Source organism: Inquilinus sp. YAF38 (genome assembly GCF_052113205.1).
Lineage (GTDB): Bacteria > Pseudomonadota > Alphaproteobacteria > DSM-16000 > Inquilinaceae > Inquilinus.
In genome coordinates this window covers 1-57,084 of sequence record NZ_JBFRCU010000019.1, presented here as the reverse complement: position 1 = coordinate 57,084, position 57,084 = coordinate 1, and the positions used below count along the sequence as shown (strand labels likewise).

The window sequence follows — 57,084 nt, the reverse complement described above, 5'->3', positions numbered from 1 at the left end:
CATCCCGATCTCGCGCTGCAGCGCCCGCACGAGGTCCAGGATCTGGGCCTGGATGGTGACGTCCAGGGCCGTGGTCGGCTCGTCCAGGATCATCAGCGACGGGCGGCAGCACAGCGCCATGGCGATCATCACCCGCTGGCGCATGCCGCCGGACAGGTGGTGCGGATACTGGTCCAGCCGCTTCTCCGCCTCCGGCACCCGCACCAGCTTCAGCGCGTTCAGCGCGATCGCACGGGCCTCCGCCGCGCTCTTGCCCTGATGCCGCATGATCGCCTCGCCGATCTGGAAACCGATGCTGAACACCGGGTTCAGGCTGGCCATCGGGTCCTGGAACACCATCGAGATGTCGGATCCCCGCACATTCTGCATCCGCTTCTGCGGCAGCCGGGCCAGGTCGACCACCTCTCCCCCCGCCAGGCGCATGCGGACCGACCCGCCGACCAGCCTGGCGCCGTCATATTCGGCCAGCCGCATGATGGTCATCGCGGTGACCGACTTGCCGCTGCCCGATTCCCCGACGAGTGCCAGCGTCTCGCCCCGCTTGATGTGGAACGAGATGCCCTTGACGGCGTGCAGGGTCTCGCCCCGGCCGAGGGAGAACGACACCTGGAGATTCTCGACCTCAAGCACGCGATCGTCATTCACGGGCGGGCTCCGATACTGGGCAAGAACAAAATTTCCTATCCGCTAAAAAGTACCGTATGCAACAATCGGCTTAGATCGCAAGCCCCAATGAACAAGCCGGGAGGAAGCAATGCGTCTCTACATCTCCGCCGACATCGAAGGCATCGTCGGCGTCGTCACCCGCGACCATACGAGCCCCGAAGGCTTCGAATACGACCGGGCGCGCGACTGGATGACCGACACCGTGGTCGCCGCCTGCGAGGCCGCGCAGGAGGCCGGGGTGACCGGGATCGTGATCAGCGATTCCCACGGCAACGGCGAGAGCCTGAAGATCGACAAGCTGCCGGAGAATGTGCAGCTGGTGCGCAGCTGGCCACGGCCCCTGACCATGATGCAGGGGATTGAGGTCGGAGAGTTCGCCGGCGCCCTGCTGATCGGCTACCACGCCGGCGGCAGCAACCCCTCCGGCGTGCTGGCGCACACGCTGAGCGGCGGCTCCTTCCAGGAGGTGCGGGTCAACGGCCAGGTGCTGAACGAGGCCGGGCTGAACGCCGCCATCGCCGGCCATTACGGCGTGCCGGTGATCTATGCCTCGGGCGACGACGTGGCGACGGCGGAAATCCGCGACATCCTCGGCGACATCGAGACGACGACGGTGAAATGGGCATATGGCACGCGCTCCGCCCGCACCTTGATGCCCGCGGCGGCCCATGCGGCGGTCCGGGCCGGGGTGAAGCGGTCGATCGCCCGAATCGGCGAGGCCAAACCGTTTCGGCTGAAGGGCCCCCTCGCACTCGAGGTCCGCTTCCGCGACCGCCTGAAGGTGGAGCACCTGGCCTATCTGCGCTTCATCACCCAGATCGACACCTACACCATCCGCTACGAGGCGGAGGATGCCATCGACATGTCGAAATTCCTGATGTTCCTGCTCGGCTGAAGCTCCACGGCAACGATGCAGCCCAGCGTGCCCGGCCTCGTGGCCGGGCACGGGTCAGATCGTGAACAGCGAGCGCAGCGTTCCTTCCAGGTCGGGATCGGGGCTGGAGCAGACGGCCAGCACCGTGGCGTCGCCCTCGCCCACCGAGATGTAGGCATGGCCCATGGTGCTGTCGATGTAGATGCTGCCGCCCTTCTCCAGCCGCACCGGAGAATAGTGGTCGGTATGCACCTCGATCGCCCCTTCCAGGACGTAGATGAACTCCTCCCCCGAATGGCGGATCAGTGGGCCGAACTCGGCGATGTCGCGGGTCTTCACCCGGCCGATCTCCGGCACCATTCGCTTCCGCTGCAGCTCGGTGCAGAGATACAGGTAGTCGTAGTTCTGGGTGATCTGCAGCAGCCCCTCGCCCGGCTGGCTGATCGACCGCCGGGCCAGGGCCGCCCCCGATCCCGCCGGCGGCGCCAGCAGCTCGGCCAGGTTGATGCCCAGCCCCTCGCTGATCTGCAGCAGCTTGTCGTAGGTCAGCGACATCTGGTCGTTCTCGACCTTCGACAGGGTCGATACCGCGACCCCGGTCCGCCGGTTGACGTCCTGCAGCGTCCAGCCGTGCCGGCGCCGCAGCGCCTTCAGGCATTCCCCGAGCTTGGGCTGATTGGACGACATGCGCGGACCCGGCCGATGGTTGGTCGATCACCCTATGTCGAGTGAGGCCTTATCGCAACAACCACGAATTTTCCGATACGATAAACTATTTGACATAAACACTATCGCCTCACAATCTTTGGCCAAATAGGGAGCTGCCGGATGGATGTCGTCGACATCGCCGTGATCGGGGGAGGCATCGCCGGCGCGTCGCTGGCCCAGGCCGTCGCGGACGGCTGCCGGGTGCTGCTGCTCGAGCGCGAGAGCCAGGCCGGCTATCACTCCAGCGGCCGCTCCGCCGCCCTGTTCTCCGAGACCTATGGCAATGCCGTGGTGCGCGCCCTGTCGACCGGCAGCCGCGATTTCCTGCAGGCTCCGCCGGAGGATTTCGACGGCTTTGTCCTGACCCGCCCACGCGGCGCCATGCATGTCGGCCGGCTGGGCCAGGAGGCGGCGATCCGCGGCCGGGCAGAGGCGCTGGCGGCCCTGGTTCCGAGCGTGCGCGAGCTCGGCGCCGCCGATACCGTGTCCCGGTTTCCGGTGCTGCACCGGGTCGGCGGCGCGGTGTTCGAGCCGGAAGCGCTGGATCTCGACACCAACGGAATGCTGCAGGGGTCGCTGCGCGGCCTGCGCCGGCGCGGCGGCGAGGTCCGCACCGGGGCCGAGGTCACGGCGCTGGCGCCGCTGCCCGGCGGCGGCTGGAGGATCGAGACCACGGCTGGCGCGGTCGAGGCCGGCGTCGTGGTCAATGCCGCCGGGTCCTGGGCCGATACGATCGCGGCGCTGGCCGGGGTCGCCCCGGTCGGGCTGGTGCCGAAGCGGCGCACCGCCTTCCTGTTCGACGCGCCGGGCCATGCGGTCGACGGCTGGCCGATGGTGGTCGACCTGGACGAGACCTTCTACATCAAGCCGGACGCCGGCAAGCTGCTGGGCTCCCCCGCCGACGAGACGCCGAGCCCACCCTGCGACGCGCAGCCGGAGGAGATCGACGTCGCCGTCGCGGTCGACCGGATCGAGGCCGCGACCACGCTGCAGATCCGGCGCCTGACCCATCGCTGGGCCGGGCTGCGCAGCTTCGTCGCCGACAAGACGCCGGTGCTGGGCTTCGACCCCGACGCGCCAGGCTTCTTCTGGTGCGCCGGCCAGGGCGGCTACGGCTTCCAGACCGCGCCGGCCATGGCCCGGCTGGGGGCGGCGCTGCTGCGCGGCGACCCGGTGCCCGAGGACCTCGCCCGGCTGGGCGTCACCACCGCTGTCCTCGCCCCCGGCCGGTTCCGCGCCGGCCTCGAACCGACGGAGCCGCATCCGTGAAGATCTTCATCGCCGCCCTGGTCACCGAGACCAACACCTACTCGCCGCTGCCGACCGGCGCCGCCAGCTTCTATGCGCCGGAGACCTATCGGCGGCGCGACGCCAGCCTGGACGACACCATGGCCGAGACGATCTGCCAGAAGACCTGGCGCCGGCTGGCCGATCGCGACGGGCATGAGGTGGTCGAGAGCGTCACCGCCATCGCCCAGCCGGCCGGTCGCACCATCCGGTCGCTGTACGAGAGCCTGCGCGACGACATCCTCGAGGATCTGCGGCAGGCTGGTCCGGTGGACGTCGTGCTGCTGCTGATGCACGGCGCGATGGTGGCGGACGGCTATGACGATTGCGAGGGCGACGCGGCCGAGCGGGTGCGCGCCATCGTCGGCCCGGATGTGCCGGTCGGCATGGAGCTGGACCTGCATTGCCACCTGACCGACCGGATGGTGGAGGCCTGTACCGCGATCATCGGCTTCAAGGAATACCCGCACACCGACATGGAGCCGCGGGCGGTCGAGCTGTACCAGCTGTGCCTGCGCGCCCAGCGCGGCGAGATCCGGCCGGTGATGGCGCTGCACGATTGCCGCATGATCGGCATGTGGCGCACCCCGGTCGAGCCGATGCGCGGCTTCGTCGACCGGATGCAGGCGCTGGAGGGGCGCGACAGCATCCTGTCGGTCACCTTCGGCCACGGCTTCCCTTGGGGCGATGTCGAGGATGTCGGCGCCCGGATGCTGGTGGTGGCCGACGGCGACCGCGACCGCGCCCGCCGGGTGGCCGAGGATCTGAGTCGGGAGATCTGGGACCTGCGCCACGCCACGGCGACGCCGCACGACACGGTGGACGAGGCGCTGGACCATGCGCTGGCGGCGCCGCGCGGCCCGGTGGTGCTGGCCGATGTCGCCGACAATGCCGGCGGCGGCGCGCCCGGCGACAGCACCTTCATCCTGCGCCGGATCGTCGACCGCGGCATCGGCGACGTGGTCAGCGGCTGCTACTGGGACCCGCAGGCGGTGGCGCTGTGCGAGGAGGCCGGCGAGGGTGCCGTCTTCGACCTGCGCATCGGCGGCAAATGCGGCCCGGCCTCGGGCGACCCGGTCGACCTGCGGGTCACGGTCAAGCGCGTGCTGCCAGAGCTGCGCCAGACCGGGCTGAGCGAGGACTGGTCGCCGCTGGGCCGCGGCGTCTGGGTGAAGGCGGCCAATGAGGTCGACCTGGTGCTGGTGACCCTGCGCAGCCAGACCTTCGCGCCCGACGCCTTCAGCGCCTTCGGTATCGACCCGGCCCGCAAGGCGATCGTGGTGGTGAAGTCGACCCAGCATTTCCACGCCGGCTTTGCCCCGATCGCCGCCGAGATCCGCTACGTCACCACGCCGGGGGCGATCCCGCCCAGCTTCGGTGATATCCCCTATACCAAGCGCCGGCTGCCGTTCTGGCCGCGCGTGGAAAATCCCTTCGCCTGATATCCGGGAGGACGCCATGAGCCAAGACAGCCCCCTGCCCCCGGACCTCGGCGCCCGGATCGACGCGCTGTTCGCGCGCTGGGCAGGGCCGGAATCGCCCGGCGCCGCGGTCTGCGTCACCCTGCACGGGCGCGAGATCCATCGCGGCTGCTACGGCATGGCCGACATTGCCCATGGCGTGCCGATCGACGAGCGCACCGTCATCCGCATCGGGTCGCAGACCAAGCAGTTCACCGTGCTGCTGGCGCTGATGCTGGAGGCCGAGGGCAGGTTGTCGATGGAGGACGACGTCCGCCGCCACCTGCCCTGGCTGCCGGAATATCCGGAGACGGTGACGCTGCGCCACCTGGCCGCGAATGTCGGAGGCTTGCGGGATTTCCTGGAGATCATGATCCTGGGCGGGCTGCCGATCTCGGCGCCCTCCACCCGCGCCTGGGCGCGCCGGATCATCGGCGGGCACCGCGGCGTGAACTTCCGGCCCGGCACCGACCTGATCTACTGCAACACCGGCTTCTTCCTGCTGTCGGAGATCATCGAGCAGGTCTCGGGCAAGACCTTCAACCAGCTGCTGGAGGAGCGCATCACTGGGCCGCTGGGCATGCGCGACACCCGGCTGATGCCCCGGGATTCGCAGATCCTGCCGCGGCTGGCGGACCATCATACCCGCGGGTCGGACGGCGGCTGGCACAAGGCGCAATGGGGCACGGTGCTGGGCGGCGAAGGCGGCATGGTCTCGACCCTCGAGGACATGAAGGTCTGGCTGGCCAATCTCGACGCGCCGAAGGTCGGCACGCCGGAGATGATCGCCCGGATGTCGGCGCCCGGCGCGGTGATCGACGGCCTCCCCTCGCCCTACGGCCTCGGCCTCGTCACCTGCCGCTACCGTGGCCTGGCCAGCATCGGCCATGGTGGCGGCGTCGCCGGCGGCCGCTCGGAATCGGTGCGCTTCCCGGAGGCCGGGATCGGCATCGTCATCCTCGGCAACACCGACGACATGGGCCCGTTCTCCCTGGCCCGCCGGATCCTGGACGTGGTGCAGGGTGAGGAGGTGGGGCCGCAGCGGACGCAAGCGGCGACCGAGCGGCTGAAGCGGGCGGTCGGCCTGTACCGGGCCGAGGGCGGCGATGACGTGTTCGGCTTGGCCATGAAGGACGGGCAGCCGGTCTTCATCAGCAACGGCAACGGCGGCATACCGATCGAGCAGGTCGGCGACGGCACCTTCGTGCCGGAGCGAGGCATCGTGCCGCTGGAGTTCACGCCGCGCGACGACGGCGACATGGACACAAGCTGGTTCGGCCGCCCGCGGCGCTTCCGCCGCCTGTCCGACACCGCCCTGCCGGCCCGGCCCGGCCTGGCCGGCCGCTACGCCGACGCCGCCACCGGCTTCGTGGCCGAGATCGGCGAGGAGGAGGGCGAGACGGTGTTGCGCCTGCGCACCCCGCACGGCGTATGGGAATCGGCGCTGGAGGCCCGCGCCCCGGACCTGCATCTGGCACTGTCGCGCAGGGTTCTCGCCGATACCCCGCCCGCGGCGATCGAGGCGGGCGGCTGGGAGTTCACGGTCCGCCTCGTGGCCGGCGGCATCGTGCTGAACGACGACCGCACCAAGCATCTGCTGCTGGCCCGCGCGCCCTGAGGACTGGGAGCTCCTCTACCAATTCGTCACCGACCCGTCGTTGCGCTTCAGATGCGGCGCTTCCCAGAACTTGAAGCTCTGCTGCTTGACCAGCTCCTCATTCACCTCGACGCCGAGGCCGGGCGCGTCCGTGACCGGATAATGCGCGTTCTCGATCCGCGGCTGCACCGGGAAGAGATCGGCATTGTCGAAGCCGAGTTGCTCGGCCGCCGAGGTCCGGGTCTCGAGCCAGGAGAAGTTCGGCACCGCCGCGGCGAAATGCACCGTCGCCGCGGTGCAGATCGGCCCGAGCGGGTTGTGCGGCATCATGTCGACGTAATGCGCCTCGCTCCACCCGGCGACCTTCATCGCCTCGGTCAGCCCGCCGACATTGCAGACGTCGACCCGGTTGAACTGGTGGATGTTGCGCTCGATGTACGGCAAGAACTGCCATTTGGAGGCGAATTCCTCGCCGATCGCGAAGGGTATGTCGACCATCCGCCGCAGCGCCTCATAGGCCTCCGGCGTCTCGTCGCGGATCGGCTCCTCCAGGAAATCGAGCGTGCCGGAGGGCATCTTCTGGCAGAAGCTCGCCGCCTCCGCCACCGACAGCCGGTGATGCAGGTCGATGCCGAGCACGACATCGTCGCCCAGCGCCTCGCGGGCCCTGACGCACCATTTCGCCGTCGTGGCGATGTGCTCGCGCGGCTCGTAGACCGTGCTACCGCCGTGGCCGGAGGGCGACAGGCGCATCGCGGTCCAGCCGGCCGCGATCAGCGCCCTCGCCTGCTCGATCATCGCCTCGCCCGGCGGGGCCGAGGTGGTGGCGAAGGTCGGGATCCTGTCGCGCTGCTTGCCACCCAGCAGCTGGTAGACCGGCACGCCGAGCGCCTTGCCGAGGATGTCGTAGAGCGCGATGTCGATCGCCGAGATCGCCGCCTGCAGCACGCGGCCACCCTCGAAATACTGGCTGCGATACATCTCCTGCCACAGCGCGCCGATCCGGAACGGATCTCGGCCGATCAGGAACTCGCGGTAGTGGTCGATGGCGCCGACCACCGCCTTCTCGCGGCCGGAGAGGCCGCTTTCGCCCCATCCGGACAGGCCTTCATCGGTCTCGATCTTGACGATCAACTGGTTGCGCGTTCCGACCCAGACCGGGTAGGCGCGAATGGCGGAGATCTTCATGTCGGTCACCAGTGCCAGAGCGTGCCGTCCTCCAGCCGGTTCACCGGCAGGTAGGAGCGCTGATAGGGGTGTTTCGCCGCGAGCGCCTCGTCGATGTCGACGCCATGGCCCGGCGCCTCGCCGGGATGGAGATAACCGCCCTCCTGCTGCCAGGAATGCGGGAAGACCTCATGCATCAGCGGGGTGTAGCCGGAGAATTCCTGGATGCCGAAATTCGGCACCCAGAGGTCGATATGCACGTTGGCGCCCATCGCCACCGGCGAGACATCCATCGGCCCGTGGCACGCGGTGCGGATATGGTAGACCGAGGCGAAATCGAAGATCCGCCGCAGCCCGGTCACGCCGCCGGCATGGACCGAGGTGACGCGGATATAGTCGATCAGCTGTTCCTCCATCAGCAGCCGCGCATCCCAGATCGTATTGAAGACCTCGCCCAGCGCGATCGGCGTCGTGGTGTGCTGGCGGATCAGGCGATAGCCCTCCTGCAGCTCGGCAGGCACCGGGTCCTCCAGCCAGAACAGCCGGAACGGCTCCAGGTCCTTGCCCAGCCGCGCCGCCTCGATCGGCGTCAGGCGGTGATGCGTGTCGTGCAGCAGGTGCAGATCGTCGCCATAGACGTCCCGCAGCCGTGCGAACAGCTTCGGGATGTGGCCCATGTATTTCGCGGTCGACCACACCTCCTCATGCGGCAGCGCCTCGGCCAGGCCGGTGCCCTGCTTCGATCCCATGCCGGTGCCGTAGATCGCGGGCAGGCCTGGGATGCCGACCTGGGCACGGATCGCGACATGGCCTTCGTCGCGCTTCTTGCCGACGGCGTCGACGGTCTCCTCGATGCTCATGCCCTGGGCATGCGAATAGATCATCACCTTCTGCCGCGAAGCGCCGCCGAGCAGCTGGTACAGCGGCATGTTGGCCGCCTTGGCCTTGATGTCCCACAACGCCATGTCGACGGCCGAGATCGCCGCCATGGTGATCGGCCCGCGCCGCCAATAGGCGCCGCGGTAGAGATACTGCCAGATGTCCTCGATCTGCGCCGGGTCGCGCCCGATCAGCAGCGGCGCGACATGGTCCTGCAGATAGCTGACCACCGCGAGCTCGCGCCCGTTCACCGTGCCGTCGCCAATGCCGTACAGGCCTTCGTCGGTGACGATCTTGAGGGTGACGAAGTTCCGCCCCGGCGAGCAGACGATGACCTTGACGTCCTTGATCTTCATGGAAGCCCCTCAGTCGGGATCGTGGCGCCAGCCGAGCAGCCGCTCGGCCTTGGCCGTCGAGAAGAAGCTGCGGTTGCCGCCGAGGTCGCCGCGGATCGGCACGTCCGGGAAGAAGCGGGCGGCCAGCTCCAGGCTCGGCACATCCATCACCGTGTCCGGCGCGGTGATGTAGAACACCTCATGGCCCGTGAACGGCGCGTCGAGCGCCAGCAGGCAGGCCCGCGCCGCCGCCTCGTAAAGCGTGTAGGCCCAGAGATGCTTCGACGCCTCCCTGGTCACGAAGCCGTAGACGGCTCCGGCCTGGGCGCGCTCATCCACCACCAGATGGAAGCGCATGCTGGCGATGCGGAGGTCGCTGTAGCGGCGGGCGAAGGTGTCGGCCTGCTGCTCGCAGATCCATTTCGACAGCGAATACGGCTCCTCGGTGTAGTTCGGATGCGCCTCGTCGATCGGCAGGTAGTCGAAATGCGCCTCTCGGCTGAAGGACAGGCCGATCGCGTTGACGCTCGACGCCTGCACGATCCGGGTGATGCCGACCTCGACCGCGGCGCGCAGGGCGTTGTAGCTGCCGGTGACGTTGTTGTTGTGGACGATGTGGTCGGGGTGGTGGCCCGGCGACGGGATGGCCGCCATGTGGATCAGGGCGTCGCAGCCGCGGAAGGCGTCGACCAGCGCGTCGTAGTCGCCGATATCGGCCTGGACGAAGCGAATGTTCTCCTGCGCCTCCGGCGGCGCGGCGCGGTCGATGCTGACCACACGGTGGCCGCGGCGCAGCGCCGCCGCGGCGATGGCGCGGCCGATCCGGCCGCTGCCGCCGGTCAGCGCGATGGTCCGGATGGTCTCTGCGGTGTCCATCGTCCCCTCCCCGCTCACGCGCCGTAGACGGACTGATGCAGCCCGCGGATGTAGCCGATGGCGTAGAGCCGCCCGAAGGCGGAGTAGCCGGCCTGCTCGTTGCTGTCGCCCTCCACCGTCGGCACATGGTCGGGGCGCAGCACGCCGTCGAAGCCGATGTCGCGATAGGCGCGCATGCAGGCCAGCATGTCGGTCTTGCCGGCGTCGTGCCAGGTCTCCCGGAACGCTTCCGGCGTGCCCTGCACGTCGCGGAAATGGACGAAGGAGATCGCCTTGCCGAAGGAGCGGATGGCGCCGGGCAGGTCGTCGGTCATCAGCGTGAAGTTGCCCTGGCACAGCGTGATCGTGTTCATCGGGCTCGGCACGCTGTCGACCAGGCGCCGGTAGTTGTCGATGCTGCGCATGATCCGGCCGACGCCGCGGATCGGCGACAGCGGCGGATCATCCGGGTGCATCGAGATCTTCACCCCGGCCTTCTCGGCGACCGGCAGGACCTTCTTCAGGAAATAGTCGAGATTGACCCAGAGCTCGTCCTCGCCGATCGGCGGGTTGCTGGTCAGGTCCGCGGGCACGTCGGCGATGTTGAAGCTGGTGACCACCGAGCCGCCGCGTGAGGGCGTCGCGAGGTTGGTGCGCACCCAGTTGAAATCGGTCATCCACTCGTAGCACCAGACCGGGATGCCGAGCCGGCCCATGTTCTGCAGCAGCGTGCAGACCGTCGCGATCTCCTCGTCGCGCCCCGGCAGGCCGCGCTTCGCCTGGTTCAGCGGCGGGCGGGATTCGATCACCTTCAGGGTGAAGCCGGCGGCCTCGTAGCGCTGCTTCAGGCGCTGCAGCGGCCCGAAATCCCAGGGCGCCTCGCCCTGCAGCAGGTCGTCGGGCGGCAGGCCGCCGACGGCGAGGTCCACCCCGGCCTGCTTCGCCAGCTTCCAGACGGGCGTTGGCGTGGGACTGATGAATTCGGCGATTTCGAGCATGGTCGTGAGGATCCCGGAGAGGCTGGGCAGTGAAAGGTGATGGTCGGCGAAGTCAGGCGGGCAGCAGCTCCGAAAGCCGCTCCTGCGCGACCTGCGGCTGCCGATCGTAGAGGAAGCATGAGGCAGTCTGGCGATCGCCGATCCGGAACAGCGGCGGCTCCGCGCCGCAGGCCTCCATGGCCTTCGGGCAGCGGGGCCGGAAGCGGCATCCGTCGGTGCCGATTGCAGCCTCGCGCGCCTTGATCGGCTGGGCGCCCCAGCGCCGGTCGAGATCGGGCCAGGGAATCGAATCCACCAGCAGTTGCGTGTAGGGGTGCTGCGGGTCCTTGATCACCCGGTCGACATCCCCCGCCTCCATCACTGCACCGCGATACAGCACGATGATCGACTTGGCGATGTGATAGGCGGTGGTGAGGTCGTGGGTCACGTAGATGATCGACACGCCGTGGTCGCGCTGCAGGTTGCGCAGCGTTTCCAGGATCGTGGCGCGCAGCGACGCGTCGACCATCGACACCGGCTCGTCGGCGATCAGCAGCCGCGGCTTCAGCAGCAGGGCGCGGGCGACGTTGATGCGCTGGCGCTGGCCGCCGGACAGCTGGTGCGGGAAGCGCCCGAGGATGTCCTCGGGGCGAAGCCCGACGGCGGTCAGCGCTTCCTCCATCTTGCTGCGGGCCTCCGCCTTCGATGTCGCGAGGCGGAACTTGCGGATCGGCACGGTCAGCAGATGGTCGACGGCGTAGAACGGGTTGAACACGGCGAAGGGATCCTGGAACACCGCCTGGACCTCGCGGCGATAGGCCATCTTCTCCTTGCCGCGCAGGGTCGAGACGTCCTTGCCGCGATAGATGATCCGGCCGGTCGACGGCGCGATGAAGCCGAGCAGCAGCATGGCCAGCGTGGTCTTGCCGCTGCCGCTCTCCCCGGCCACGGTCAGGATGGTCGGCTCGTCCTCCTTCAACGTGAGGGAGATGTCGCGGAGTGCTGTCGTCGTCTGCGCGTTGACCAGCCCGCGGGTATAGGTTTTCGAGACGTGCTCGAGCCGCAGCAGATCGGCCATCTCAAGCCTCCCCGTCATAGAGGTGGCAGGTCACGCCGCGGCCGCCGGCCAGGATGATCTGCTCGGGCCGGGTCGTGCTGCAGACGGCCATGGCCCTGGCGCAGCGCGGGTGGAAGGCGCAGCCGCCGGGAAGCCGCAGCAGCGACGGCGCCAGGCCGGGGATGCCGCGGAAGACGCCCTTGTTCTCGAGGCTCGGCAGGCTTTCGATCAGCGCCTGGGAATAGGGATGCTTCGGGTCCGTGAACATCTCGCGGACCGTGCTGACCTCGACCAGCCGCCCGGCATACATCACCGCGACCTTGTCGACGAACTGCGCCATCAGGCCCATGTCGTGGCCGATCAGGATGACCGCGGCGTTGATCGCCTTCTGGACGTTGTCGATCGTCTCCATCACCTGGCGCTGGGTGACGACGTCGAGCGCGCTGGTCGGCTCGTCGGCGATGATGACGTGGGGGTCGAGCAGGATGCCGATGGCGATGCAGACGCGCTGCTTCATGCCGCCCGACAGCTCATGGGCATACATGCGGTAGACGCCGACATCGAGATCGACCGATTGCAGCGCCCGCTTGCAGCGCGCCTCGATGGCCCCGCGGGATTCGCCCGCCAGATGCGACTTCACCGCATCGACCATCTGGGCGCCGATCCGCATCACCGGGTTGAGCGAGTTCATCGCGCCCTGCGGGATATAGGCGATGCGCGACAGCCGCGCCTGGCGCATTCCCTCGGCGTCCAGCGCCATCAGGTCGGCGCCGCCGATGATCACCGCGCCGCCCTCGATCCGGCCCGGCGGCTTGATCATCCGCATCATGGCCAGCGCTAGCGTGCTCTTGCCCGAGCCGGATTCGCCGACCATGCCGAGCTTCTCGCCGGCATTCAGCGTGAAGGTGACATCGTCGAGCGCCTTGGCGCGGCCGGAATCTGTGTAGTAGGTCACTTCGAGGTTGCGGACCTCGAGGACCGGCTGGATTGCCGCGGCGGGTCGGTTCATGGTCCCTGCCCTTTCCCGGGGCGGCGCGAGCGTCACATCCATCGCCGTCACTCCGACCTGCGCACGCGAGGATTGGCCAGCTCGTCGAGCCCCATATTGATCAGGGCGAGCGAGCCGAGGATCAGGATCATCGCCACCGACGGGATGATCGGCCACCACCACCAGCCGTTGAAGAAGGCGCCCTGCGACTGCGCCGCCCAGATGATGTTGCCCAGGAGCGGCTCACGCAGCGGCCCGAGCCCGAGCACGGCGAGATAGAAGGCTGCGAACACGGCCGAAAACACCTGCGCCACGAAGGCGGCGGCGATGAAGGGCAGCAGGCAGGGCAGGATCTCCTTGAAGATGATGCCGAGGTCGCCGACGCCCGACAGCTTGGCCACGGCGACGAACTGCCGTTCCTTCATCGTCAGCACCTGGGCGCGGATGACCAGAGTCGGCCCCATCCAGGCCAGCAGCACCACGATCAGCGCCATGGTCAGGATGGTGACGTCGCGCTTGTCGAGCGACCCGGCGATCACGACCTGGATCAGCAGCACGGGGATCGGCGTCAGGACTTGGCAGACCGTGCGGATGATCGCATCGATCCAACGGCCGAAATAGGCGGCGATGAAGCCGAGCACGACGCCGATCAGCGTGCCCAGGCCGCCGGCGACGAAGCCGATGAAGGCCGTCTGCCACATGCCCACCACCATGGCCGAGAACAGGTCGCGGCCGAAGAAATCCGTGCCGAAGGGGTATTTCAGGCTCGGCGGCTTCTTCGCCGCCACCGATAGCGGATAGGCGTCCTTCGGGTTGATCGTGAACAACCCGATGACGGTGAAGGCCACGAGGCCGAGCAGGATCAGCACGCCGAGGGCCAGCCCCTTGTTGCGGCGCAGATAGCGCAGCACCAGGACCAGGCTGCCGGGGCGTTCAAACCTGGTTTCGGCGGGCGGCGAGAGCGCGGCGATCGACATGTCTCTCGCTCCTCACGAATGCCGGACGCGGGGATCGAGCAGCGGGTACAGGAACTCGACCACCGTCATCAGCACCGCCACGGCGATGGTGATGAACAGCACGATGCCGTAGATGGTCGGGAAGTCGTTGGCGCGGATGGCGAGGTTGAGCATGCTGCCGATGCCCGGCAGGCCGAACAGCCCCTCGACGATGATGGCCGAGGTGACGACGGTGCCGAGCGCCAGGGCCAGCCCGGTCACCTGCGGCAGCATCGCGTTGCGAAGATAGTAGTCGCGGAAGATCCGGCCGCCGGTCAGGCCCTTGTGCTCGGCGAAGTTCACATAGTCCTCGCCCTGGATGGTGACGCCCATGCCGCGCATCGACAGCACCCAGCCGCCGACCGAGCCGAAGATCAGGGCCAGCGCCGGCAGCACCTGGTGTTGCAGCAGGTCGAAGAAGAACTCGAACGAGAAGGTGGGCACCACCCCGACCGAATAGGCGCCGCCCAGCGGCAGCCAACCCAGCCGGAAGCCGATGAAGAACAGCAGCAGGATGCCCATGATCACCGGCGGCACGCCGGTCAGCAGGATGAAGGGCGTGGCGAAGGCGCGGAGCCAGTGCGGCGCCCGCGGCCAGGCGGCGACGGCGCCGAGCAGGTTGCCGATGACGAAGCTGAGGATCGTGGTGACCAGCAGCAGGCCGATGGTCCAGGGCAGCGACTGCGCCAGCAGCTCGGCCACAGTCGACGGGTAGCGGTACAGCGAATAGCCGAAATCCATCCGCAGGATGTTGCCGAGATAGGTCCAGTACTGGTGGTACAGCGGCTGGTCGAGCCCGAATTGCTGCTGCATCGAGGCGATGATCTTCTCGAGATCCTGAGGCGAGAAGCCGCCGGTGCGCGCCAGCTCGCCGAACCGCTCGCGCAGCGCGTTGCGGCTCGAGATGCGCGGAATGAAGAAGACGATGGTCGAGGCGGCCCAGACGACCAAGACGAGGAACAGAAGGCGCTTGATGACGAGCTTGAGAGTCACTGGGACGATCCTGCTGTCTTGGAGCCGGATGGGTTCGGGTCCGATCGGTCGACCAAAACAAGAACGAGTCCCCCCTCCCCTCGCGGGAGGGGGATAGGGGGAGGGGGCTCTCGCCATTGAGATCGGCCTGAATTCTGGCGATTCAGCTCTGCCCCCGGGACTTGGTCTCTGCGCATTCGCGCGCGGGCGCGCGCAGACCCCTCCCCCTGCCCCCCTCCCGCAAGGGGAGGGGGGACAAGAAAGGAAGGGGCTCCGGCCACTACGGGGCGCCCGTCGGCTGCAGCGCCGCGATCACCARCAGGCCGGTATGGGCCCAGAACGCGCCGTTGGTGCCGCCGGCGACGTTTGTGGCGCTGGGCCAGCCCTTCCAGTAGTGGTTGTTGTACGGGATCCGGTGCAGCCACTGGATCACCGGCACGTCGATCACGTCGCGCCAGTAGATGCCGAGGGCCTTGGCCGCGCCCTCCTGGAACTTCGGATCGCTGGAGTCGAGCGGCGAGATCTCGTCGAGGATCTTGTCGAACTCCGGGTTCTTGTAGCGCGAGAAGCGGTTGTTGCCGGCCGCCGAGCCGATCGTGTTGCTGTACTTGCCGTGGAAGAGGTTCATGGCCTCGAACGGATCGTACAGGCTGGCGCCGTGGCCGAAGAGATAGAGGCCGGGCTTGCCGTCGACCATGTTCTGGAAGGCATCGGTGCCGAAGTTCACATTGGCGTCGAAGCCCGCCTGGCGCAGCATCTCCGCCAGCACCGGCGCAATGTCACCATGGATGGTCTCGAAGGCCTGGATGGTGGCGTCGAAGGTCTTGCCGTCCTTCTCCCACAGGCCGTCGCCGTTCTTGGCGAAGCCGGCCTCGGTCATCAGCTTCTCGCTCTCCGCGACGTCGAACTTGCCGGGCTCGTACTTCGCCTGCTCGGCCTTCACGGCCTCGGATTCGGCAAATTTCTGCAGGTTCGGATACAGCGGGAACGGATAGATCGTCGCGATCTTGGCACCGTCGTAGAGCACCTCGTTGATGCGGTCGCGGTCGATCGCCAGGCTGATCGCCTTGCGCACCCGCACGTCGTTGTAGGGTTCGAGCTGGGTGTTCATCCACAGCGAGTTCGGCCACCAGTCGAGATAGCCATAGGGCGATTCCGTGCCGGTCCAGGACTGGATGTCCTTGTTCTGCTCGACGATGTTGCCGATCACCTGGGCGCGCATGTCGACCGAGGAATCGAACTCGTTGTTCACCAGGCGCTGGGCCACCGTGTCGATCGGCTGGTTCAGCACGTTGACGATGACGACGCGCTTCACCGCCGGCTCGGCCATCCGCCCCGCCTTCACCGCCCACCAGTCGGGACGCAGGTCGAGGATCTTCTGGTTGGCGTTCCAGGCGACGACGTCGTACGGGCCGGAATGCGGGATGGCGTCGAGGCCGACGGCGGCCGTCGGGTTCGGCTGGGCCGATTCCCATTCCGCCGGCACGATCGGCAGGCCGGTGTCGAACTTCTCCGTCAGCACCTCGAACTTGAAGCGCGGCGCCGGCTGCTTGAACTTGACCTCGACGGTCAGGTCGTCCTTGGCGCTGACGCTGTCGACGAACTGCACGAAATGCGCGTGATAGGGCAGCGTCTCATATTTCATCTGCCCTTCGAAGGTGTAGACCACGTCCTTGGACGTGACCGGCTTGCCATCGCTCCACTTGGCGTCCTTGTTGAGCTTGATCTCGAGCGACTTGAAGTCCGGCGTGTATTCCATGCTGTCGGCCAGCCAAGGCACGAATTCGCCCTTGAAGATGGCGAAGTACATCAGCGGCTCGAACAGCAGGTTGTTGCCTTCCTGATGGGTATAGCCCGGCAGCACCCAGGGATTGGTGGTGCCGATCGAGGTGCCGCCGGCGACACCCCAGCCGAGAATGAGCGTCTGGTTGCGCGGCACGGTCGGCAGCGCCCCCTTGGGCGTGATTTCCTGCGCGGCCGGCAGGCCGGCGCTCTGCGCGAAGGCCGCGGCCGGCGCGATCACCGCCGCCGCGGCGAGCACGATGCCGGCGAGGCGTTTCAGACTGACCATAAGACAGATCTCCTCCCTGTGATTGTCGAATGGTGCAAATGTCGCGCTTTGCACCTCTTGGGCGCCGTTCCGGTGCGACGATGCGCTTCCCCCTACCCTCACAAAGTCAAAAGACATCACCGCCCGATCGATAATCATCGATCGAGTATAGACATGCTCCCCTCCGGAAACTCTATGTCCTGTGACTTCCTGCTTTCTTCCTCCTGCAGCGATATTGCTCGCCTCCAAGCAATTCGCATCTTCTATATTTTCTCGGCAGCCTAGGTCAGTTTCTCCACCGGCTCAACCGCCAATACGGCGCGCCGCACGCATCTGCTCGATGATGTGGCGACCGGATCCTTCGACATGGCGGGCGATCACGGCCGCCGCCGCATCCGCGTCCTGGGCCTTGATCGCGTCCAGCACATCCTGATGGTCCCGCATCACCGTCGCCTGGCGGCCGAGCGAGATCGGCAGCCGCCGGCTGATCGCGCGCAGGATCTCGCGGTGCTTCCACCACAGATCGACCGCGTGCCTGTTGTAGTGGCGCTCATACATCGTGTGGTGGAACTGGGTGTCGAGCAGCCCGTGCCGCACCGGGTCGGAATAGTTGAGCCGCAGCATCTCGGTGTGCAGCGCCTCCAGCGCGGCGATGTCGGCCTCGGTGGCGATGCCGACGAACCAGCGCGTCAGCGCCGGCTCGATCAGCACCTCGATCTCATAGATGTCGCGGATGAAATCCTGGTCGATCGGCCGCACCCGCGCCCCGCGATTGGCAGCCATCACGACGAAGCCCTCGCCCCGGAGCTGCTGCAGCGCCTCACGCACCGGATTGGTCGAGGTGCCGTGCCGTTCGGCGAGATCGGCGACGATCAGCCGGGCATTGGCCGGGATGCGGCCCGATATGATGTCCTCGCGGATGGCCTCATAGACCGAGGCCTCACGGTCCGCCGGCTGGAAGGCCGGCAGGTCCAGGCTCGAAACGATGCTCGTGGACTGCGCCTCTGCGCTGCCTCCCAACGCCGCCTCCCTGTCCAGCCTTTAGGCTTGACACGCGATCTTTTAAATTTCGTGTACGATCTTTGTCGGAGTTGACATGAAATGTCGAGCCCGAACAGGCAAGGCTCTCCTGCCCCGCACTCGCCGTTGCGATCCGGACAGCCGTCCGGCCTCAACTGCCGGTCGACATGTATCTCGACACGCCGTGCCGCCAGGCCAGGAACGAGAGGGCCAGGAAGACGAACCCCGCCGCCGGCGTGGTCGGCAGCAGCCAGTCGGGCGCCCCGAGCGGATCGGGCCGTCCCAGGATGGCGAGGACCGGGTAGTACGCCACGCAGGCCAGCGGCACGACGAAGGTGAGGAAGCCGCGGAACCAGCGGGCGTAGAGGCCGATCGGGAACTGGCCGGCATAGGCGCCGCCATAGGTCAGAGCATTGACGGCCTCGAGGCTTTCGATGGTCCAGAAGGCCATCGCCGCCTGGAAGACGAAGAGGGCGACGAAGAAGGCGGTGCCGCCGGCCACCGTCCACAGGGCCAGGGCGACGGCCTGCGGGGTCCAGGCGAAGTGCAGGGATGCGGTGGCGACCGCCAGGATGACGGCCGCCTGCAGGAACCGGCCGAACCGGCTGATGCGGAAGTCGTGGCCGACCAGTTGCAGGGTTGCCGAGCGCGGCCTGAGCAGCAGGCGGTCAAAGTCGCCGGTGCGCACGAATTCGGTGCCGAACACGTCGAAGCCGCGGGTGATGAAGTCGGCGATGGCGAAGCTGATGTTGATCAAGGCGTAAAAGAACATCACCTCGCCGAGGCTCCAGCCCTTCACCGCGCCGAATCGGTCGAACAGCGCCCAGATCGAGACCATCTCGATCGCGGTCGCGGCCAGTTGCCCGATGGTCAGCATCAGCGCCGAGGCCGGGTACTGCATCTGGCTGCGGATCGACGCGGCGAAATAGCGGCCGAGCAGGGTGAGGCCGTTCATCCCCTACCCTCCCTGGATTTCGAGGGGGCGCATGACGCGGCCCAGCCACAGCCGGCCCGCAAGGATCAAGGCGAAGGTCCAGAACGCCTGCAACCCGATCCCCGCCCACGCCGTGAGGCCCGTCAGCGCGCCGGCGTAGATCCGGTTGGGGATGTCGAGGACACCCGCCAGGGGCTGCACGAACAGCGCGGCGGCGATCGCGTCGGGATAGAGCGGCAGGGGCAGCAAGGAGCCAGAGAAGACGACGACCACCGGCACGGCCAGGGTGTTGACGCCCCGGGCGTTGAGCGTCGCCACGACGACGATGTTGATCAGCATGACCACGGCGCAGGACAGCGCCGCTGCCAGGGTCAGCGAAAGAATGAACAGCAGGGCGGCAGAGGGGCTCGGCGGCGGCTGCCAGGCCCATTCGGCCTGGCCGATCAAAGGCAGGACGATTCCCGCGGCGAGGATCATGAGAGCCACCCTCGGTACGACGCGGGCCGTCATCCAGCCGGCCGTGCGGGCGTACCACAGGGCGTAGGCGTCGACCGGGCGCAGCCGGTCGTAGCCGATCGCGCCGGTGCGCACTGCCGCGGCGATGTCGGGATCCGCCATCCAGGGCAGCAGGGCCAGCAGGCCCTGGGCCAGCCAGGTATAGGTCACGGCCTGGGACAGGCTGAGCGATGCCGGGGACGCGGCCTCCGGCGCGCCCAGGTAGAACGCCGCCAGCACCATGACGCGCACCGCGCCGAACCAGCATTGCGTGACGAAGCCGGCCAGGGCCGCCGCCCGGTACTGCATCATCAGCAGGAAGCGCGAGGCGAAGGCGGCGCTGTAGGGGCGGAGGGCTTCCACGGGTCAGGCCTCGCCGGCGCCGTGCAGGTCGTAGAACCGCGCGATCACCTCCTCGATCGCCGGCTGCTCGACATGGATGTCCTCGACCGCATGCTCGGCCGTGATCGCCGCGATCAGGGCCGGGGCGCCCGTCACCCGGGGGTCGAAGGCAAGCTCGACCGACCGGCCGTTGCGGACCCGGACCTCGGCGCCGGGCAGCACGAGATCGGGCGCGTCTCCGGCGAAATCCACGAACAGCCGGCGCTCGGCGAGCACAGTGGCGCGCAGGGCTTCGAACGGGCTGTCGGCCAGGACCCGGCCGTGGCCGATGACGATCACCCGCTCCGCCAGCGCCTCGATGTCGTGCATGTCGTGGGTGGTGAGCAGGACGGTGACGCCGCGCTCCCGGTTCAGCCGCTTGACGAAGTCCCGCACCGCCAGCTTCGAGGGCGCGTCGAGGCCGATGGTCGGCTCGTCGAGAAACAGGATCGACGGCTCGTGCAGCAGGGCCGCAGCGAGCTCCGCCCGCATGCGCTGGCCGAGCGAGAGCTGCCGCACCGGCTGGTCGAGCAGGCGCTCCAGCCGCAGCATCCCGACCAGCTCATCGCGGGTCGCCCGGTAGCGCTGCGGATCGACCCGGTAGATGTCGCGCAGCAGGTCGAAGCCGTCGGCCACCGGCAGGTCCCACCACAGCTGCGTCCGCTGGCCGAACACGACACCGATCCGGCCGACATGCCGGATGCGGTCGCGGTACGGCACCAGGCCGTCGACCTCGACCCGGCCGGAATCGGGCCGCAGGATCCCCGACAGGATCTTGATGGTGGTCGACTTGCCCGCGCCGTTGGGGCCGATGAAGCCCAGCAGCTCGCCACGCTCCAGGGTGAAGCTGACATCCTTCAACGCCTCGACCGTGCGCCAGCGCCGGCGCAGCAGTCCGCGCATGGCGCCCAGCACCCCGGGGTCACGCTCGGCCACGCGATAGGACTTCGCCAGGCCCTGAACCAGGATCTGGGCCACGGCGGCCCCCGGACTATCGAAGGAAAGGGCCGACACTATGGTGCCGCTTCGGCCAGGTCAACGATCGCGCCCGGCGCGCCTCCCGACCGCTGCGGCCGATCGCGTGTTGAACAATGGCCCGTCCCGAAATATGCTTTTGCAAATAATTTGCGCCGGAGAGTCGCCGGCGGAGGAACGCCATGGCCGAGCGCTCATTTGCCCGGGAGGTCGAGGATCTGAAGCTCGGGGAGGGCGAAACCTTCAAGGGCGAAGGCATCCTCGCGATCACCAAGGCCTTGCTGCAGTCCGGCGTCGCCTATGTCGGCGGCTATCAGGGCTCGCCGATCTCCCACCTCATGGACGTGCTGTCCGACGCCCGGGACGTGATGGAGGAGCTAGGCGTTCATTTCGAGACCTCGGCCTCCGAGGCGGCGGCGGCGGCGATGCTGTCGGCGTCGGTGATGTATCCGCTGCGCGGCGCCGTGACCTGGAAGTCCACCGCCGGCACCAATGTCGCCGCCGACGCGCTGTCGAACCTGGCGTCCGGCGGGGTCACCGGCGGCACCCTGATCATCATCGGCGAGGATTACGGCGAGGGCTCCTCGATCATGCAGGAGCGCAGCCACGCCTTTGCGATGAAGTCGCAGATCTGGCTGCTGGACCCGCGCCCGAACCTGCCGTCGATCGTACAGGCGGTGGAGACCGGCTTCGAGCTCTCCGAAGGCACCAACACGCCAGTCATGCTGCAGGTCCGCATCCGCACCTGCCATGTCCATGGCCAGTTCACCGCCAAGGACAACCGGCGCCCGGCCTTTACCCTGCGGCAGGCGATGGAGAATCCGATCCGCGACACCAGCCGGATCGTGCTGCCGCCCGCCTCCTTCCTGCATGAGAAGGAGAAGATCGAGCAGCGCTGGCCCGCCGCGGTCGAGTTCATCAAGGGCCGCAGGCTGAACGAGACCTTCGGTCCGGCGGAGGGCGATGTCGGCATCGTCGTGCTGGGTGGTCTCTACAACTCGCTGATCCGTTCGCTGCAGCTGCTCGGCCTGGCCGACATCTACGGGCGCTCGCTCGTCCCGATCCATGTCCTCAACGTCGCCTATCCGCTGATCGACGACGAGCTCGCGGCTTTTTGCTCATCGAAGCACGCGGTGCTGATGGTCGAGGAGGGATCGCCCGACTATATCGAACAGTCGCTCAACGCCATCCTGAAGCGCCGCGACATCCAGACCCGGGTCGCCGGCAAGGATGTGCTGCCGATGGGCGGCGAATACACCGCGCCGGTGCTGATGAAGGGGCTGTCGGCCTTCCTCGAGGCGCATGCGCCGGCGCTGCTCGGCAACCGGCCGCCGCCCCCGGACGCCTCGGCGGTGCTGGCCGACCAGCGTGTCAAGACGCTGGCCGCGGTGGTGCCGCCGCGACCGGCCGGCTTCTGCACCGGCTGCCCCGAACGGCCGATCTTCGCGGCGCTCAAGCTGACCGAGAAGGAGCTCGGGCAGCACCACGTCTCGGCGGATATCGGCTGCCACCTGTTCTCGATCCTGCCGCCCTTCAACATTGGCGCGACGACGATGGGCTACGGCCTCGGCCCGGCCTCGGCCTCGGCCTTCAACGTCAAGGCGGACAAGCGCGCGATCTCGGTGATGGGCGATGGCGGCTTCTGGCACAACGGCCTCACCTCCTCGATCGGCAACGCCGTGTTCAACAAGCATGACGGCGTCATCCTGATCGTCGACAACTACTATTCCGCGGCGACCGGGGGCCAGGACATCCCGTCCTCCCGCGCCGACAACCCGCGGCGCCAGACCAACAACGCGATCACCGACGCAGTCCGCGGCATCGGCGCCAAATGGGTGCGCCAGATCGACCGGACCTACGACGTGGCCCGCCTGCGCGACACCTTCCGCGAGGCGCTGACCACGCCCGAGCCCGGGCCGAAGATCATCGTCGCCTCCTCCGAATGCATGCTGAACAAGCAGCGCCGGATCAAGCCGCTGCTGGCCAAGGCGGTGAAGGACGGGCGGCGCGTGGTGCGGCAGCGCTTCGGCGTCGACGAGGATGTCTGCACCGGCGACCACGCCTGCATCCGGCTGTCCGGCTGCCCGTCGCTGTCGATCAAGCACACCGACGATCCGCTGAAGGACGACCCGGTCGCCGCCATCGACCAGTCCTGCGTCGGCTGCGGCAATTGCGGCGAGGTCTCCGAGGCCGCGATCCTGTGCCCGTCCTTCTACCGGGCCGACATCATCCAGAACCCGACCCGGGCCGACCGCCTGCTGGCGCGGCTGCGCGGAGCGGTGATCGGCTGGCTGCAGCGCCGCCGCGAGAGCCGCCGCATTGTCTTCGCCGAATGAACGCCGTGGCCGACACGCTGCCGGATCGTTCGTTGCTGTCCCAGGACCGGCCGCTGGCCGTCGCCATCCTGGCCATGGGCGGCCAGGGCGGCGGGGTCCTGGCCGACTGGATCGTCGCGCTGGCCGAGGCCAATGGCTGGGCCGCCCAGTCGACCTCGGTGCCGGGCGTGGCCCAGCGCACCGGCGCGACCATCTACTATATCGAGATGATCGCCGCGAAGCCGGGCGCCACGCCGGTCTTCGCCCTGATGCCGACACCGGGCGACGTCGACGTGGTGCTGGCCGCCGAGCTGATGGAGGCCGGGCGCGCGGTGCTGCGCGGCCTGGTCACGCCCGACCGCACCACGCTGATCGCGTCGACGCACCGTGCCTTCGCCGTGGTCGAGAAGGAGAAGCCGGGCGACGGCACCGGCGACCCCGTGGCCGTGGTCGACGCCACCGACTTCGCCGCCCGGCGCACCATCGCCTTCGACATGGAGGCCCTGGCGGGCCGCAACGGCAGCATGATCTCCGCCGCGATGTTCGGCGCCCTGGCCGGGGCCAAGGCCTTGCCATTCCCCCGGGAAGCGTTCGAGGCGACGATCCGCGCCGGCGGCCGGGGCGTGGACGCCAGCGTCGCCGCCTTCCGCACCGCCTGCGACCGGGCCGCGGCTCCAAACATCGAGACCGTCACCCGCGCGCCGGAAAAACGCTTCGACGCGTTGCCGACGGCAGCCGGGCATCCCGCGCTCGACCGCCTCGTCGCGCGGATTGCCGGGGAATTTCCCGCCGCCGCCCACCCGATGCTGTTCGCCGGCGTGAAGCGGCTGACCGACTATCAGGACCCGGCCTATGCGGATGAGTACCTGACGCTCCTGGCCCGGCTGCACATCGAGGACCTGACCCGGGGCGGCGCCGAGAAGGGCTTGGCCTTCACCGTCGCGGCGGCGAAATATGTGGCGGTCGCAATGGCCTATGACGACGTGATCCGCGTCGCCGACCTGAAGGTCCGCTCGCGCCGGTTCGAGCGCGTGCGCCGCGAGGTCGGCGCCGGGCCGGACCAGATCGTCTATGCAACGGAATACATGCATCCGCGCATGGAAGAGGTCTGCGGCACACTGCCGAGATCGCTCGGCGCCTGGATCGAGGTACGGCCGGCGCTGTTCGCGCGGCTCGACCGGCTGGTCAGCCGCGGCCGGCGCGTGCGCACCGGGACGATCTTCTGGTTCCTCGGGCTGCAGGCCGTGTCGGCGCTGCGACGGGTCCGCCGCGGCACGCTGCGCCATGGGCGCGAGACCGCGCATCGCGACGCCTGGCTAGCCACTGCGCTCGACACGCTGCGGGTGAATTACGACCTCGCGGTCGAGGTCCTGGAATGCCGGCGGCTGGTCAAGGGCTACTCGGACACCCATGCCCGCGGCGAGTCGAAGTTCCAGCGGGTGCTGTCCGGCCTGCCCCTGCTGGTCGGCCGCGACGACGGCGCCGCTTGGCTGCGCCGGCTGCGCCAGGCCGCCCTGGTCGACGAGGACGGCACCGCCCTCGACGGCGCGCTGAAAACCATCGCGACGCTGTAACCGTTCAGATGTCGTGCTTGCGGATGTTGCGCAGAATCTTGTGCAGGGTGGCGACGAAGGCGACGTATTCGTCGCCGTCGACGCCCTCGAACATCTGCGTCAGCAGCCCGTACATGGTCGGCCACACCGCGTCGAAGACGGCCCGGCCCTCCTCGGTGATGGCGATGTCGCGGACCCGCATGTCCTCGGCGCGCGGCTGCCGGCGGATGAAGCCCTGCTCCTCCAGCGCATCGAGCGTGCGGCTCATGGTCGACTGCTCGGTCACCGCATAGACCGACAGCTCGTTGATCGTCAGCGTCGACGAGATGCCGAGGATGGCGAGCGCGCGCATCTTGGTGGTGGTCATGTCGTGCGCCTTCAGCGCGTCGGACATGTTGGCGTTCCACCGCGCCATCACCCGGTTCATCAGATAGGGCGCGAACTGGTTGAGGCCGATCTCGCCCAGGGTCGGGCGCGTCTCGCCCTGCTCCAGCCGGCGCAGCACCGTTCCGGCAAATCTGTCGGTCATCGCGCTCCCACCTGCTTCCAGTCTTGCGAGGCCCGGCCCCTACCCTGCCCGGGGCACCAGCGCAAGCGCGCGCACCGGCGACCCGGTGCCGCCGACGAATTTCAGCGGCGCCGCGATCAGGATCGCCCCCTTCGGCGGCAGCTGGTCGAGATGGCACAGGCTGGCCAGGCCGTAGCGGTTGGCCTTGTGCAGCAGGTTGTGGGCGGGGAACGGGGGTGTCATGCCGCCGGCCGAGCCGGCATCGGTGCCGACCGTCTCGGAGCCCCAGCCGACGATGCCCTTCGACAGCAGGTATTCGATCGCCTCCGCCGTCGGGCCCGGCGAATGCGGGCCGTTCTGGTCGGCATTCAGGAAGGTCTCCGACGACCCGTTGCGCTTGTACCAGTCGGTGCGCAGCACGACCCAGGACCCGGCCTCGATCGCACCGTGCTTGGCCTCCCACGCCTTGATGCTGTCGACCGTCAGCAGATAGTCGGGGTCGGCCTCGGTCTCCTTGGAGCGGTCGATGACGTTGACCGGCGCGACGAAGCTCTTCGGCGGGATGCGGTCGGTGGTGCCGTCGGGATGGTCCCGGCCGGTGATCCAATGCACCGGGGCATCGAAATGGGTGCCCGTATGCTCGCCGAGCTCGAGCCAGTTCCAGGCCCAGAACGGGCCGTTCTCGTCGTAGTGCGAGATCTGGTGGACCTTCACCGCCGGCGTGGCCTTGCCGATCTCGGGCGGCAGCTGGATCACCGGCGTCTCCGGCCCGAGCGGCGCGGTGAGGTCGACCACTCTGATCGAGCCGTCGAGCAATGAAGACGCCAGGCCGGCGAGACTATCGGTTGACATCATACCCTCCCGTTTTCGGATGGACTCGCCCCTCTTGCCGGGAGCGGGTCCATCCGCGAACTTTAGGTCAGAATATCTGCAATCACAACTATCTAGGCTCAGTGTTCCAGCACACCGCCAGGGAGAAACATGGAATTGCATGGGAGAAGCTTCAGGCCTAAAACAATCCGGTTGATCCGGGGCATCCTCCATGATCCCATAGCGCCACCAACGAGGCGGCCTCTCAGCCTGCCCGCCCAGCGAGCGGACGGCACTGAGCCGATACAGCGCCAGCCTCTTCAGCGATGAAAAGCCAAAAACGCCCGCGAGGCGGGCAAGCAGAGGAGGCACGGATGATGAAATTCTTCGGGACGCTGAGCATTCTGGTCGCAGCCGGTCTGGCAGCCGCATCGCCGGCTCTGGCCGAGACCATTACGGTCGGGGCTTACCCGGCCAATCCGCCCTGGGAGTACAAGACCGACAGCGGCGCCTTCGAGGGCTTCGAGGTCGACGTCGCCAAGGAGGTGGCCAAGCGCATCGGCGTCGATATCGAGTTCCAGGACCTCGGCTTCCAGGCGCTGTTCGCCGCCACCAGCTCCAGCCGCATCGACTTCGCCATCTCCTCGATCTCGGTCACCAATGAACGCCTGCAGAACCAGGCTTTCACCCAGCCCTACTACGACAGCGACGGCACCATCGTCGGCAAGGCGGATTCGCCGATCCATTCGCTGGATGATCTCAAGGGCAAGACCATCGGCGTGATCTCCGGATCGACCGGCGAGGCTTATGCCAAGGCGAATGGCGACAAGCTCGGCTTCGCCGAGGTCAAGAGCTACAACGCCCAGCAGGACCTGCTGCTCGAGGTGCAGAACGGCCGTATCGACGGCGGCGCCGGCGAACTGGCCGGATTCCAATACGCGATCAAGCAGATGCCGGCGCTGAAAATCCTGGTCCGCATCCCGACCGGCGAGCGCTTCGCCATGATGACCCGCAAGAACCACCCGCTGCTGGCGAAGGCGAATGACGCGATCAGTGCGATGAAGACCGACGGCACCCTGGCCGCGATCCACAAGACCTGGTTCGGGGTCGATCCGGAGCCGGGCACCAGCACGGTGACGCCGGGGCCGATCCCGCAGGCCCAGTAACGGCCGAAACCGGGCCGGGCGGCACGCCCGGCCCTCCCGCTGCGCCATCCGGTCCGGACCATGGAACTGATCGACACCTTCTTCAACGGGCCGGTGCTGCTGCGCTCGGTGCCGATCCTGCTGCGCGGCCTGGGCAACACCATCCTCTTGGGCTGCACCAGCATCGTCCTCGGCACGCTGGCCGGGCTGCTGGTGTGCCTGGCCCGGCTCTACGCGCCCCGGCCGCTGCGGCTGCTGGCGATCGGCTATATCGACGTGTTCCGGGCGCTGCCGATCCTGGTGCTGCTGATCCTGATCTACTACGCCCTGCCCTTTGTCGGCATCCGGCTGTCCTCCTTCGTCTCCGCCACTCTCGCCCTGTCGATGGTGCTGGCGGCCTTCACCGCCGAAGTCTGCCGCGCCGGCATCGAGAGCATCCCGCGCGGGCAGTTCGAAGCCTCCGCTGCACTCGGCCTGCCGTTCTGGCTGACGATGCGCAAGGTCATCCTGCCGCAGGCGATCCGCGTCATCATCCCGCCGCTGACCAGCAACTGCGTGTCGGTGTTCAAGGACACGGCCCTGGCCTCGGTCGTCGCCATGCCGGACCTGCTGAAGCAGGCCACCGACGCCCAGGCCCAGATGGCCAACCCGACGCCGCTGATCGGCGCCGCGATCATCTATCTCACCTTCCTCTGGCCGCTGGTCCGGCTGATCGGCCATCTCGAAATGCGCGCCAAGCGGCGCGCCGGCCGGTCCTGACCGCGTCTCATCAATGGAGATTATCGTGACCCAGATGCCAGCAGAGGCCTTCCCGATCGACGCGGTTCGCGCCCAGTTCCCGGCCCTGCAGACGGAGAAGGCCGGCGACTTCATCTTCCTCGACAATGCCGGCGGCGCGCAGATCCCGCAGAGCGTGCTGGACGCCGTCACCCGCCACCTGGTCGACCACAACGTCCAGCGCGGCGGCCGCTACGACAAGAGCCGGGCCGTCGACCGCGCGGTGGCCGAGGCGCGGGAGAGCGTCGGGCTGCTGGTCAACGCGTATCAGCCGGCCGAGATCTGCTTCGGCATGAACGCCACGTCGTTCATCCGGCTGGTCAGCCTCGGCATCGGCCAGATGCTGGGCGAGCGCGACGAGATCGTGGTCACCGACATGGACCATGACGCCAACATCGCCACCTGGCTGGCGCTGGAGAGCGCCGGGGCGAAGTTCGCCTGGTGGCGGATGCGCGAGGACGGCACCCTGCATGTCGAGGATCTGGTGCCGCTGCTGTCGTCGCGCACGCGGCTGGTGGCCTGCACCGCCACCGCCCATTCGATCGGCACCATCGTCGACATCGCCGCGGTGTCGCGGGCGGCGCAGGCCGTCGGGGCCGAGGTCTTCGTCGATTGCGTCCACTACGGCCCACACGGGCTGATCGACGTCCAGGCCTGGGGCTGCGACTACCTGGTCTGCTCCGGCTACAAGAACTTCTCGCCGCATATGGGCTTCCTGTGGGGCCGCTTCGAAACGCTGAAGCGGCTGCCGACCTTCCGCGAGGACTTCATCCCCGACGAGCCGCCCTACAAGGTCGAGGCCGGCACCTTCGTCTATGAGAACGTCGCCGGCATGGACGCCTCGGTGCGCTATCTCGAAGCCCTCGGCCGCGGCTTCACCTGGCCGTCGAACGGGTCCCGGCGCGACGACATCGTGGCGGCCATGGCCGCGATCCGGGCCTATGAGGCCGAACTCTCGCGCGAGATGCTGCGCCAGTTGAAGGCCTGCGGCGCCACGATCTATGGCATCGCCGACGAGGCCCAGGTGGGCGGGCGCGTGCCGACGATCTGCTTCAACATCCCCGGCCGCTCGCCCCAGGCGATCGCCGACGCGATGTCGGATGCCGGCATCGGCATCCGCGACGGCCACATGTATGCGCCACGGCTGATGCACCGGCTGGGCCTGCCGATGGCGACGGGCGCGCTGCGCGCCTCGATGGTCCATTACAACACGCTGGGGGAGGTGCGGCGCTTCGGCGAAGAGCTGGCCGCGTATTTGCGCCGGGCCGGGTGATCCCGGCATTTCCGCTTCGGATGGCTTGCCAGATCGGAAACATTAAACCTAAATGATTGCGTAATAACGTCAGGGCCCGCTTTCGTCAGGCGCGAGCGGTCAAGATCCGTGCGAAATAATCGGCAAGCTCGGCATGGGCGTCGAGCGGCAGCACCTGCCCCACATATTGGTCCGGACGAACCACCACCATGCAGCCCTGCTCGCGATCGATGCCGCGCATCCGATAGATGTCGCCTGCCTTCGGATCGGCGCAGAAGGCTTTCTCGTAATCGCGCAGGCCGAACTGTCCCTTGCAGGGCCATAACAGCTCCGGCAGCGCATCCATCGACAGCGACTGATGCGGTTGCTGGAAGATGGCGCGAATGTCGAAGACCGCATCGTTGTCCACGCCGGCGGGCGTGTGACGGCGCACGGGCGAGACCGGATCATGCGCGAGGAAATCGCAGAGCCCGACCAGCGGCGAGCCCGGCGCCGATCCGTCCGTCCCGGCGAACAGGTAGATCCGCCAGCGGCCGTCAGCCTCCGCCACATGTCCCAGCTGCATGGGCTTGGCATCCGCCAGCCGGACGACCGGCGCCGAATGGAACCGCATGCCGACCACGAACCCCTCGGCCAAACGCTGATGCGTTCCCGTCCCGGTCAGGGCGGAGGGCTCATAATGCGTTGCAGTGCCCGCCGTGAGGCGCCCCTGTCTGATGAAATACCGCTGGAATTCAGCCGGATCGACACCGTCCTCGTCGTCTTCGGTCTTCGGCTTGGCACTGAACATCTCGGCAAACTGGCGGTCGAAATCGATCAGTTCCTTGGCGATCCTCTGCCGTTCCGCCGAATAGCTGTGCAGCAATGCGGGCATCGCCAGGCCTTGCAACACGGCGGCCAGCTTCCACCCCAGATTGAACGCGTCCTGCATGGAGACGTTCATGCCCTGCCCTGCCTTCGGGCTATGGGTGTGACAGGCGTCGCCGGCGATGAAGACCCGTGGCAGGCGCGTTTCTTCCTGCCCGGCCGGGACGTCGTCGAACTTGTCGCAGAGCCGCTGCCCGATCTCATAGACCGACCACCAGGCCACCTGCTTCACGTCCAGCACATAGGGATCGAGGATGCGCTGCGCCGCCGCGATCAAATGGTCCTGACTGATATGCTTCGCCGCGACCCGTTCATCCTCGTCCAGCTTGTCGAGTTCGATATAGAGCCGCACGAGATAGCCGCCCTCGCGCGGGATAATCAGGATGTTGCCGTCGTTCGGCGATTGAATCACGCTCTTCAGCCGGATGTCGGGGAAGTCGCTATAGGCCAGAACGTCCATCACGCCCCAGGCCTGATTGGCCGATTCCCCGTGCAATTCGCGCCCCATCGCCTTGCGGACGCCGCTTCGGGCGCCGTCGCAGCCGACGACATAGCGCGCCCGGACGGTTTCGATCCCGTCTTCGCCCGTCGCGTCGACCGGTTGCAGGCGAACGGTCAGCGGCTCCGCGGGGTCATCGGGAATTGTGAGGCCGACCAGGCGCAGGCCGTAATCGGGAACGAGGCGGCTCGGCGCATGGCGCATCCGCTCCAGATAGAAGTCATGCACCCGGGCCTGGTTCAGGATCACATGGGGAAATTCGGAAAGCCCCTCCTCGGTATCGGGGATGCGTCCGTGGCGAACGATCTGCCGTGTCTCGCCCCCGCCGGGCTTCCAGAAGGTGGTTTCATTGACCCAATAGGCTTCTTTCATCACCCGGTCGGCAAAGCCGAAGGCGCTGAACATCTCCATCGTGCGGCAGGCAACCCCGTCGGCCTGTCCCAGTGAAAGCGGCCCAGTCTTCTGCTCGACGATGCGGGTGCGGATCGACGGGAAATGCGCCAACTGCGCGGCCAGGGTCAGCCCTGCGGGACCACAGCCGATGATCATCACATCGACGACATCCGCTTGCGGGTCGTTCGGGGCGGCTTCCAAAACCATGGGATCCCCGGAGCGGAAGCCGTTCAGGTGAAACTGCATGCTGGCGTCCTCTTCAGCGCCACCGACCTCTCAGGCATCGCATACGGCTCGGAGGAGATTCTACGGAGTATGCGTCCTATCCCGAAGTGTCCGTTGATGACGCAGTATGGAGGATGCCGGATACTTTACGCGATAGCGGACAGGCGATCCTGACTCCCGGCAGCGCCAATGGCGAAAATGACGGTTATTGCGCGCCGGCCGGAAGGCAGCGGATACCACCCGCCGTGGGAGGTGCCGTGTTGAGGCGGATCAACGCTGCTGGGCCATCAGGCGGGCGGCGGAGTCGACCGCTGTCGCTCAGTTGCCTCGGTCAACTTGGCTGCGGCTTCCGGGCTCTCCGCGGAACTCAGCCTCCGAGATAGGCCTCCATCGAATCGTCGAGCGCCTCCAGCCACGGCGTGTGGTGCGCCGGCGACATGGTGCCGGTCATCAGCGACCGATAGGCGTTGTTGCGGAAGCCCATGATGTTTTCCGCCTTGTGGTGCTCCCACTCCATGAAGGTCTTGTTCGTGCCCTCGATGTCGAAGGGCGGATAATCCGTCTCGGCCAGCAGTTCCTTCACATAGTCGCCCTGGAACCAGATCATCTGCTCGGCGCCGTCGAGGGTCTCCTCCCGCGCGCGCCACTTGGCGAAATTCGCCTTCAACTCCTCTTCCGCCGGTAGCTCGATGCGGCCCATCATGACGTCGCGGGCCCACCAAGCCTGCACGTCGAACATGTTGAACGTATAGAACTGGTCCTGCATGCCGATATAGAACAGCCGCGGATTGCGGTCATAGACCACGCCCTTGTACAGGCTGTCGCTCCACAGCCGGTTGGCGGTCTTCAGCCGCAGATCATCCGGCAGGAACGGGAAATGATGCTGGTAGCCGGTGCAGAGGATCAGCGCATCGACCTCCTTGCTGGAGCCGTCGAGGAAATGCGCGGTGCGGTTCTCGAGCCTGACCAGCAGCGGTCGCTCCTCGAAATTCTGCGGCCATTTGAAGCCCATCGGCTTCGAGCGATAGCTGGTGGTCACCGACTTGGCACCGTATTTCCAGCACTGGGAGCCGATGTCCTCGGCCGAGTAGCTGCGGCCGACGATCAGGATGTCCTTGCCCTTGAACTCGAGCGCGTCGCGGAAATCATGGGCGTGCAGCACCCGCCCGTTGAAGGTCTTCACGCCTTCGAACTGGGGGACGTTCGGGGTCGAGAAATGGCCGCTGGCGACGACGACATAGTCGAATTCCTCGTCATACATGCGGTCTTCGATGCGGTTGTGGGCCGTCACCGTGAACATCTTCGTGTCGGCGTCGAACCGGACCATGCGCACCGGCGTGCTGAAGCGCACCCAGGGGCGGACATTCGCCTTCTCGACCCGGCCCTTGATGTAGTCCCACAGCACGGCCCGCGGCGGATAGGACGCGATCGGCTTGCCGAAATGCTCCTCGAAGGAATAGTCGGCGAACTCCAGGCATTCCTTCGGGCCGTTCGACCAGAGATAGCGGTACATGCTGCCATGGACCGGCTCGCCGTACTCATCCAGGCCGGTGCGCCAGGTGTAGTTCCACAGACCGCCCCAATCGGCCTGCTTCTCGAAGCAGACGATCTCCGGGATCTCGGCGCCCTTCTGAGCCGCCGACTGGAAGGCCCGCAGCTGGGCAAGGCCGGATGGGCCGGCGCCGATAACGGCCACTCTGGTCATGGATCATTCCCCTGTTGCAGGCATGCTGTTCTTGGTGTCTTCGCCGTTCAATCCGGCCAGATCCCGGGGCTGGTCGGGGTGCCGTCGTCATAGGCCGAGAGCCATTTGATCGTGTCCTCGCGGTAGCGCGTCAGCCCCTTGTAGTCGACCAGCTCGGGCGGCAGGGTGCGCAGCACGCGCGGCAGGCGCCGCGCCCATTTCGGCACGGTCACCAGCTCGTTCATGCTGATCAGATAGCAGCGGATGACGAACAGGATCGCGTTCGACCGCGGCAGCCGCCAGAGCGACTGCAGCTCGACCCGCAGATGCACCTTCTCGCCGACATTATCCGGCGTCACGGTCGTCCGGTCCGGCCCCCATTTCGGATAGTTCTCCGGGCTGGTGTCGAGGCGCGGGTTGATCGTCATGGTCCAGTTGAACCGGCGCGTCGGCTTGCCCTGCTGCAGGTTGAGCAGGAATTTCAGGGCGCGGTCGAACACCCCGATCTGATGCGCCAGCGGCACCGGCCCGTGCCATTCCATGAAGTTCATGCCGATGTCGAAATCGAGCGACCAGTCGGCCTGGGTCGTCACCATGCCGGCATCCATCCACAGATTGCCGTTGCGCTGGTCGACGATGCAGAAATCGCCCTGCGCCTGCCGGGTGATGTATTCGAACGGCTCATAGGGCAGCGTCGACGGATTGCCGAAGATGAAGCTGTCGTCGATGCCGAGCGGCCGGTTGATCCAGCGCCAGCGGTCGCCATCGCGGGTCAGGCTGAAATGCTCGGGATAGCCCTCGGCCTGCTGCTCCATCAGCAGCTCCAGCGTGTCCCATTGCGCGCTCATCATGTGCGGCAGGGCCTGGTAGCGCAGCGGGTCCTCGGCCAGCACCAGCGCGCGGTCCCGCATCTCGGCGACGTAGTGCTCGTCGACGTCGATCAGGGTCTCGTAGACCGTGCCTGTCTCGCCGCGCACATGCGGTTCCATGTTGACGGCGTACATGTAGCTGTCTTCGTGGAACGGGAACGGGAACCGGCGGATGGTCGCCGGGCTGTTGCGGTAGCTGAAATCGTCGCGGAAGGTCTCCTGCCTGAAGACGATCGCCATGTCGGCCTCCTTGTCCCGCTCCGGCTAAAGGTCGAGGTGCAATGCGGTGCCCTCGAAACGGGACACGCAGACCATGACCTTGCGGCCGGACGCTTTTTCCTCGTCCGTCAGATAGACGTCGTGATGCAGCAGCGTGCCGTCGCAGGCGACGACCGCGGCCTCGCACTGGCCGCAGGCGCCGCCGCGGCACAGGAACGGCGCGTCGACGCCCGCCGCCTCGATCGCCTCCAGCATGCTCTCATGGCGCCCGACCTGGACGGTCTTGCCGGAGCGCGTGAGCCGGATGACGAAGGGCGTGCCGGGCAGCGACCCCAGGAAGCGCTCGAAGTGCAGGTTCTCGGCCGGCCAGCCGGCCTCCACCCCCGCCTTGAGCACGCCGTCGATCATCCCGGACGGGCCGCAGACATAGAGATGTGTGCCGAGCGGCTGGCTGTCGAGCAGGCGCCCGAGCGGAATGGCATCGCCCTCGGCATCGCAATACACCGAGACGCGATGCGGGCCGTAGCGCTCGACCAGCTCGCGCCAATAGGCGCCGCGGTCGCGGCTGCGGATGGCGTAGTGCAGCTCGAACTCCCGGCCTTCGAGGGTGAATTGCCGCATCATGGCGAGGAAGGGCGTGATGCCGATGCCGCCCGCGACCAGCAGGTGCTTGCGGCCGCGCCAGTCGGGCTGGAACAGGTTGACCGGGTGGCTGATCTTCAGCTCGTCGCCCTCCCGCAGCCGCTCATGCATGAAGGTCGACCCGCCGCGCGAATCCTCGACATGCAGCACGCTGACCTCGTAGCCCGAGCAATCATCCGGCGGCGACATCAGCGAATAGGCATTGCGGCGCGTGTGGCCGTCATCGTCCATGACGACGATGACGTGGGCGCCGCCGGAGAAATGCGGCAGGGGCGCGCCGTCCACCCGTTCGAAACGGAAGCGCTTGACCCGCTCGGCGACCGGGGTGATCCGGGCCACGCGGACGGGGATCTCGATGCCGCCGCTCACCGGAACACCTCCTCCGGGGCCGGGGCGCTGCCCGGCTCCTCCGCATCGATGTTGACGCCCTGGAAGGCGGCGAGCCGGCGCGAATAGTGGTCGCGCACCAGCAGCGCCAGCCCGCAATGGCTGCAGGGGAAGACGCTGGTGGTCACGCCCTCGGTGATGCCCTTGCAATGCACGCACTGGACGCGCCGGGCCAGCGAGCCGCGATGCTCGGTGATCACCGAGGCGTAATCCATGCCGCGGTCGAGAGCTACGGCCATTGCCTGGCCGATGAACCCCTCAGTTCCCGCAATATAGAGGCGCGTGCCCATCCGCGCGGTCGCCAGCGTGCCGTTCAGCCGGAACAGCAGTGTCGGGACGGTGGGCGCGCTCCAGCACGCCCTGGCGCCGAGGCCGAGCAGGGCGTGGTCGTGCCCCCTTCCCTGCGAGCCGCCGGGCGCATAGAGAATCTCGCTGCGGGACAGGATCGGGCTATCCAGCGCCGCCCGCTGGTCGAGCAGGGCCAGGGCTCCTTCCCCTTCGAGGGCGAAGATGTGTCGCCGGGCATGGGGCTGGAGGACGAGGCCCTTGTAGACCGGCCGGCTCTTGATCCCTGCGACCAGCATGGCCGCCCCTAGCCCACCGCCGTCCGCTTCTTCTTCTCCAGGTCGTCGAAGGGCAGCGTGTGGGCGGTGGCGGACGCCTCCACCGCCTTGCCGCGCACCTCGAGCTTCGTGCCATGCACCGCCCTGTCAACGTCGAGCCGCGCGATCGCCATCGACTTGCGGGTCAGCGACGAATAGCAGGGACAGGTGATGACACCGACCTTGCGGCCGTCGGCCCAGACCTCGTCGCCGGCATCGGCCGGGCGATCGGCGTCGATCAGCAGGCCGAAGATCTTGAAGCGCTCGCGGCCCTTCAGGCGAGCATGCTCCTCGGCGCCGCGGAAGCCGGTCTTGCCGGGGCTGACGGTGAAGTCGAGGCCAAGTTCCCACAGCGAATCCCCCGGGCCCTCATCGGCGAAGGGATACATCTGCGAATTGTCGTAGGGGTAGAACAGCAGGTAGCTCTCGACCCGCAGCATGTCGAGCACGCTGAAGCAGCACGGGATGATGCCCATGTCCTTGCCCTCGTCGAGGATCGTGTCCCAGACCAGGGGGGCATCCTGGCCGCGGACGAAGATCTCGTAGCCGCGTTCGCCGGTGTAGCCGGTGCGCGAGATCATCACCGGCGCGCCGAACAGCGTCGTCTGCATATGGTGGAAATACTTCAGGTCGCGGATGCCGGGGACGTGCCTGGCGAGATAGTCGACCGCCAGCGGGCCCTGCAGCGAGAGGTCGTGGATGTCGTCGTCGAACAGCACGGCGCAGTTTCGGCCGGCGGCCTGCTTGACCACCTCCTCATGGCCGGAGCCGGAGCCGTGCACCAGCATCCAGGAATTGGGGCCGGTGCGGTAGGTGATGCAATCCTCGGTGAAATATCCGCGATCGTTGAGCATGCAGCCATAGACCGACCGGCCCGGAGTGATCTTGGCCATGCTGCGGGTGGTGATGGTGTCGAGCACGGCGATGCCGTGCGGCCCGACCAGATGGACCTTCTTCAGGCCCGACACGTCCATCAGGCCGGCCTTGGTGCGGACCGCCACATGCTCCGCCGACATGTCCTTGTCGTAGGTCCAGGCGGTGCCCATGCCGCTCCAGTCCTCGAGCTTCGACCCCAGCGCGCGATGGCGATCCGCGAGAGCCGAAAAGCGCCACGATAGAGCCATGTCCGGTCCCCTGTTTTCACTCTATAGAATATTTATTTCTTCATCATAGGCGCGATTTGCGCCCTGACAAGGCGTTCCTGCGCCCTCAGATGTCGAGCGTGGTGTCTTGCTCCCACTGGGTGAAGTGGGAGGCGTAGGCGTTCCATTCCTGATGCTTGAGCTTGAGATAGGCAGCGGAGAATTCCGGGCCGACCGCCTGCTTCAGGCCCTCATCGGCGTCATAGGCCCGCAGCGCGTCGAGCAGGTTCAGCGGCAGGCGCGGCGCGTCCTTCACCAGATGGCCTTCGCTGTACATGTCGATGTCGTGATGCGGGCCGGGATCGGCACGATGGCGCAGGCCTTCGAGGCCGGCAGCGATGATCACCGCCTGCAGCAGATAGGGGTTGGCGGCGCCGTCCGGCAGGCGCAGCTCGAACCGGCCGGGCCCGGGCACGCGGACCATATGGGTGCGGTTGTTGCCGGTCCAGGTGACCGAGTTCGGCGACCAGGTCGCGCCCGAGATCGTGCGCGGCGCGTTGATGCGCTTGTAGGAATTGACCGTCGGGTTGGTGATCGCGGCCAGCGAGGAGGCGTGCCTCATGATGCCGCCGAGGAAGTGCCGCCCCTCCGCCGACAGCCCGAACTCGGCCGCCTTGTCGGCGAAGACGTTGGTCCGGCCGCTGTTGTCCCAGACCGAGATGTGGCAGTGGCAGCCATTGCCGGTCAGCCCCTTGAACGGCTTCGGCATGAAGGTGGCGCGCAGCCCGTGCTTTTCGGCGATGGACTTGACCATGAACTTGAAGAAGGAGTGCTTGTCGGCCGTCTGCAGCGCATCGTCGTACTCCCAGTTCATCTCGAACTGGCCGTTGGCATCCTCATGGTCGTTCTGATAGGCGCCCCAGCCGAGCTCCAGCATGTGGTCGCAGATCTCGGTGATGATGTCGTAGCGGCGCATCACCGCCTGCTGGTCGTAGCAGGGCTTCGCCGCCGTATCGCGGTCGTCCGAGATCCGGCTGCCGTCGGGCGTGATCAGGAAGAACTCGGCCTCGACGCCGGTCTTCACCCGCTTGCCCTCGGCCTCGGCCTCCTGCACCAGCCGCTTCAGCACGTTGCGCGGGGCCTGGGCGACGATCTGGCCGTCCATCCTGCAATCGGCCGCCACCCAGGCGACCTCCTTCTTCCACGGCAACTGGATGACGGAGGACGGATCGGGCACGGCGAACAGGTCGGGATGGGCCGGCGACATGTCGAGCCAGGTGGCGAAGCCGGCAAAGGCCGCACCCTCCTCCTGCATCGCGGCGATCGCCTGCGCCGGCACCAGCTTGGCGCGCTGGCCGGAGAACAGGTCGGTGTAGCTGATCATGAAATATTTGATGCCCTTGTCTTTGGCAAAGGCAGCAAGGTCCAACGTCATGCTCGGTCTCCCAGTGAGCTCCCAGAGACATCTTGGTTTTTAGGCTTGTCCGGGGTGTTCGCCCGGCTGCCTTTAGTAGCCCCCCTTGCCGGGAATCCAGTCCGTGCCTGCGAGCGGCACCTGCGCCATGGCGGCGGCAGGGACCGTCAGGGCGCAGAGATCTTCGGGTTCCAGGTTGTGCACATGGTTCTTGCCGCAGGCCCGCGCGATCGTCTGCGCCTCCAGCGCCATGACCTTGAGGTAGTTGGCGAGGCGGCGGCCGGCCGCGATCGGATCGACCCGCTTCATCAGCTCCGGATCCTGCGTGGTGATGCCGGCCGGGTCCCGCCCCTCATGCCAGTCGTCATAGGCGGCGGCCGTGGTGCCGAGCGCCGCGTAATCCGCCGCCCAGCGCGGATCGTTCTCCCCGATCGCGATCAGCGCCGCGGTGCCGATCGACACGGCGTCGGCGCCGAGCGCCAGGGCCTTGGCGACATCGGCGCCGTTGCGGATGCCGCCCGAGACGATGAGCTGGACCTTGCGGTGCATGCCGAGATCCTGCAGCGCCCGCACGGCCGGTCGGATGCAGGCCAGCGTCGGCATGCCGACATGCTCGATGAAGACCTCCTGCGTCGCCGCCGTGCCGCCCTGCATGCCGTCGACCACGACGACGTCGGCGCCGGCCTTGACCGCCAGCGCCGTGTMGTAATAGGGCCGCGCGCCGCCGACCTTCACATAGATCGGCTTCTCCCAGTCGGTCAGCTCGCGCAGCTCGAGGATCTTGATCTCGAGATCGTCCGGCCCGGTCCAGTCGGGGTGGCGGCTGGCCGAGCGCTGGTCGATGCCCTTCGGCAAGGTCCGCATCTCCGCCACCCGGTCGGAGATCTTCTGGCCCAGCAGCATGCCGCCGCCGCCGGGCTTCGCCCCCTGGCCGACGACGATCTCGATGGCGTCGGCGCGGCGCAGGTCGCGCGGGTTCATGCCGTAGCGGGACGGCAGGTACTGGTAGACCAGCCGCTCCGAATGGCCGCGCTCCTCCTCGGTCATGCCGCCGTCGCCGGTGGTGGTCGACGTCCCGGCCATGGTCGCGCCGCGGCCGAGCGCCTCCTTGGCCGGGCCGGACAGCGACCCGAAGCTCATGCCGGCGATGGTGATCGGGATCTTCAGCTCGATCGGCTTCTTGGCGTGGCGCGCGCCGAGCACGACATCGGTGCCGCATTTCTCGCGATAGCCTTCGAGCGGGTAGCGCGAAATCGAGGCGCCGAGGAACAGCAGGTCGTCGAAATGCGGCAGCTTGCGCTTGGCGCCGCCGCCGCGGATGTCATAGATGCCGGTGGCCGCGGCGCGCCGGATCTCCGACATCGTGTATTCGTCGAAGGTGGCCGAGATCCGGGGTTCGGTGGGCGGGTTGTGATAGCTCATGACGGACCCCGATCAATAAGCGTCGGCATTGTCGACGTGGAAGTTGTAGAGCTTGCGCGACGACCCGTAGCGGCTGAACTCCTGCGGCCGAGCGTCGGTGACACCGGCCTTGTCCAAGAGCCCGGCCAGCAGCGCGAAATGCTCCGGCCGCATCTCCTTCTCGACGCAATCGGCGCCGAGGCTCTTGACCTTGCCGCGCACGAAGATCCGCGCCTCGTAGAGGGAATCGCCCAGGGCCTCGCCGGCGTCGCCCRGCACCACGAGGTTGCCGGCCTGGCCCATGAAGGCGGACATGTGGCCGATGCTGCCGCGCACGACGATGTCGATGCCCTTCATCGAGATGCCGCAGCGCGACGAGGCGTTGCCTTCGATCACCAGGAGCCCGCCGCAGCCGGTGGCCCCGGCATACTGGCTGGCATCACCTTTGACCACGACGGTGCCGGACATCATGTTCTCGGCGACGCCCGGGCCGGCCGAGCCATGAATGGTGATCGTCGCCTCGTCGTTCATGCTGCCGCAGTAGTAGCCGACGCTGCCCATGACATCGATCGTCACCGGCGCGTGCACGCCGACGGCGACGGCATGGTGGCCGCGCGGATTGAGGACGCTGAACTGCCGGTCGTTGTCGCCCGGGGCGATGGCGTGCAAGGCCTGGTTGAGGTCGCGAAGGGGGGTCGCGGCGAGGTCGTAGGTTGGCATCGTGTCGCCCTGAGATGAAAGGGTGGAGGCCGCGCCGCGGCGCCTAGCGTTCCCAGAAATAGACGGTCGCCGGCTCCGGCTCCCAGACCCGGGCCGCATCGATGCCGGGCAGGCTGACCAGGGCCCGGTATTCGGACCCGAAGGCGACATATCGGTCGGTCTCGGCCATGATCGCGGGCTTGCAGGCGATGGCGTCGCGCACGACCCCGAAGCCGGATTTGGTGCCGACGACAAAGGTGAAGAAGCCGTCGAGGTCGTCGACCGCGCCTTCCAGCGCCTGGCCGAGATTCTTGCCCTTGGCCATCTCCGCGGTCAGGTAGGCGGCGGCGACCTCGGTGTCGTTCTCGGTCTCGAACGCCATGCCGCCGTGCTTCAGGGTGCGGCGGAGATTGTTGTGGTTCGACAGCGAGCCGTTGTGCACCAGGCACTGGTCGGGCCCGGTCGAGAACGGATGGGCGCCGAGCGTGGTGACGGCGGATTCCGTGGCCATCCGGGTGTGGCCGATGCCGTGCGTGCCGGACATCCCGGCGACGGCGAAGCGGGACAGGACGTCCCGGGGCAGGCCGACCTCCTTGTAGATCTCGATCGCGTCGCCGCTGCTCATCACCCGGACATCCGGGCGCAGCCGCCCGACGGCCGCCCTGCCCTCCTCCAGCTTGTCCTGCGGCAGCAGGATGACGGCATGGGTGCTCTTCACCTGCATCGACACCGGAGCGTCGAGAGCCCCCTGCAACTCGCCCGCCAGGCCGGCGAAGTCGCGCTTCGGATCGGCGGATTGCACGGTCAGCTTGGCGTGGCGGTGGTCGGTGTCGCCGTAGATCGCGATCCCGGCGCTGTCCGGCCCGCGATCCGTCAGCGTCACCAGCATGGACGACAGCATCGCCCCGAGCTGTGGCTCGAGCCCCCGGTCCTTCAGGAAGAGACCCACAATCCCGCACATGGCCGGACCCTCCGCTTGCATTCGGACGACGAGCGGCAGGTCGCTCTMGGCCGCCTCAATTATGAAGAATAAATTTTTCCTTCAAGGCAAGTCAACCTTTCCCGGAGCGGTGCGGATAGCTGATGATCGAGAGATAGCGGGCGGGCAGCTTCACCAGCACCTCCGGCCCGTGCGGCGCATCGGCGTCGAAGAACAGGCTGTCGCCCGGCTGCATCGGAAACAGCTGGTCGCCATGGCGGTAGACCACCTCGCCCTCCAGCATGTAGAGGAACTCCAGCCCCTCGTGCTGGAAGGTCGGAAAGACGTCCGAATCTGCCGTCAGCGTGATCAGGTAGGGTTCGACGACCACGCCGCTGGCGCCGCTGCCGATATAGCCGAGCAGATTGTACTGGTGGCCGGCGCGAGTGCCCCGCCGTTCGAGCTCGATCCCCTGGCCGGATTTGACGAAGACCGCATTGTGCGGCTCCTCATAGCCGCGGAAGAACGCGGTCAGCGGCACGCCCAGCGCCCGCGACAGCGACTGCAGCGTGGTCAGGGACGGCGAGATGTTGCCGTTCTCGATCTTCGACAGCATGCCGAGCGAGATGCCGGTGGCGGCGGCGAGATCCGTCACCGTGATCCCGAGCTTCTTGCGATAGGCCCTGACCTCGTGGCCGATCGCCATCTCGAGATTGTTGTCCTTCGGTTCGCGCACGGCGTGCGGATCCTGGGTGAACACCGCCTTGCCGCGCGCCGGTTTCTGCCGCGCCGAATCCTTGGTCTTGTCCATCATCAATGGGTCCTGGCGATCAGTCGCATCCGGTGGCCACGCTATCGCCATGGTGAAATTCCCTCAACTCTGGGGAAAGGGCACGCCCGCAGCGCTATGCCCGCGGCCGGGTCTTCTGCGGGTCGTAATGCGACAGCGGCACGATCACGGCCGGCAGGCGCTTCTGGTGGCCGTCGAGCTTGCCGATCTCGACCGCCGTGCCGACCGCGGCATGGGTCACGTCGATCCGTGCCAGGGCGATGGTCTTGCCGAGGATCGGCGAGCGGGTCGCGCTGGTCACCACGCCGATCTGGGCCCGGCCGATATGGATGCAGTCGCCATGGCCGACCGCGTCATTGGCCTGTACATCCAGCCCGACAAGGCGGTGGCGCGGATGCTCCTTGCGCTCGATCAGCGCCGTACGGCCGATGAAATCATCGGTCTTGGACTTCAACGGCACGGTGAAGCCGATGCCGGCCTCGAACGGGTCGGTCTGGTCGGTGAACTCGTGGTTGGCGAAGACCAGCCCGGCCTCGATGCGCAGCATGTCCAGCGCCTCCAGCCCCATCGGCACGAGGCCGTGCGGCTGCCCGGCCTGCCAGACCGCGTCGAACACGGCGGCGGCGTCCTTCGGATGGCAGAAGATCTCGTAGCCCAGTTCGCCGGTATAGCCGGTGCGCGACACCACCACCGGGGCGCCTTCGAAGCCGCCGATGCGGCCGACGCTGAAGCGGAACCATTCGAGCTCGGCGATCGTCGGCTGGCGCGGCGCGGTCCAGACGATGTCCTTGAGGATGCCGCGGCTGGCCGGCCCTTGCACGGCGATGTTGTGCAACTGGTCGGTCGAGGACCGGACCCAGGCCTTGAACCCCTTCGCCTCGGCCTGCTGCCGCAGCCACAGGCCGCTGAAGTCGTCGCCGCCGATCCAGCGGAAGTTGCGGTCGCCGAGTCGGAACAGCGTGCCGTCGTCGATCATGCCGCCATGCTCGTAGCACATGGCGGAATAGACGACTTGGCCGGTCGACAGCCTGCGCACGTCGCGGGTCAGGCAATATTGCAGCAGGTCTTCGGCATCGGGACCCGTGACCTCGAACTTGCGCAGCGGCGACAGGTCGATCACCGCGGCCTTTTCGCGGCAGGCCCAGTATTCCGCCACCGGCCCTTCGCCGGCGAAGCGGTTCGGCAGCCAGTAGCCGCGATACTCCGCATAGTCCCGCGTCAGGGCGGACAGGCGGGGATGGAAGGCGGTCTCGCGGGTGAGTTCGGGATCGGCGTCGGGCGTCATGCGAATGGCCACCGCTCGTGTGAAGGTCTCTCGGCCGGAAAAGGTCCGGACATGGATGTCGGTCGGATCCCAGCCATTCGCCGCATCGATGTCGTCCGGGCAGGAGGATGAGACGCAGACCAGGTCGGTCAGCGCCCGCATCAGCACATAGTCGCCCGGGCGCGACCATGGCTCGTCGAGATAGAGCTGGTTATTGTGGTCGATATTGGTGTTGTAGAAGTAGTTCAGCGCCTCCCAGCCCTTGCGCGCCGCAATGCCATAGGGCGCCAGGGCGGCATTGAAGTTGTCGGTGCAGTTCACATGCCCGGGATAGCCCATGTCGTCGTAGTAGCGGGCGTTGCAGGCGGTGGCGAAGGCGTCGTGCCGGCCGACCGTGTCCTGGACGATCTCCACCAGCGGCTCGAAATCCCGGTCGAAGGCCTTCGACGGCAGGCCCGGCAGCGGATAGCTGCGGCCCAGCAGCGTGCGGGTGACGGTTGAATCCAACGCCAAGTCCAGACCCTTGTCGACCTTCCGGGCGGAGAAGGCCTGGAAGTCGGTGCATTGCCGGCCGAAGACGTCGATCACCTGGATGAACTCGCCGGCCCGGACGAGATAGGCGGAGGCCGTGCCGGCCCTGATCCGGATGTCCTCGATCGGGTCGGCCATCGGCTCGGGTAGGGCGGCGGCATAGTCGCGGACCGGGCGGACGCGCCGGACCCGGATCTCGACCGGCGTCGCCGTGTCCTGGTCGTGTGGCAGCATGGCGACGGCAGGCACCGCCGCTACCAGCAGGCCGGTTCCGGCGATGGTGAATTCCGCCTGCTCGCCCGGCCTGGAGCCGGGCCCGAAGATGCGGGCGGCACCGGCGGCCGCCAGATCGGCACCGCGCCGCGCCAGGGCGGCGCGGGTGCGCAACGCCCCGTCCCCGCTAGCGGCAAGGTTGGTCGTCAGGCCTTCGGCAGGCCCGGTGAAAGGGATGCCGAGTCCGGCGGCGAGAAAGCGCCCGCCTTCGTCCAGGAACGACAGCTCGCAGGCCTGGCCGCCTTCGGTGTCRGTCACGGTCACTTGGTCGCCGGCCTCGACCCGGATCACCAGCGACCCGCCGCCCCGGACGCGGTAGTGCTCGGTCCCGGCCGGCAGCGAACGGATGCCGGGGGTCAGGACCAGGCTGGGAGAGGCGGGGCGCACGCCGGCCGTCATCGGACCGAGATCTCGCATGGGACCCTCGCGGGAGATGGCGCGGTCGAGCACGCAGCGAAGGTTGCAAAATGCAGGTTCAAAGTAAAGTCATATTGACCGAGGAGAAAAGTTCTTCACTATGCATAAAGGCCTTGGAGGAGGATCCGCAGGGGGAGCGCGGATCACCAGGACAATGGCGAGGGCGCAGGCAAGGCGCGCCGAGGGAGGCACATCCAGGAAGACGCACGAAAGAAGCGTCCTGGACCAAAGACGGGGAGCATCACCAATGGCAGATGTGTTGGACGGTGCGATCACGACCGGCACCGAAGAAGGCAAATTGATCCGCGCCCTGGATTGGAAGGGCGCGTTCTGGGTGGCCGCAGGCGTGCCGCCGCTCGTCCTGTTCTCCATCGGCGGCATCGCGGGCACGACCGGCAAGCTGGCCTTCGTGGTCTGGATCATCTCGATGGTCATGGGCTTTCTGCAATCCTTCACCTATGCGGAAGTCGCCGGCATGTTCGGCAACAAGTCCGGCGGCGCCTCGGTCTATGGCGCGACCGCCTGGCTGCGCTATTCGAAGTTCATCGCGCCGCTGTCGGTGTGGTGCAACTGGTTCGCCTGGTCGCCGGTGCTGTCGCTGGGCTGCGCCATCGCCGCCGGCTATATCCTCAACGCCTTCTTCCCGATCCCGGGCGCCGACTCGCAGCCGGTGCTGGCCTGGATCGCCGCGCATGCCGGCTCGGTGACGGCGGACAGCCCGCGCGTGGCGGAATGGCTGGCGGCGCATGCCGGCGCTGCGCCCGGCGACGCGGTCAAGGCCCTGCTCGGCGCCGACGGCGTCGCCGCCCTGACGCCGACGATCCGCACCTGGTCGCTGGCCAGCTTCGGCATCCCCTATCTCGCCACCGCCAACATCAACGCGACCTTCTTCATCGGCGCGATCCTGATGCTGATCATCTTCGCGATCCAGCATCGCGGCATCGCGCAGACCGCCAGCGTCCAGAAATGGCTGGCCATCGCCGTGCTGGTGCCGCTGCTGCTGATCGGCCTGTATCCGATCTTCAGCGGCCAGATCCAGTCGGCGAACATCACCGGCCTGGTGCCGCCGACCGCGGCCTATTCCGGCCTGGACGGCACCTGGAGCAATGGCGGCTGGACGCTGTTCCTCGGCGGCCTCTACATCGCCGCCTGGTCGACCTACGGTTTCGAGACGGCGGTCTGTTACACCCGTGAGCTGAAGAACCCGAAGACCGACACGTTCAAGGCGATCTTCTATTCGGGCCTGGCCTGCTGCCTGTTCTTCTTCCTGATCCCCTTCACCTTCCAGGGCGTGCTCGGCCATGCCGGCATGCTGGCGCCGGGGATCGTCGACGGCACCGGCGTCGCCGAGGTGCTGGGCGGGCTGATCGGCGCCGGCCCGATCATCACCCAGATCCTGGTCGCGCTGATGATCCTGGCCCTGTTCCTGGCGATCATGACCGCCATGGCCGGGTCCTCGCGGACGCTGTACCAGGGGTCCAAGGACGGCTGGCTGCCGAAATATCTCGAGCATGTAAACGAGAAGGGCGCCCCGACCCGGGCGATGTGGACGGACTTCGCCTTCAACCTGATCCTGCTGGCCATCGCATCCGATGTCGGCGGCTACTTCTTCGTCCTGGCCGTGTCGAATGTCGGCTACATCGTCTTCAACTTCCTGAACCTCAACTCCGGCTGGATTCACCGGGTCGACTCCGGTCACATCCCGCGGCCCTGGAAGGCCCCGACCTGGCTGATCGGGCTGAACACGGTGCTGGCCTTCGTCAACGCGCTGTTCCTCGGCGCCGGCGCGAAAGTCTGGGGCTATGAGAACGCGCTGTGGGTCGGCTTTGCCTTCGCCGCCCTGATCCTGCCGGTGTTCGCCTTCCGCCACTATGTGCGCGACGGCGGCAAGTTCCCGGCCGGCGCGATGGCGGATCTCGGCCTGATCGGCCAGGATCTCGGGGTCAAAAAGGCCGGGATGCTGCCCTATCTGACCCTCGCCGGGGGGTTGGCGATCGTGCTCATCGCCAACTGGGCGTTCCAGCTGCCCGCCTGACGGCCCCGGCCGCTCCCGGTCGGAGCCCTGATCCCTGTCGTCTCGATCCCACCCGCAGGACCGCGGGTGGGATTTTCCTGCGTTCTCTTGTGCTTTGTGCCTCGAATCCCTTCGAGGATCCCCAACCCGCATAGCTGAATTTTTAGCCAACGCATTTTTGTGCATTGCCAACCGGCACAGATCACGCCTGTATATACAGGTTGTCGGACATATGGATCGACGCGATGCAGGTCATCACCTCCACCGAGGCGGCAGGGCTGTTGCGCAGCGGCATGACCGTCGCCGCGTCCGGCTTCGGTGGGTGCTGCCATCCCGAGGCGATCTCGGCCGCTGTCGAACGGCGCTACCTGGCCGAGGGCGCCCCGCGCGACCTGACGCTGCTGTTCGCCGCCAGCACCGGCGACCGCAAGACCCGCGGCATGGGTCATTTCGGCCATGAGGGGCTGGTCGAGCGCGTGATCGCCGGCGGCTGGCGCGGCACCCCCCGCCTCGGCGCCTTGGCGCTCGAGGACAAGGTCGACGCTTATTGCTGGCCCCAAGGGGTGATCGCCCAGCTGTATCGCGCCATCGCGGCGGGCCAGCCCGGCGTGGTCACCCGCATCGGCCTCGGCTCATTCATGGATCCGCGCCATGGCGGCGGCCGGCTGAATACGCGGACGACGGCCGAGCTGGTGGAGCGGGTCAGCCTGCGCGGCCAGGAGTGGCTGCTGTATCCGGCGATGCCGCTCGACTGCGTGCTGCTGCGCGGCACCTCGGCGGATGAGGACGGCAACATCACCCTGGAGGACGAGGCCTTTCCCGTCGACGTGCTGGCCATGGCCCAGGCCGGCCGGAATTCCGGCGGCATCGTCGTCGTCCAGGTCAAGCGCATCGCCGAGCGCGGCTCGCTGCCGGCTGCGGATGTGCGGGTCCCGGGCATGCTGGTCGACTATGTGGTGGTCTGCGACGACCCCGCCGAGCACGGCATCAGCTTCGGCGAGACCGACAACATCGCCTATACCGGCCGGCACCGGGCGGCCGCCAGCCACCTCGCGCCGCTGCCGCTGTCGGTCGACAAGGTGATCCAGCGCCGCGCCTTCCTGGAGCTGCGAGGCCGGGACCACCCGACCATCAATCTCGGCATCGGCATTGCCGCCGGCATCGGTCGGATCGCCGGCGAAGAAGGGTTCGACGACTACACCGTCACCATCGAATCCGGCGTGATCGGCGGCATTCCGGCCGAGGAGCTGTCCTTCGGCGCCGCGGTCAATCCCAGCGCGATCATCCCGCAGGCGTCCCAGTTCGACTTCTATGACGGCGGCGGCCTGGACATCGCCTTTCTCGGCATGGCCGAGGTCGATGTGCGCGGTGCGGTCAATGTCAGCCGGTTCGGCCAGACCATCGTCGGCGTCGGCGGCTTCACCAACATCGCCCAGACCGCAGGCACCGTCGTCTATATGGGTTCGTTCTCGCATGGCGGCGCCGAGATCGAGGTGCAGGACGGCAGGCTTTCGATCGCCATCGACGGGCGGTCCTGCAAGATCGTCGAACGGGTCGGGCAGGTCAGCTCCGACCCCGCCGCGGCGCCTGCGGGCCAGCGGCAGGTCGTCGTCACCGAGCGCGCGCTGTTCCATGTCATCGACGGCTGCCTGACCCTGACCGAGGTGGCCCCGGGCATCGATGCGAAGGCGCAGGTCATCGAACGCCTGCCCCCGGGCGTCGCCATCGCGGACCGGCTGGTGGAGATGGACGCCCGCCTCTTCCGCGAGCCCGCCATGAGGGATGCACCATGAACATTGATGGCGCCGTCGTCATCGTCACCGGATCGGCAACCGGCGTCGGGGCCTCCTGCGCCCGGATGTTCGCCGAGCGGGGCGCCCGGGTCGTCGTCAACTATTCGCGCAGCCGCGACGAGGCCGAGGAAACCGCTGCCGCCTGCCGCGCGCTCGGCGCCGAGGTCGAGGTGGTACAGGCGGATGTGTCCGAGGATGCCGCCTGCCGGGCGATGGCGGCGAAGGCCGTCGATCGCTGGGGCCGGCTGGATGCGCTGGTCAACAACGCCGCCGTGACCGTGGCGTCCGATCCCTTCGACCTGGAGACGCTGTCGGCGGCGGATTTCCAGAAGGTGTTCGGCGTCAATGTCGTCGGCGCCTACCAGATGTGCCGCGCGGTGCTTCCGGCGATGCGCGCCGGCGGCGGCGGGGCGATCGTCAACGTGTCCTCCAACGTCGCCTTCACCGGCGGCGGCTCCTCGCTGGCCTATACGGCGTCCAAGGGGGCGTTGAACGCGCTGACCAAGGCGCTGGCCCGCACCTGCGGCCCGGAGATCCGCGTCAACGCGGTCTGCCCCGGAATCATCGACACCCGCTGGATGCGCCAGACCCTGGGCACCGATGCCTATGACGCGCTGGCCGCCCGCTTCTCCGCCACCGCGCCGCTCGGGCGGGTGGCGACGCCGGAGGATGTGGCCGGCGCGGTGGTCTGGCTGGTCGAGGGCGCGGAGTTCGTCACCGGCGAGCTGCTGTCGGTCGATGGCGGCATCCGCCTCGCCGGCGGCGCGCGCAATGGAGCCTGACCATGGCCGTCTCGGCCCGCGCGATCATGGAGTTTCCGGCTCCCGAGGCCCGGCAGATCGTGACGGCGCGCGACGCCATCCTCTATGCGCTCTCCGTCGGATACGGGGCCGAGCCGCTGGACGAAGCCCATCTGCGGCGGACCCAGGAGCGCGATCTGGTGCCGGCGCCGACCCTGGCGAATGTCGTCGCCCATCCTGGCCCGTGGCTGCAGGATGCCGGCATCGACTGGCAGAGGCTGGTGCATGCCGAGCACCGCCTGACGATCCATCGGCCCGTCCCGATCGACACCCCGCTGCTGTCGCGGAGCCGCATGACCGCGATCGTCGACCGCGGCCCCGAGAAGGGCATGTTCGCGACCTTCGAGCGGACGATCGTCACGCTGGCCGACGACGCGCCGGTCGCCACCATCGTCCAGACCAATGCCTGCCGCGGCAACGGCGGCTGCGGATTGGCAGGAACGCCGCCGGAGCCGCTGGCGCCGGTTCCGGCCCGCGCGCCGGATGCCGTGTTCGCGATCGCCGTGCCGGAGGACGCCGCCCTCCTCTACCGGCTGAACGGCGACCTCAACCCGCTGCATTCCGACCCGGCCTATGCCGCAGGCGCGGGCTTCCCGCGACCGATCCTGCATGGCCTGTGCACCTTCGGCTATGCGGGCTATGCGATCGGCCGGACAGCCGGGGCCGGCACCATCGCGGATGTCGGCTTCATCGCCGCCCGCTTCACCGCGCCGGTGCTGCCGGGCGACGGGCTGGAATTCGACATCTGGCGGCAGGGCCCGGACATCGGGTTCCGCGCCCGGGTTCCCGCGCGCGGCGTGACGGTCCTCGATTTCGGCACGGCGAGGCTGGCATGACCAAGCCGGCGGGCGAGGCGCCGCATTACCTGCGGATCAAGGACGCGATCATGGCGCGGATCGCCGAGGGCACGTTCAAGCCGGGCGACCGCGTCTATTCCGAGAGCGAGCTGGTGGCCTCGTTCGGGGTCAGCCGCATGACCGCCAACCGGGCGCTGCGCGAGCTGATGTTCGAGGGGGTGCTGACGCGCGCCACCGGCCTCGGCACCTTCGTCTCGTCGCAGCGGCAGGATATCGACCTGCTGCAGATCCGGAACATCGCCGACGAGATTGCCGGCCGCGGCCGTCGCCATACGGCGAAGGTCTTGATCGCCGACCGGATCAAGGCGGACGCGGCCATCGCACAGTCCCTGGATCTCGCGGTGGGCACCGAGGTGATGCACTCGCTGATCGTCCATCTGGAGGACGACCAGCCGATCCAGGTCGAGGAGCGCTACGTCAACCCGGTCGTGGCGCCGGACTATCTGGCCAATGACTTCACCCGGACCACCCCGAACGAATACCTGACGAAGGTGGCGCCGATCACCGCCTTCGAGCATTTCGTCGAAGCGGTCCGGCCCGATGCCAAAGTGCGGAAGCTGCTCGGCCTCAAGCCCGACCAGCCATGCCTCAGGGTCTTCCGCCGCACCTGGTCCGGCGAGGCGGTGGTGACCTGTGCGCTGCTGTCCTACCCCGGCGACAAATATCGGCTGGAAGCGCGCTCGGGCCCGGCCAGGACGGCCGCCCTTCTGAACGGGAGAGACGATTGACCGCGGCCGCCCCCATCGTGTCCATCACTGCCGCGGCGCTGACGGTCGGCGACATCGTCGCCATCGCCCGGCGCGATGCACGCGTGGTGATCTCCCCCGAGGTCGAGGCGCGGATCCTGGCCGCCCGTGCCGTGGTCGACCGCTATGCCGCATCGGATGTGCCGGTCTACGGCCTGACCACCGGGCTCGGCGCCGGCGTCGACACGCGGCTCGCTACGGAAGACCTGGTGGCGTTCCAGCGGCGCGTGCCGCAGGGCCGCGCCGTGGGGGTCGGCCCTGCCCTGCCGCGCGAGGCGGTACGGGCCATGATGGCGGCGCGCATCGCCGGCATGGCGGCCGGGGGCGCCGGGGTGTCGCTGCCAGTCTTCTCCGGCCTCGTCGCGGCGCTGAATGCCGGGTTCCACCCGGTGGTGCCGTCGCTGGGTTCGATCGGCGCGGCCGATCTGGCGCCGCTGGCGCATCTGGGCCGCGCCCTGCTCGGCGACGGCGAGGCCGAGTTCGGCGGCGAGGTGATGGCGGCTGGCGAGGCGCTGCGCCGGGCAGGGCTTGAGCCGCTCCGGCTGGCCCCGAAGGACGGCCACGCCATCGTCGTCGCCAACAGCCTGTCAGTCGGCAAGGCCTGCCTGTGCCTGGCGGATGTCGAGCGGCTGTTCGACTGGTCGCTGGCGGCCATCGCGCTGAATTTCGAGGCCTTCCGCGCCAATGTGACGGCGCTCGACGACCGCGCACTGGCGGCGCGCCCGGCCTTCGGCCAGCGCGCGGCGGCGGAAAAGCTCCGGGCGCTTCTGGCCGGCAGCACCCTGCTGGCCGAGGGCGCGGCGCGGCGGGTGCAGGATCCGCTGAGCTATCGCTGCGCGCCGCAGGTTTGGGGCGCGCTGCTGCACGCGATCGGCGAGGCGCGGACCGTCACCGAGATCGAGATCGCCAGCTCCGGCGACAACCCGGTGGTGCTGGAGCCGGAAGGGCTGATCCTGTCGCATGGCAATTTCGACCTGACCGCCTTCGTCCTGGCCTGGGAGCGGCTGGGCCAGGCGATGGCGCATGGCGCGGCGGCGACCGCCTACCGCACGATGAAGATCATGTCGGCCGGGATGTCGGACCTGCCGCGCTTCCTGACACCGCTCGGCGGCAGCCGGACGGGATTCGGCACCGTCCAGAAGACGGTCTCTGCCCTCGAAGCGGAGATCCGCCACCTCGCGCTGCCGGCCTCGCTGACACCGATCCCGGTGGCGGACGGGGTCGAGGACCAGGCGTCGCTGGCGCCCGCCGTGCTGGCGAAGACCGAGGCAATCATCGATCGGCTGCGCTTCCTGGTCGCCATCGAGCTCATCGTGTCCGCCCAGGCCGCGGAGCTGCGCGGCGTGGAGGCCGAGCTCGGCGCCGGCACGGGAGAGGCCTACCGGCTGATCCGCCAGCATGTCCCGCCACTGGTCGAAGACCGCGCCCAGAGCGCCGATTTCCAACGAATAGCGGAGCTCATCCGCAACCCGTAGGGAGCCTTTCACGTACAACGAACAGGGAGAATGAAGATGAGACTGTCGATCCTGTCCGCCGTCGCCGCTGCGGTGATGGCCACGATTGCCTTCAAGCCTGCCGCAGCAGCGGACCCGATCAAGGTCGGCAGCAAGAACTTCACCGAGCAGTACATCCTGGCCGAGATGTACGCGGCGCTGCTGGAGCACGCCGGCTTCGAGGTGGAGCGCAAGATCAATCTCGGCGGCACCCTGATCGCCCATCAGGCTTTGACCACCGGTGAGATCGACCTGTATCCGGAATACACCGGCACGGCGCTGTCCGCGGTGGTCAAGGGCACGATGTCGACCGATGCGGGAAAGGTCTATGACGAGGTCAAGGCCTTCTACGCCAAGCAGTTCAACCTGACCTGGCTGAAGCCCACCGGCATCAACAACGGCTATGTCATCGTCGTCCGCAAGGAAACCGCCGATGCCAACAGCCTGAAGTCCCTGTCCGACTTGGCCAAGGTGGCGAACACGCTGGTGTTCGGCGGCGGCGCCGAATTCCCGGACCGGGCCGACGGCCTGCCCGGGCTGAAGCGCGTCTATGACGCAGAATTCAAGGAATTCAAGCAATTCGCCAAGCTCGGCCTGCGCTACGACGCGCTCGGCCAGAAGGATGTCGATGTCGTCAACGGCGCGGCCACCGACTGGCAGATCGGTGCCCAGGATCTCGTCGCGCTCGCCGACGACAAGGGTCTGTTCCCGCCTTATTACGTCGCCCCGGTGGTCCGCCAGCAGGTGCTGGACGCGAACCCGAAGATGGCGGAGATCCTGGACTCGCTGGGATCGCACCTGGACAACGCCACCATGCGTGTCCTCAACGCCAAGGTCGAGAACGACCATGAGGAGGCCAAGGACGTGGCCGAGGCCTTCCTGAAGGAAAAGGGGCTGCTGCCCTGATATCCGATGAAGCGGCAGGAGCCGAACCTGCCGCTTTGCGGAGCGCGCCCATCGCTGGAGAACGGGAATGCAGGAAATCTGGATCGACTATCTGAACGCGCTCGACGCCGAGGCGCTCGCTCTCAGCAATGACGAGATCCTCGCGGCGGTGGAGAAGGCGCTCGACGCCCAGGGCCGCGGCGAGACGGTGATCGAGCCGCGCGTCCATCTGGTGCCCGAAAGCTCCGACAAGGGGCACTTCAACGTGCTGCGCGGCTATGTCAAATCGCTGAACTACGCCGGGGTCAAGGTGGTCGGCGAATTCGTCGACAACTACAAGCTCGGCCTGCCCTCCGAAATGGCGGTGCTGAACCTGTTCGACCCGAACACCGGCGTGCCGAAGGCGGTGATCGATGCGACCGCGATTACCGACATGCGGACCGGCGCGGTGACGGCGCTCGGCGCGAAATATCTCGCCCGCAAGGACAGCAAGGTGCTCGGCCATATCGGCGCCCGCGGCACGTCGTACTGGAATGTCCGCCTGCTCGATCACCTGTTCGACTTCGCCGAGATCCGGGTCCATTCCCGCCGCCCGGAAAGCCGGAATGCCTTTGCGGAGCGCCTGGAACGAGATCTCGGCAAGAGGATCATCGTCACCGACACTTGGCAGGATTGCCTCGAGGGCGCCGACATCATGGTCGAGGCCAGCCGGCTGCCCGAGCCCACGCCGCTGTTCAAGACGGAATGGGTGAAGCGGGGCGCCTTTGTCGTGCCTTACGGGACGATGAGCGCGCTGGAATTCGACCTCACCGACATCATCGACAAGGTCGTGGTCGATGATTGGGGGCAGTGCGGACCCGGGCGGCCGTTCGGGGCGCTGCGCCGCCATGTCGACGAGGGCAAGGTCACGGCGGAAACGCTGCATGCCGAGATCGGACAGATCGTCTGCGGCCTGAAGCCCGGCCGCGAAAGCGACGGCGAGACCATCCTGTTCTGGCACCGCGGCCTCAGCACCACCGATGTCGCGCTCGGCGCGGCCATGGTCGACAAGGCCCGGGCGCTGAAGATCGGCCAGCGGCTGCGGTTCGCGTGACCGGCATGGCGCTCGTGGCCTGCTCCCGGATGTACAATGTCGGCCCGAAGGTCCGCGGGCTGTGGGACGGCCTGTTCGCCTGGCTGTCCGAGGAGTCCGGCATCCGGCTCGAGGTCATCGCCCATGCCGCTCCCGCCCCGCTGTCGGAGCTCTGGGCCAGGCCGGATCTGGGCGTGGCCTTCATGTGCGGCTACCCCTTCTCCTGTCTGCCTGCCAATGAGCGGCCGGTCGCCCTGGCGGCGCCGGTCTCGACCGCGCCTTGGGCCGATGGCCGCCCGCTCTATGCGAGCCATATCGTCGCCGCCCAGGATACGGCCTTCGATCCCGCCGACCTTCCCGCGCTGCGCTGGGGCTGGACAGTGCGCGATTCCCAATCGGGCTATCACGCGCCGCGGGCCTTCCTCGCGAGCTTGCCGCGGCCGAAGTCACCGGTGACGGCGATCGGCCCGCTGCTCAATCCGAACGGCGTCGTCGATGCGGTCGCGGCCGGCCGGATCGATGTCGGCGCGATCGACGCCTATGCCTGGCAGCTGCTGGAGATGCATCAGCCGGAGGTTCTGGCGCCGCTGCGGATCATCGCGACGACCCAGGCCACCCCTGTCCCCCTGCTCGTCGCCTCCCGCCGGCAGCCGGCCGAGGTGGTTGCGGCGCTCAGGGACACCCTGCTTCGGGCGCATCATAGTGCCCAGGGACGCAGCATCCTCGCCTCGCTCGGCCTCGCGCGCTTCGCGGCGCCGGATGTTGCGGCCTACGATTCCCTGCCGCAGCGGGCGCAGGAAGCCGACCGGCTGCTGGCGGCAGCATGGTGAAAGACGCCGCCCGATGAAGTGGGTGCCGAAGAACATCGACCGGCTGCTCGAGGCCCTGCTCGAGCATCTCGTTCTGGTGTTCTCCTCGGTCGGGATCGCGCTGGTCATCTCACTGATCGTCGGCATCTGGGCCGCCCGCCGGCCGAGGACGCTCAGCGCGATCGTCATCGTGACCGGCGTGCTGTTCGCGATCCCGAGCCTGGCGCTGTTCGCCCTGTTCATCCCGATCATGGGGATCGGCGCGGAACCGGCCATCACCGGCCTCGCCGCCTATTCGCTGATGATCCTGATCCGCAACATCGGCCTCGGCTTCCAGGCGGTTCCGCGCGACGTGCTCGATGCCGCGCACGGCATGGGGTACGGCACCGTCCGCCGTATCTGGGAGGTCGAGCTGCCGCTGGCCATGCCCTTCATCGTCGGCGGCATCCGCATCGCCGCGGTCACGGTCATCGGCATCGCCACCGTGGCCGCCTACATCAATGCCGGCGGCCTCGGCGTCATCATCTTCGAAGGCATCGACCAGCGCTTTCCGGAGAAGATCATCGCCGGCGGCCTCCTTACCTCGGCGCTGGCCCTGTCCACGGACTACCTGTTCGCGTCGCTCGAGAAGATCCTGCGCCGCCGCAGCGGCAGGCCGGCAGCATGATCCTGGTCGACGCCTTCCACTGGATCACGGCCAACCCGGGCGTGTTCTTCAGCGCCTTCAACCGCCATCTGCTGATGTGCGCCATCTCGCTCGGGATCGCGCTGGCCATCGCCATTCCGCTCGGATTCCTCGTCGCCAGGGCGCCGCGCGCCGTCTTTGTCGCGGTCAATGTCGCCGGTTCGCTGCGGTCGATCCCGAGCCTCGCGATCCTGTCGGCGGCCATGCCGTTCCTCGGCATCGGCCTGCTGCCGTCGGTCGTCGCCCTCATCGTGCTCGCGGTCCCGCCGCTGCTCCTCAACACCATCATCGGCATCCGCGAGATCGATCCCGCCTTGCTGGATGCCGCCCACGGCATGGGCATGGGACGGCGCGACATCCTGTGGCAGATCGAGCTGCCGTTGGCCGTCCCCTCGATCCTGGCGGGGGTCCGCACCAGCGCCATCCAGGTGATCGGCGGCGCGGCGCTGGCGTCGTTCATCGGCGGCGGCGGCCTCGGCGATTTCATCAACGCCGGCATCGCCATCATGAACATGCCGCGCCTGCTGGTCGGCGCGCTGCCCATCGCCCTGCTCGCCATCCTGGCCGAGCTTCTGTTCGGCTGGCTGGAACGATCATTCGGAAGACGCCGATGATACGACTGGATCACGTCACCAAGACCTATGAGGGCGGCGGCCGCCGTGCTGTCGATACACTCGACCTGGAGATCGAGGCCGGCACCACGGTCGCGCTGATCGGCCCGTCCGGCTGCGGCAAGACGACGACGATGCGGATGATCAACCGGCTGGAAACGCCGACCTCCGGCCGCGTGTTGGTGAACGGCCGCGACATCGCCCAAACCGACCCGAAGGAGCTGCGGCGCAGCATCGGCTACGTCATCCAGCAGGTCGGGCTGTTCCCGCATATGACGATCGCCCGGAACATCGCGACGGTGCCGCGCCTGCTGGGCTGGGATCGGCCGAGGACCGACCGGCGCATCGACGAGCTGCTCGATCTCGTCGGCCTCGACCCCGCGGTCATGCGCCGCCGCCTGCCGCACGAGCTTTCCGGCGGGCAGCGCCAGCGCGTCGGCTTCGCCCGTGCTCTCGCCGCTGATCCCGCCATCATGCTGATGGACGAGCCGTTCGGCGCGATCGACCCGATCACCCGGGTCAGGCTGCAGGACGAGTTCCGGCAGATCCTGCGGAGGGTCAGCAAGACCGTGGTCATCGTCACCCACGACCTCGACGAGGCCATCAAGATGGGCGACCGGATCGCGATCATGCGCGACGGCCGGCTGCTGCAATACGACACGCCGGCGGCGATCCTGGCCCATCCCGCCGATGATTTCGTCGAAAGTTTCCTCGGCCCCGACCGGGCGATCAAGCGACTGAGCCTGATCGAGGTCGCCGGCGCCATGGCACCGCCGTCGGCGCAGGATTCCGGTGAGTCCGTCGCCCCCACCGCCAGCCTCCATTATGCCCTGGCTCTCATCCTGGCCGGCGATCTCCCCGGCCTCGACGTCAAGACCGCCGACGGTTCGCGGATCGGGTACCTGTCGCGGGAAGCCGTCCTGTCCGCGCATCAATAGCGCGCAATCCGGCCCTCGAGGCCGCTACGACAGGGCGGTGCTGATCCGGGGACGCAGCGCGGCGGGCTTCTCGGGTGCGCTGAGCGGGACGTAGCTCGGGTTCAGGGTGCGGAACAGCGGCAGCACGGCGGCGCCGCGGGCGGCGGCGTCGCGGCCCAGCGTCGCCCGCATC

General features: G+C 67.7%; 50 protein-coding genes (1 of these 50 only partly in view). 21 read left to right on the top strand and 29 right to left on the bottom strand.

Features of this window, described 5'->3' with window-relative positions; genetic code table 11:
* Window positions 1–645, bottom strand: the 5' portion of a protein-coding gene (locus AB4Z01_RS11345) for an ABC transporter ATP-binding protein (protein WP_441693499.1). It extends 279 nt beyond the left edge of the window; the window shows 645 of its 924 coding nt (coding positions 1–645); its start codon is at window positions 643–645; its stop codon lies beyond the left edge, outside the window.
* 109 nt (window positions 646–754) lie between these two features.
* Here AB4Z01_RS11345 and AB4Z01_RS11340 point away from each other — a divergent pair, with 109 nt between their 5' ends.
* Window positions 755–1,561, top strand: a complete 807-nt coding sequence (locus tag AB4Z01_RS11340; RefSeq protein ID WP_441693497.1) for a M55 family metallopeptidase — start codon at window positions 755–757, stop codon at window positions 1,559–1,561.
* Window positions 1,562–1,615: 54 nt separating this feature from the next.
* Here AB4Z01_RS11340 and AB4Z01_RS11335 read toward each other — a convergent pair whose 3' ends face one another.
* On the bottom strand, window positions 1,616–2,227 hold the full coding sequence (locus tag AB4Z01_RS11335) for a helix-turn-helix domain-containing protein (protein ID WP_441693495.1): 612 nt from the start codon (window positions 2,225–2,227) through the stop codon (window positions 1,616–1,618).
* A gap of 141 nt (window positions 2,228–2,368) precedes the next feature.
* On the opposite strand from AB4Z01_RS11335, the gene AB4Z01_RS11330 reads away from it, so the two are divergent.
* Genes AB4Z01_RS11330 through AB4Z01_RS11320 form a run of 3 tightly spaced genes read left to right on the top strand, consistent with a single transcriptional unit; the run spans window position 2,369 to window position 6,613 of the window.
* A complete protein-coding gene (locus AB4Z01_RS11330; protein ID WP_441693493.1) occupies window positions 2,369–3,517 on the top strand; it encodes an NAD(P)/FAD-dependent oxidoreductase in 1,149 nt (382 codons plus the stop codon).
* A complete protein-coding gene (locus tag AB4Z01_RS11325) occupies window positions 3,514–4,977 on the top strand; it encodes a M81 family metallopeptidase (protein WP_441693491.1) in 1,464 nt (487 codons plus the stop codon). Before AB4Z01_RS11330 ends, AB4Z01_RS11325 begins: the two co-directional genes overlap by 4 nt.
* 16 nt (window positions 4,978–4,993) lie before the next feature.
* Window positions 4,994–6,613 (top strand): serine hydrolase domain-containing protein, encoded by a 1,620-nt coding sequence (locus AB4Z01_RS11320; protein ID WP_441693489.1) that lies wholly within the window; start codon window positions 4,994–4,996, stop codon window positions 6,611–6,613.
* A 15-nt stretch (window positions 6,614–6,628) separates the two neighbouring features.
* On the opposite strand, the gene AB4Z01_RS11315 is transcribed toward AB4Z01_RS11320, so the two are convergent.
* From AB4Z01_RS11315 to AB4Z01_RS11255, 13 genes are all read right to left on the bottom strand, one after another.
* Window positions 6,629–7,780 (bottom strand): mandelate racemase/muconate lactonizing enzyme family protein, encoded by a 1,152-nt coding sequence (locus AB4Z01_RS11315; protein ID WP_441693487.1) that lies wholly within the window; start codon window positions 7,778–7,780, stop codon window positions 6,629–6,631.
* A gap of 5 nt (window positions 7,781–7,785) precedes the next feature.
* Entirely contained in the window at window positions 7,786–8,994 is a 1,209-nt protein-coding gene (manD, locus tag AB4Z01_RS11310) for a D-mannonate dehydratase ManD (RefSeq protein ID WP_441693486.1), read from the bottom strand.
* Between the two features lie 9 nt (window positions 8,995–9,003).
* Window positions 9,004–9,849 carry an NAD-dependent epimerase/dehydratase family protein gene (locus AB4Z01_RS11305; protein ID WP_441693485.1) on the bottom strand — a complete coding sequence of 282 codons (846 nt, stop codon included), beginning with the start codon at window positions 9,847–9,849 and terminating at the stop codon, window positions 9,004–9,006.
* 14 nt (window positions 9,850–9,863) lie between these two features.
* Window positions 9,864–10,826, bottom strand: coding sequence for a mannonate dehydratase (locus AB4Z01_RS11300; RefSeq protein ID WP_441693483.1), 963 nt, complete (start codon window positions 10,824–10,826; stop codon window positions 9,864–9,866).
* Window positions 10,827–10,878: 52 nt separating this feature from the next.
* Entirely contained in the window at window positions 10,879–11,883 is a 1,005-nt protein-coding gene (locus AB4Z01_RS11295) for an ABC transporter ATP-binding protein (RefSeq protein ID WP_441693481.1), read from the bottom strand.
* Window position 11,884: 1 nt separating this feature from the next.
* Window positions 11,885–12,871, bottom strand: coding sequence for an ABC transporter ATP-binding protein (locus tag AB4Z01_RS11290; RefSeq protein WP_441693479.1), 987 nt, complete (start codon window positions 12,869–12,871; stop codon window positions 11,885–11,887).
* A gap of 47 nt (window positions 12,872–12,918) precedes the next feature.
* Complete coding sequence (locus AB4Z01_RS11285) at window positions 12,919–13,827, bottom strand: ABC transporter permease (RefSeq protein WP_441693478.1); 909 nt, start codon at window positions 13,825–13,827, stop codon at window positions 12,919–12,921.
* A gap of 12 nt (window positions 13,828–13,839) precedes the next feature.
* The gene (locus AB4Z01_RS11280) at window positions 13,840–14,838 is read right to left on the bottom strand and encodes an ABC transporter permease (RefSeq protein WP_441693476.1); all 999 of its coding nucleotides are present in this window, start codon (window positions 14,836–14,838) and stop codon (window positions 13,840–13,842) included.
* Window positions 14,839–15,097: 259 nt separating this feature from the next.
* The gene (locus tag AB4Z01_RS11275; protein WP_441693474.1) at window positions 15,098–16,888 is read right to left on the bottom strand and encodes an ABC transporter substrate-binding protein; all 1,791 of its coding nucleotides are present in this window, start codon (window positions 16,886–16,888) and stop codon (window positions 15,098–15,100) included.
* Between the two features lie 282 nt (window positions 16,889–17,170).
* Window positions 17,171–17,887, bottom strand: coding sequence for a GntR family transcriptional regulator (locus tag AB4Z01_RS11270; RefSeq protein ID WP_441693472.1), 717 nt, complete (start codon window positions 17,885–17,887; stop codon window positions 17,171–17,173).
* Window positions 17,888–18,038: 151 nt separating this feature from the next.
* On the bottom strand, window positions 18,039–18,842 hold the full coding sequence (locus tag AB4Z01_RS11265) for an ABC transporter permease (RefSeq protein ID WP_441693470.1): 804 nt from the start codon (window positions 18,840–18,842) through the stop codon (window positions 18,039–18,041).
* A 3-nt stretch (window positions 18,843–18,845) separates the two neighbouring features.
* Entirely contained in the window at window positions 18,846–19,679 is an 834-nt protein-coding gene (locus AB4Z01_RS11260; RefSeq protein WP_441693469.1) for an ABC transporter permease, read from the bottom strand.
* A 3-nt stretch (window positions 19,680–19,682) separates the two neighbouring features.
* Window positions 19,683–20,675, bottom strand: coding sequence for an ABC transporter ATP-binding protein (locus AB4Z01_RS11255; RefSeq protein ID WP_441693467.1), 993 nt, complete (start codon window positions 20,673–20,675; stop codon window positions 19,683–19,685).
* A 179-nt stretch (window positions 20,676–20,854) separates the two neighbouring features.
* On the opposite strand from AB4Z01_RS11255, the gene AB4Z01_RS11250 reads away from it, so the two are divergent.
* Together AB4Z01_RS11250 and AB4Z01_RS11245 are read left to right on the top strand one after the other, a co-directional pair.
* Window positions 20,855–23,008, top strand: a complete 2,154-nt coding sequence (locus AB4Z01_RS11250) for a thiamine pyrophosphate-dependent enzyme (RefSeq protein ID WP_441693465.1) — start codon at window positions 20,855–20,857, stop codon at window positions 23,006–23,008.
* Window positions 23,009–23,013: 5 nt separating this feature from the next.
* Window positions 23,014–24,561, top strand: a complete 1,548-nt coding sequence (locus AB4Z01_RS11245; protein ID WP_441693463.1) for an indolepyruvate oxidoreductase subunit beta family protein — start codon at window positions 23,014–23,016, stop codon at window positions 24,559–24,561.
* Between the two features lie 4 nt (window positions 24,562–24,565).
* Here the strand turns inward: AB4Z01_RS11245 and AB4Z01_RS11240 are convergent, their stop codons facing one another.
* Entirely contained in the window at window positions 24,566–25,069 is a 504-nt protein-coding gene (locus AB4Z01_RS11240; RefSeq protein WP_441693461.1) for a MarR family winged helix-turn-helix transcriptional regulator, read from the bottom strand.
* Between the two features lie 39 nt (window positions 25,070–25,108).
* Window positions 25,109–25,900, bottom strand: a complete 792-nt coding sequence (locus AB4Z01_RS11235; RefSeq protein ID WP_441693459.1) for a cyclase family protein — start codon at window positions 25,898–25,900, stop codon at window positions 25,109–25,111.
* Between the two features lie 332 nt (window positions 25,901–26,232).
* On the opposite strand from AB4Z01_RS11235, the gene AB4Z01_RS11230 reads away from it, so the two are divergent.
* From AB4Z01_RS11230 to AB4Z01_RS11220, 3 genes are read left to right on the top strand one after another with little or no spacing between them, the layout of a single operon-like run.
* Window positions 26,233–27,024, top strand: a complete 792-nt coding sequence (locus tag AB4Z01_RS11230) for an ABC transporter substrate-binding protein (protein WP_441693457.1) — start codon at window positions 26,233–26,235, stop codon at window positions 27,022–27,024.
* 60 nt (window positions 27,025–27,084) lie between these two features.
* Window positions 27,085–27,762: an amino acid ABC transporter permease gene (locus tag AB4Z01_RS11225; RefSeq protein WP_441693455.1), complete on the top strand. Its 678-nt coding sequence runs from the start codon at window positions 27,085–27,087 to the stop codon at window positions 27,760–27,762.
* 34 nt (window positions 27,763–27,796) lie between these two features.
* Window positions 27,797–29,053, top strand: a complete 1,257-nt coding sequence (locus AB4Z01_RS11220) for a cysteine desulfurase-like protein (protein WP_441693552.1) — start codon at window positions 27,797–27,799, stop codon at window positions 29,051–29,053.
* Window positions 29,054–29,138: 85 nt separating this feature from the next.
* On the opposite strand, the gene AB4Z01_RS11215 is transcribed toward AB4Z01_RS11220, so the two are convergent.
* The 12 genes from AB4Z01_RS11215 to AB4Z01_RS11160 form a co-directional block, all read right to left on the bottom strand.
* Window positions 29,139–31,037, bottom strand: a complete 1,899-nt coding sequence (locus AB4Z01_RS11215) for an FAD-binding monooxygenase (protein ID WP_441693453.1) — start codon at window positions 31,035–31,037, stop codon at window positions 29,139–29,141.
* 346 nt (window positions 31,038–31,383) lie between these two features.
* Window positions 31,384–32,721, bottom strand: a complete 1,338-nt coding sequence (locus tag AB4Z01_RS11210; RefSeq protein ID WP_441693451.1) for an NAD(P)-binding domain-containing protein — start codon at window positions 32,719–32,721, stop codon at window positions 31,384–31,386.
* A gap of 47 nt (window positions 32,722–32,768) precedes the next feature.
* Window positions 32,769–33,809: a heme-dependent oxidative N-demethylase family protein gene (locus tag AB4Z01_RS11205; protein WP_441693450.1), complete on the bottom strand. Its 1,041-nt coding sequence runs from the start codon at window positions 33,807–33,809 to the stop codon at window positions 32,769–32,771.
* Window positions 33,810–33,833: 24 nt separating this feature from the next.
* Window positions 33,834–34,799: a PDR/VanB family oxidoreductase gene (locus AB4Z01_RS11200; protein WP_441693449.1), complete on the bottom strand. Its 966-nt coding sequence runs from the start codon at window positions 34,797–34,799 to the stop codon at window positions 33,834–33,836.
* Window positions 34,796–35,401 carry a dimethylamine monooxygenase subunit DmmA family protein gene (locus tag AB4Z01_RS11195; protein ID WP_441693447.1) on the bottom strand — a complete coding sequence of 202 codons (606 nt, stop codon included), beginning with the start codon at window positions 35,399–35,401 and terminating at the stop codon, window positions 34,796–34,798. The genes AB4Z01_RS11200 and AB4Z01_RS11195 overlap by 4 nt, the downstream gene beginning before the upstream one ends.
* 8 nt (window positions 35,402–35,409) lie before the next feature.
* Window positions 35,410–36,543, bottom strand: a complete 1,134-nt coding sequence (locus AB4Z01_RS11190; RefSeq protein ID WP_441693445.1) for an aminomethyltransferase family protein — start codon at window positions 36,541–36,543, stop codon at window positions 35,410–35,412.
* 85 nt (window positions 36,544–36,628) lie between these two features.
* Window positions 36,629–37,936, bottom strand: coding sequence for a type III glutamate--ammonia ligase (glnT, locus tag AB4Z01_RS11185; protein ID WP_441693443.1), 1,308 nt, complete (start codon window positions 37,934–37,936; stop codon window positions 36,629–36,631).
* Between the two features lie 72 nt (window positions 37,937–38,008).
* A complete protein-coding gene (locus AB4Z01_RS11180; RefSeq protein ID WP_441693441.1) occupies window positions 38,009–39,337 on the bottom strand; it encodes an FMN-binding glutamate synthase family protein in 1,329 nt (442 codons plus the stop codon).
* 12 nt (window positions 39,338–39,349) lie between these two features.
* Window positions 39,350–40,036 carry a protein GlxC gene (locus AB4Z01_RS11175; protein WP_441693440.1) on the bottom strand — a complete coding sequence of 229 codons (687 nt, stop codon included), beginning with the start codon at window positions 40,034–40,036 and terminating at the stop codon, window positions 39,350–39,352.
* Window positions 40,037–40,079: 43 nt separating this feature from the next.
* Complete coding sequence (locus AB4Z01_RS11170; protein ID WP_441693438.1) at window positions 40,080–40,976, bottom strand: class II glutamine amidotransferase; 897 nt, start codon at window positions 40,974–40,976, stop codon at window positions 40,080–40,082.
* A 91-nt stretch (window positions 40,977–41,067) separates the two neighbouring features.
* Window positions 41,068–41,748 (bottom strand): helix-turn-helix domain-containing protein, encoded by a 681-nt coding sequence (locus tag AB4Z01_RS11165; RefSeq protein WP_441693436.1) that lies wholly within the window; start codon window positions 41,746–41,748, stop codon window positions 41,068–41,070.
* 91 nt (window positions 41,749–41,839) lie between these two features.
* Complete coding sequence (locus tag AB4Z01_RS11160; protein ID WP_441693434.1) at window positions 41,840–44,209, bottom strand: DUF1989 domain-containing protein; 2,370 nt, start codon at window positions 44,207–44,209, stop codon at window positions 41,840–41,842.
* Between the two features lie 247 nt (window positions 44,210–44,456).
* Here AB4Z01_RS11160 and AB4Z01_RS11155 point away from each other — a divergent pair, with 247 nt between their 5' ends.
* The 12 genes from AB4Z01_RS11155 to AB4Z01_RS11100 all read left to right on the top strand — a co-directional run bounded on the left by AB4Z01_RS11155 (window position 44,457) and on the right by AB4Z01_RS11100 (window position 56,912).
* Complete coding sequence (locus AB4Z01_RS11155; RefSeq protein WP_441693432.1) at window positions 44,457–46,244, top strand: APC family permease; 1,788 nt, start codon at window positions 44,457–44,459, stop codon at window positions 46,242–46,244.
* Window positions 46,245–46,468: 224 nt separating this feature from the next.
* A complete protein-coding gene (locus tag AB4Z01_RS11150; protein ID WP_441693430.1) occupies window positions 46,469–48,016 on the top strand; it encodes an acyl CoA:acetate/3-ketoacid CoA transferase in 1,548 nt (515 codons plus the stop codon).
* A complete protein-coding gene (locus AB4Z01_RS11145) occupies window positions 48,013–48,798 on the top strand; it encodes an SDR family NAD(P)-dependent oxidoreductase (protein WP_441693428.1) in 786 nt (261 codons plus the stop codon). The genes AB4Z01_RS11150 and AB4Z01_RS11145 overlap by 4 nt, the downstream gene beginning before the upstream one ends.
* A gap of 2 nt (window positions 48,799–48,800) precedes the next feature.
* Window positions 48,801–49,652, top strand: coding sequence for a MaoC/PaaZ C-terminal domain-containing protein (locus tag AB4Z01_RS11140; RefSeq protein ID WP_441693426.1), 852 nt, complete (start codon window positions 48,801–48,803; stop codon window positions 49,650–49,652).
* On the top strand, window positions 49,649–50,401 hold the full coding sequence (hutC, locus tag AB4Z01_RS11135) for a histidine utilization repressor (RefSeq protein ID WP_441693424.1): 753 nt from the start codon (window positions 49,649–49,651) through the stop codon (window positions 50,399–50,401). Before AB4Z01_RS11140 ends, hutC begins: the two co-directional genes overlap by 4 nt.
* Window positions 50,398–51,894, top strand: a complete 1,497-nt coding sequence (locus AB4Z01_RS11130; RefSeq protein ID WP_441693422.1) for an HAL/PAL/TAL family ammonia-lyase — start codon at window positions 50,398–50,400, stop codon at window positions 51,892–51,894. Before hutC ends, AB4Z01_RS11130 begins: the two co-directional genes overlap by 4 nt.
* A 36-nt stretch (window positions 51,895–51,930) precedes the next feature.
* Window positions 51,931–52,818, top strand: a complete 888-nt coding sequence (locus tag AB4Z01_RS11125) for a glycine betaine ABC transporter substrate-binding protein (protein WP_441693420.1) — start codon at window positions 51,931–51,933, stop codon at window positions 52,816–52,818.
* Between the two features lie 67 nt (window positions 52,819–52,885).
* Window positions 52,886–53,890, top strand: coding sequence for an ornithine cyclodeaminase family protein (locus tag AB4Z01_RS11120; protein ID WP_441693418.1), 1,005 nt, complete (start codon window positions 52,886–52,888; stop codon window positions 53,888–53,890).
* Between the two features lie 5 nt (window positions 53,891–53,895).
* Window positions 53,896–54,699: a phosphate/phosphite/phosphonate ABC transporter substrate-binding protein gene (locus AB4Z01_RS11115; protein WP_441693416.1), complete on the top strand. Its 804-nt coding sequence runs from the start codon at window positions 53,896–53,898 to the stop codon at window positions 54,697–54,699.
* Window positions 54,700–54,712: 13 nt separating this feature from the next.
* Window positions 54,713–55,345, top strand: a complete 633-nt coding sequence (locus tag AB4Z01_RS11110) for an ABC transporter permease (RefSeq protein ID WP_441693414.1) — start codon at window positions 54,713–54,715, stop codon at window positions 55,343–55,345.
* Window positions 55,342–55,977, top strand: a complete 636-nt coding sequence (locus AB4Z01_RS11105) for an ABC transporter permease (protein WP_441693412.1) — start codon at window positions 55,342–55,344, stop codon at window positions 55,975–55,977. The genes AB4Z01_RS11110 and AB4Z01_RS11105 overlap by 4 nt, the downstream gene beginning before the upstream one ends.
* Window positions 55,974–56,912 carry an ABC transporter ATP-binding protein gene (locus tag AB4Z01_RS11100; RefSeq protein WP_441693410.1) on the top strand — a complete coding sequence of 313 codons (939 nt, stop codon included), beginning with the start codon at window positions 55,974–55,976 and terminating at the stop codon, window positions 56,910–56,912. The genes AB4Z01_RS11105 and AB4Z01_RS11100 overlap by 4 nt, the downstream gene beginning before the upstream one ends.
* Window positions 56,913–57,084 lie beyond the last annotated feature (172 nt).

What these genes read in the sequence shown, in the direction of transcription:
- AB4Z01_RS11300 (WP_441693483.1), bottom strand. Translation starts at nt 10,826, where the DNA reads ATGCTCGAAATCGCCGAATTCATCAGTCCCACGCCAACGCCCGTCTGG.
- AB4Z01_RS11150 (WP_441693430.1), top strand. Translation starts at nt 46,469, where the DNA reads ATGCAGGTCATCACCTCCACCGAGGCGGCAGGGCTGTTGCGCAGCGGC.
- AB4Z01_RS11190 (WP_441693445.1), bottom strand. Translation starts at nt 36,543, where the DNA reads ATGGCTCTATCGTGGCGCTTTTCGGCTCTCGCGGATCGCCATCGCGCG.
- AB4Z01_RS11230 (WP_441693457.1), top strand. Translation starts at nt 26,233, where the DNA reads ATGATGAAATTCTTCGGGACGCTGAGCATTCTGGTCGCAGCCGGTCTG.
- AB4Z01_RS11240 (WP_441693461.1), bottom strand. Translation starts at nt 25,069, where the DNA reads ATGACCGACAGATTTGCCGGAACGGTGCTGCGCCGGCTGGAGCAGGGC.
- AB4Z01_RS11100 (WP_441693410.1), top strand. Translation starts at nt 55,974, where the DNA reads ATGATACGACTGGATCACGTCACCAAGACCTATGAGGGCGGCGGCCGC.
- AB4Z01_RS11165 (WP_441693436.1), bottom strand. Translation starts at nt 41,748, where the DNA reads ATGATGGACAAGACCAAGGATTCGGCGCGGCAGAAACCGGCGCGCGGC.
- AB4Z01_RS11265 (WP_441693470.1), bottom strand. Translation starts at nt 18,842, where the DNA reads ATGAACGGCCTCACCCTGCTCGGCCGCTATTTCGCCGCGTCGATCCGC.
- AB4Z01_RS11155 (WP_441693432.1), top strand. Translation starts at nt 44,457, where the DNA reads ATGGCAGATGTGTTGGACGGTGCGATCACGACCGGCACCGAAGAAGGC.
- AB4Z01_RS11115 (WP_441693416.1), top strand. Translation starts at nt 53,896, where the DNA reads ATGGCGCTCGTGGCCTGCTCCCGGATGTACAATGTCGGCCCGAAGGTC.
- AB4Z01_RS11285 (WP_441693478.1), bottom strand. Translation starts at nt 13,827, where the DNA reads ATGTCGATCGCCGCGCTCTCGCCGCCCGCCGAAACCAGGTTTGAACGC.
- AB4Z01_RS11225 (WP_441693455.1), top strand. Translation starts at nt 27,085, where the DNA reads ATGGAACTGATCGACACCTTCTTCAACGGGCCGGTGCTGCTGCGCTCG.
- AB4Z01_RS11295 (WP_441693481.1), bottom strand. Translation starts at nt 11,883, where the DNA reads ATGGCCGATCTGCTGCGGCTCGAGCACGTCTCGAAAACCTATACCCGC.
- AB4Z01_RS11195 (WP_441693447.1), bottom strand. Translation starts at nt 35,401, where the DNA reads ATGCTGGTCGCAGGGATCAAGAGCCGGCCGGTCTACAAGGGCCTCGTC.
- AB4Z01_RS11140 (WP_441693426.1), top strand. Translation starts at nt 48,801, where the DNA reads ATGGCCGTCTCGGCCCGCGCGATCATGGAGTTTCCGGCTCCCGAGGCC.
- AB4Z01_RS11170 (WP_441693438.1), bottom strand. Translation starts at nt 40,976, where the DNA reads ATGTGCGGGATTGTGGGTCTCTTCCTGAAGGACCGGGGGCTCGAGCCA.
- AB4Z01_RS11110 (WP_441693414.1), top strand. Translation starts at nt 54,713, where the DNA reads ATGAAGTGGGTGCCGAAGAACATCGACCGGCTGCTCGAGGCCCTGCTC.
- glnT (WP_441693443.1), bottom strand. Translation starts at nt 37,936, where the DNA reads ATGACGTTGGACCTTGCTGCCTTTGCCAAAGACAAGGGCATCAAATAT.
- AB4Z01_RS11235 (WP_441693459.1), bottom strand. Translation starts at nt 25,900, where the DNA reads ATGTCAACCGATAGTCTCGCCGGCCTGGCGTCTTCATTGCTCGACGGC.
- AB4Z01_RS11330 (WP_441693493.1), top strand. Translation starts at nt 2,369, where the DNA reads ATGGATGTCGTCGACATCGCCGTGATCGGGGGAGGCATCGCCGGCGCG.
- AB4Z01_RS11215 (WP_441693453.1), bottom strand. Translation starts at nt 31,037, where the DNA reads ATGCAGTTTCACCTGAACGGCTTCCGCTCCGGGGATCCCATGGTTTTG.
- AB4Z01_RS11220 (WP_441693552.1), top strand. Translation starts at nt 27,797, where the DNA reads ATGCCAGCAGAGGCCTTCCCGATCGACGCGGTTCGCGCCCAGTTCCCG.
- AB4Z01_RS11320 (WP_441693489.1), top strand. Translation starts at nt 4,994, where the DNA reads ATGAGCCAAGACAGCCCCCTGCCCCCGGACCTCGGCGCCCGGATCGAC.
- AB4Z01_RS11205 (WP_441693450.1), bottom strand. Translation starts at nt 33,809, where the DNA reads ATGGCGATCGTCTTCAGGCAGGAGACCTTCCGCGACGATTTCAGCTAC.
- AB4Z01_RS11125 (WP_441693420.1), top strand. Translation starts at nt 51,931, where the DNA reads ATGAGACTGTCGATCCTGTCCGCCGTCGCCGCTGCGGTGATGGCCACG.
- AB4Z01_RS11305 (WP_441693485.1), bottom strand. Translation starts at nt 9,849, where the DNA reads ATGGACACCGCAGAGACCATCCGGACCATCGCGCTGACCGGCGGCAGC.
- AB4Z01_RS11250 (WP_441693465.1), top strand. Translation starts at nt 20,855, where the DNA reads ATGGCCGAGCGCTCATTTGCCCGGGAGGTCGAGGATCTGAAGCTCGGG.
- AB4Z01_RS11210 (WP_441693451.1), bottom strand. Translation starts at nt 32,721, where the DNA reads ATGACCAGAGTGGCCGTTATCGGCGCCGGCCCATCCGGCCTTGCCCAG.
- hutC (WP_441693424.1), top strand. Translation starts at nt 49,649, where the DNA reads ATGACCAAGCCGGCGGGCGAGGCGCCGCATTACCTGCGGATCAAGGAC.
- AB4Z01_RS11105 (WP_441693412.1), top strand. Translation starts at nt 55,342, where the DNA reads ATGATCCTGGTCGACGCCTTCCACTGGATCACGGCCAACCCGGGCGTG.
- AB4Z01_RS11340 (WP_441693497.1), top strand. Translation starts at nt 755, where the DNA reads ATGCGTCTCTACATCTCCGCCGACATCGAAGGCATCGTCGGCGTCGTC.
- AB4Z01_RS11290 (WP_441693479.1), bottom strand. Translation starts at nt 12,871, where the DNA reads ATGAACCGACCCGCCGCGGCAATCCAGCCGGTCCTCGAGGTCCGCAAC.
- manD (WP_441693486.1), bottom strand. Translation starts at nt 8,994, where the DNA reads ATGAAGATCAAGGACGTCAAGGTCATCGTCTGCTCGCCGGGGCGGAAC.
- AB4Z01_RS11120 (WP_441693418.1), top strand. Translation starts at nt 52,886, where the DNA reads ATGCAGGAAATCTGGATCGACTATCTGAACGCGCTCGACGCCGAGGCG.
- AB4Z01_RS11315 (WP_441693487.1), bottom strand. Translation starts at nt 7,780, where the DNA reads ATGAAGATCTCCGCCATTCGCGCCTACCCGGTCTGGGTCGGAACGCGC.
- AB4Z01_RS11335 (WP_441693495.1), bottom strand. Translation starts at nt 2,227, where the DNA reads ATGTCGTCCAATCAGCCCAAGCTCGGGGAATGCCTGAAGGCGCTGCGG.
- AB4Z01_RS11145 (WP_441693428.1), top strand. Translation starts at nt 48,013, where the DNA reads ATGAACATTGATGGCGCCGTCGTCATCGTCACCGGATCGGCAACCGGC.